A 56599-nucleotide genomic window follows, 5' to 3' on the forward strand; every position below is an offset into this window, starting at 1 on the left:
GATGCGCCCCTTCTCCCGGTCGACGTCCCACCCCGCGAAGAGCGGGACCACGGCAAGGCCCTGCATCGCCATGCCGAGGTTGCCGCGGATCATGGTCGACAGCCTGTTCGCCTTGCCCTCGAGCGAGAGCACGGTGCCCTCGACCTTCTCGAAGTGCTCCAGCTCGAGCTGGAAGAGCTTGACCATCTCCACGGCGATACCGGCGGTCCCCGCGATGCCGACGGCCGAGTACTCGTCGGCGGGGAAGACCTTCTCGATGTCGCGCTGCGCGATGACATTGCCCATCGTGGCGCGGCGGTCACCGGCGAGCACCACGCCGCCGGGGAAGGTCACCGCCACGATCGTGGTGCCGTGGGGTGCCTCGATGGCGCCCTGCACCGGGGGCAGCGGACGGTTCCCCGGAAGCAGCTCGGGCGAATGCTCGCCCAGGAAGTCCATGAACGACGAGGAGCCGGGCGTCAGGAAGGCAGCCGGCAGACGCCCTGTGCTACGAGTGTTGGCTTCCACACGTTTCCTTCCACCAGATCTTGAAATACTGCACGGACCATACCCCTGGCCATGGAAGTCATCCGTCCTGCGTCCCCCCTTTCGCGGGGACGCAGGACGGAGGAGACGCGCCTTACTGTCCGCCCTTTTGCACGAAGCTTCGCACGAAGTCCTCGGCGTTCTCCTCGAGCACGTCGTCGATCTCGTCCAGCACGGAGTCGACGTCGTCGGAGAGCTTCTCCTGCCGCTCCTTGAGGTCCTCCGCGGCCTGCGCGTCCTGCGCCTGCTCCTCGACCTCCTCGGTCGAGCGCGACGCCTTCTGCTGCCCGCCGCCGGTGTCCTTGGTCGCCATATCCCTCACCCCGCTCGGTTCGCCCGCTGATTCGATCGGTCTCAAGATCAGACCCTACAAGCCGGGTCCGACATCGGCCTCCCACTCGCTACAACGCGCGGAGGCCACCTCGATGATTCCCGGCCCGGGGGCATTTCAGCCGCCGGAAAGCACCCGCACCAGGTCCTCCGCCGTGCGGCAGCGGTCCAGCAACTCCTTGACGTGGTTGCGGGTGCCGCGCAGCGGCTCCAGCGTGGGGACCCGTTGCAGAGAGTCACGACCCGGCAGGTCGAAGATCACCGAGTCCCAGGAGGCCGCGGCGACGTCGTCGGCGTACTGCTCCAGGCAGCGGCCGCGGAAGTAGGCGCGGGTGTCCTCCGGGGGCTTGTTCTGGGCCCGTGCGACGTCCTGGTCGTCCAGCAGCCGCTTCATCTTGCCGCGGGCCACCAGCCGGTTGTACAGACCCTTGTCGGGGCGTACGTCGGCGTACTGGAGGTCCACCAGATGGAGCCGGGCCGCGTCCCACTCCAGGGCGTCGCGCCGGCGGTAGCCCTCCATCAGCTCCCGCTTGGCGATCCAGTCCAGCTCGCCGGACAGGCTCATGGGGTCGCGCTCCAGCCGGTTCAGCACGTCCTCCCAGCGGGTCAGGACGTCCCGGGTCTGCTCGTCGGCGTCCGCGCCGAAGCGGTCCTCGACGTATTTGCGGGCCAGCTCGAAGTACTCCATCTGGAGCTGCACCGCGGTCAGCGTACGGCCGCTGCGCAGGGTGACGAGACGGCGCAGAGTGGGGTCGTGCGAGACCTGGTGCAGGGTGCGCACCGGCTGGTCCACCGCGAGGTCCACGGCGATGAAGCCGTCCTCGATCATCGACAGCACCAGGGAGGTGGTGCCGAGCTTGAGGTAGGTCGACAGCTCGGAGAGGTTGGCGTCCCCGATGATCACATGCAGCCGGCGGTACTTCTCGGCGTCGGCGTGCGGCTCGTCCCGGGTGTTGATGATCGGGCGCTTGAGCGTGGTCTCCAGACCGACCTCGACCTCGAAGTAGTCGGCCCGCTGGCTGATCTGGAAGCCGTGCTCATGGCCGTCCTGGCCGATGCCGACGCGTCCGGCGCCCGCGACGACCTGGCGGGAGACGAAGAAGGGCGTCAGATGGCGCACGATGTCCGAGAAGGCGGTCTCCCGCTTCATCAGGTAGTTCTCATGCGTGCCGTAGGAGGCGCCCTTGTTGTCGGTGTTGTTCTTGTAGAGGTGGATGGGCTGGCCGCCGGGCAGCTCCGCGGCGCGCAGCGCGGCCTCGGCCATGATGCGCTCACCCGCCTTGTCCCAGAGCACCGCGTCCCGGGGGTTGGTGACCTCGGGGGCGGAGTATTCGGGGTGGGCGTGGTCCACGTAGAGCCGTGCGCCGTTGGTGAGGATCACGTTGGCCAGGCCGATGTCCTCGTCCGTGAGCTGGCTGGCGTCCGCGGACTCGCGCGCGAGGTCGAAGCCGCGGGCGTCCCGCAGTGGGTTCTCCTCCTCGAAGTCCCAGCGGGCGCGGCGCGCCCGGTGCATCGCCGCCGCGTAGGCGTTGACGACCTGGGACGAGGTGAGCATGGCATTGGCATTCGGGTGCCCGGGGACGGAGATTCCGTACTCCGTCTCGATTCCCATTACGCGCCGTACGGTCATGCGGCCCTCCTTGCCCGGCGCCGCCCCCGGCTGGGGTCGGTGCTCAAGTACCGCTGCGTTTCCGGTCCGTGTGCGGCCCCCGATCCCCCATGCCGCGCGTGTGCGGTACCGAAGAGCCTAGAACGGCCAAGCGGTGCTGCGGAGATCATTTCAGTCATTGCTCCGGTCGGGCTCGTAGGACTCATACGAAGAATGCGGTCCGAAAAGCGCATCCGGCTGCGGATGCCCCGTCCAGGACATCCGCAGCCGGACCGCGGTGTTACAGGTACTGACCGGTGTTCGCCACCGTGTCGATGGAGCGTCCGGTGTCCGCGCCCTGCTTTCCGGTGACCAGGGTGCGGATGTAGACGATCCGCTCGCCCTTCTTACCGGAGATCCGGGCCCAGTCGTCCGGATTCGTGGTGTTGGGCAGGTCCTCGTTCTCCTTGAACTCGTCCACGCAGGCGGCGAGCAGGTGGGAGACGCGAAGGCCCTTCTGGTTGTGGTCCAGGAAGTCCTTGATCGCCATCTTCTTGGCGCGGTCCACGATGTTCTGGATCATGGCGCCGGAGTTGAAGTCCTTGAAGTAGAGGACTTCCTTGTCGCCGTTGGCGTAGGTGACCTCCAGGAAGCGGTTCTCCTCGGACTCGGTGTACATCTGCTCGACCACCGACTGGATCATCCCGCCGATGGCGGCCTTGGGCGACCCGCCGTGCTCGGAGAGGTCGTCCGTGTGGATCGGCAGGGACTCCGTCAGGTACTTCGAGAAGATGTCCTTGGCGGCCTCGGCGTCCGGGCGCTCGATCTTGATCTTCACATCGAGCCGGCCGGGGCGCAGGATCGCCGGGTCGATCATGTCCTCACGGTTGGAGGCGCCGATGACGATCACATTCTCCAGGCCCTCCACACCGTCGATCTCGGAGAGCAGCTGCGGGACGATGGTGTTCTCCACGTCCGAGCTGACCCCGGAGCCACGGGTGCGGAAGAGCGAGTCCATCTCGTCGAAGAAGACGATGACGGGTGTGCCCTCGCTGGCCTTCTCCCGGGCCCGCTGGAAGACCAGCCGGATGTGCCGCTCCGTCTCACCGACGTACTTGTTGAGCAGCTCGGGGCCCTTGATGTTGAGGAAGAAGCTCTTCCCCGCGGGCTTCCCGGTCACCTCGGCGACCTTCTTGGCAAGGGAGTTGGCCACGGCCTTGGCGATCAGCGTCTTGCCGCAGCCGGGCGGGCCGTACAGCAGCACGCCCTTGGGCGGCCGCAGTTCGTGCTCCTTGAAGAGGTCGGGGTAGAGATAGGGGAGCTCGACCGCGTCGCGGATCAGCTCGATCTGGTTTCCCAGACCGCCGATCTTGTTGTAGTCGATGTCCGGAACCTCTTCGAGGACGAGCTCTTCGACCTCGCTCTTCGGGACGACCTCGTAGACGTAGCCGGACCGGGGCTCGAGCAGCAGGGCGTCACCGGGGCGGATGGTGGTGTGCAGCAGCGGCTCGGCCAGCCGCACCACCCGCTCCTCGTCGGTGTGCCCGATCACCAGGGCGCGCTCGCCGTCCTCAAGGACCTCCTTGAGGGTGACGATGTCCCCGGCGCGCTCGAACTCCATGGCCTCGACCACATTGAGCGCCTCGTTGAGCATGACCTCCTGGCCGCGCTTGAGGTCGTCGAGCTCGACACTTGGGCTGACATTCACGCGGAGTTTACGACCACCGGTGAAGATGTCGGCGGTACCGTCCTCGTTCGCCTGCAGAAAGGCACCGAAACCGGCCGGCGGCTGCGCGAGCCGGTCGACCTCCTCCTTGAGGGCCACGATCTGGTCGCGGGCCTCACGGAGTGTGTTCGCGAGCCGCTCGTTCTGTGCGGACACTCCCGCCAGATTGGTCTGCAGCTCGACGATCCGCTCTTCGAGAATCCTCGTATGACGCGGAGAGTCGGCGAGCTTGCGGCGCAGGACGGCGATTTCCTGCTCGAGATAGGCAACCTGGCCGGCAGGGTCGTCAGACCCCCGCCCCGGCCGGATGCCGCGGTTGATGTCGTCGTCGTGGGCTGCCACGGTCCTCACCTCCTCCAAGGGGAGCTGGACGCTTCCTGACCCTACCTGGGCCGGTGCGGGTTGAAACCCCTAGATCACAAACCCGGTCGGCGTGTGTCCGATCTTCACCCTTGCGCACTCCCTCACGCCAGGTGAATACCCACCCAACAACATCGGAAAGCGACCGGTTGTATCGTCGACACGGTCAACACCCGTCAGGGTTGGCGATATTTAGACAATGTTGAATGGCGTATCGAAGGAACGGCAGGGGGCACACCGTGCGGAACGAGGAGCTCGGCGATCTTGAAGTCTGGATCGACCAGGATCTGTGCACCGGCGACGGCATCTGCGCCCAGTACGCTCCCGAGGTCTTCGAACTCGACATCGACGGTCTAGCCTACGTCAAGAGCGCCGATGATGAGCTGCTCCAGGACAAGGGCGCCACCACACCGGTCCCCCTGGCGCTGCTGACCGAGGTCAGGGATTCCGCCAAGGAGTGCCCCGGCGACTGCATCCATGTACGGCGCGTCACCGACCGGGTCGAGGTCTACGGCCCGGACGCGGAGTGACGGCCTGCGAGTAACCGCTCACACACTCCCCGGTACCGGCAGTGCCTTCAGTACGAACTTGCCGTCCCGCCACTGCCAGTTGACCTTGCGCTGGCGATCCGGACAGCAGCGCGGGACTTCGGCCGACGAGTATCCCAGCAGGGTGGCCGAAACCGTCTTTCCGCGCACCGCGAAATCGCGGACGCTCATCCCTTCCTTCGGGTCGACGAACGTGGCCACCACACGGGGCGCGGCGCCCGCGCGGGCCGGCTGGGAGAGCACATACACGCCGCTGGGCGGGGTACCGAAGGCGGAGGGGCAGCGCACCACGGCGACGGTCTCGGGCCGCCCGTCCCCGTCCAGGTCCGCCGAGGCCCGGTCGGTGACATCGGGACTGGAGCGCCCGCAGTCCACCGGGTAGTCCGCGGCGCGGGGGTCGGGGGCCTGCCCTGCCGGAAGGCCGCCGGTCCGGGGTGCGGAGACGGCGGCGGACGTGGTGGCCTTGGCGCCGGTGGGCTCGAGGACCGACGCCCCGGCGATGACGGCGGCCACGGCGGCCGCGGTCGCGACCCAATGCACCGGACGGGGACGGGTGTGCGCGAGATCCGGGCCCAGAGGCTGCACGCGGGATGACTCCATGTGAGGGCTGCGGCGGGAGATGCCCCGCATCGTGCCACATTTCACAGCGGCGCGGCCACCGTTCCCGCACGGGGAGTCCGGTGGCCGCGCCGAGCCGTCACGGCGGCGTGTGGTGCCGGTGTCCGGCGGGTGGCCGTCAGGCGTCGCCGGAGGGGGCGTCCGGGCCGCTGGAGGCGCCCTGAGCGCCTCCTGGGGCGTCCGTGGCGCCGGTGCCCTTGGGGGTGTCCTTCGCCGTCCCCCAGCCCACGTAGTCCTCGCCGTAGGCCCCCTTGGCGGGCCTGCGGCGGCGCATCGGGGGTTCCACGCCGTCCGCGAGCCGGCGGGCGGTGAGCAGGAAGCCGGTGTGGCCGATCATGCGGTGGTCGGGCCGCACCGCGAGGCCCTCGACGTGCCAGGTGCGCACCATGGTCTCCCAGGCGGACGGCTCGTTGAAGGTACCGTGCTCGCGGATGGCCTCCACGGTGCGGGCGAGCTGGGTGGTGGTGGCGACGTACGCGCACAGGATGCCGCCGGGGACGAGCGCCTTGGACACCGGCTCCAGGCACTCCCAGGGGGCGAGCATGTCCAGGATCACGCGGTCCACGTCGGTGTCGCTGAGGTTGTCCTGGAGGTCGCCGACGGTGAGCCGCCAGGCGGGGTGCGGGGCGCCGAAGTAGCGCTCGACGTTCTGGGCGGCGATCTCGGCGAAGTCGGCCCGGCGCTCGTAGGAGTGCAGCATGCCCTGGTCGCCGATGGCCCGCAGCAGGAAGGTGGAGAGCGAGCCGGAGCCGACGCCCGCCTCGACGACGCGTGCGCCGGGGAAGATGTCGGCCATCGCCAGGATCTGCCCCGCGTCCTTGGGGTAGACCACGGCGGCACCGCGTGGCATGGACAGAACATAGTCGGGGAGCAGGGGACGCAGCGCGAGGTACGCGACGTTTCCCGTGGTACGCACGACGGTTCCCTCGGGGGCGCCGATCAGCTCGTCATGAGGGAAGGACCCCTTGTGGGTGTGGAAATTCTTCCCGGCCTCGAGCGTGAAGGTGTAGTGGCGTCCCTTGGGGTCGGTGAGCTGGACCTGGTCCCCGACCTGGAAGGGCCCGCGACGGCGGGCGGCACCGGTCGGTTCGGACATGTGAACAGCCTACCGGGCGCTTCCCCGTGCCCGGACCACGCCCGGGGACCGGCCTCACGGCCTCAGCCCGAGGGCGTCCTGGCCATGGCCGCCACGAAGGCGCGCTCGACATCGGCCGTGGAGAGCACCCCGTAGACCTCGCCGGTCTCCTCGACCACCAGGTACTCGGTGGCCGGGGTGGCCCGCAGGGTGTCCAGCAGCTCCTCGCCGGTGAGCTCGGCGGAGACCCGCATACCGTCCTTGAGGTCCTGGGCGAGACCGCTGACCGCGACCCAGGGGCGGCGGTGCTCGGGGACGCCCACGATGGCCGCCTCGCGCACCACGGCGGTCGGCGTGCCGTGGCCGTCCACCACGACCAGGGCGCGGGCCCCGGCCTCGTTCGCCCGGCGCAGCGCCTCCGAGAGCGGAGTGTCGGCCGCCACCGGGACGGCGCGCCGGGTGAGCGTACGGGCGCGCAGGTCCGGCAGCCGCTCCCGCAGCCGGGCCATGCGCAGGCTGTTGCCCGCGCCGGTCCAGATGATCGCGGCGAGTATGGCGGCCAGCAGCGCGTCGGTGAGCGAGTCGACGCTGCCGAAGCTCTGCGGCTCCTCGCCGAGCCCGCCCGCCTGGGTGAGCAGCGGCAGCCCGACGAGCACCGCGACGGCGAGCGCGCGGCCGCTCCAGGCGGCGGCGACGGTGCCGGTCATCGGCCTGCCGCTGAGCTTCCACACCACGGCGCGCAGCATCCGCCCGCCGTCCAGCGGCAGGCCGGGCAGCAGGTTGAACACGGCCACGATCAGGTTGGAGATCATCAGCCCGGCGAGCAGCACCCCGGGCACCGTGCCGGGCTCCACGAGCAGCATGCCCAGGTAGAACAGGCCCGAGAGGACCAGGGAGAGCAGCGGGCCGACGAAGGCGAGCACGAACTCCCGGCCGGGGGTCTCGGTCTCCTTCTCGATCTCCGAGACGCCGCCGAAGAACTGGAGCTGGATCCGGCGCACCGGCAGCTTGAAGCGGAGCGCGGCCACGGTGTGGGCGAGCTCGTGCACCAGGACGGAGGCGTAGAAGGCCACCGCGAAGAAGAGCGAGACCAGATACCGGGCGGCGCCGAGCTCGGGCAGCACCCGGTCCAGCTGACCGCCGAAGACCCAGGTGATGAGGGCTGCGACCAGGAACCAGCTGGGCGAGACGTACACGGGCACGCCGAACGGCCGGCCCATGAGAAACCCGCCGCCCACCTCGCGTGGGCGCGGCTGTTTGCCGTCCTCGGGCTCGGTCGCGCGGTCCGATTCCCCGTTGTCGGACTGCCGCTGCCCGCTGTTGTCCACGGTGTCCCCTCGTCGGATGCTCGGTCGCACCCCTCTTTTGATACGGTCCCCACGATCATGCAGTGCGAGGGGCTCGGACGTCGATGGTATGCGTCCGGCTGTCGGTGGCGGGTCGTAGGGTCTTCGCCATGGGAACCACCACCGGAGCCACCGCCGGGAAGGCCGAACCGGCGGACGGACCACGGAAGTCCGCCCGCGCCGCCTCGTTGTCACCGTCACGGGCGGCCGATTTCATGCGGTGCCCGCTGCTGTACCGCTTCCGAGTGATCGACAAGCTGCCGGAGAAGCCCAGCGCGGCGGCCACCCGCGGCACGGTGGTCCACGCGGTGCTGGAGCGGCTCTTCGACGCGCCGGCCGCCGAGCGCACCGCGCCGCGGGCACGGGCGATGGTGCCGCGGGAGTGGGAGCGGCTGCTGGCGGCCAAGCCGGAGCTGGCGGAGCTGTTCCAGGAGGAGGGCGGCGGCCCGGCGCCGGAGCGGCTGGCCGAGTGGCTGGCGGGGGCCGAGGCGCTGGTGGAGCAGTGGTTCTCGCTGGAGGATCCGGCCCGTCTGGAGCCCGCGGAGCGGGAGCTGTTCGTGGAGACGGAGCTGGAGTCCGGGCTGACGCTGCGCGGGATCATCGACCGGATCGACATCGCTCCGACAGGTGATGTACGGATCGTGGACTACAAGACGGGCAAAGCCCCCGCTCCGCAGTACGCGGGCGAGGCCCTGTTCCAGATGAAGTTCTACGCCTTGGTGCTGTGGCGGCTGCGCGGGGTGATCCCGCGCCGGCTCCAGCTGGTCTATCTGGGCAGCGGCGATGTGCTGACGTACGACCCGGACGAACGGGATCTGCGGGCGGTGGAGCGCAAGGTGCTGGCCCTGTGGGAGGCGATCCGGCTGGCCACCGAGACGGGTGCCTTCGTCCCGCGGCAGACCAGGCTCTGCGGCTGGTGCGACCACCAGGCCCACTGCCCGGAGTTCGGGGGCACGCCGCCGCCGTACCCGTTGGCGGTGGTCCCCGTTCAGTCCGGGCCGTCCGGGCAGTCCGGCAGAATGGACGCGGTCTAGCGAAGGAGTTCCCCGTGGCGATCCGCGTCCTACTGGTCGATGACCAACCGCTGCTGCGCACCGGCTTCCGGATGATCCTGGAGGCGGAGCAGGATCTGGCGGTCGTCGGCGAGGCGGGGGACGGTCTGCAGGCGCTCGACCAGGTGCGGGCGCTCCAGCCCGATGTGGTGCTGATGGACATCCGGATGCCGCGGATGGACGGCGTGGAGGCGACCCGTCAGATCACCGGTCCGGGGCGGGACGGCCCGGCCAAGGTGCTGGTGCTGACCACCTTCGATCTGGACGAGTACGTGGTGGAGGCGCTGCGCGCCGGGGCCAGCGGCTTCCTGTTGAAGGACGCGCCCGCCACCGAGCTGGTGCAGGCCATCCGCGTGGTGGCGGCGGGCGAGGCGATGCTGGCACCCAGCATCACCCGCAGGCTGCTCGACAAGTACGCCGGGCATCTGCCGTCGGGCGAGGAGCCGGTGCCGGACACCCTGCACACGCTGACCGAGCGCGAGGTCGAGGTGCTGAAGCTGGTGGCCCGGGGGCTGTCCAACGCGGAGATCGCCGCGGATCTGTTCGTCAGCGAGACCACGGTCAAGACGCATGTGGGCCATGTGCTGACCAAGCTGGGGCTGCGCGACCGGGTGCAGGCCGCCGTCTACGCGTACGAGAGCGGGCTGGTCCGCCCCGGCGCGCAGTAGCGGCGCCGGAGCGGGACGGCCGTCCCGCGGGACCGGGGGCGCTCCCCCGCTCCGGGCCCCGGGTCGGCCGTCGGACGCCCCGGGTCCGGGCCAGCCGTCGGACGACGTGCCGACCTCCCAGAAGCGGAAGACCGTCGAGGAGTCGAGGTTCTGGTACGTGCCCCCCTGGTGTGCCGCCGTCAGCTCTTGCCGAGCTCCCACAGCTGGAGCATGGTCGAGGAGTCGAAGGCGTACTCGGCGCCGATGACGTTCTTGCGGGCGGCCACATAGGTGTTGCCCTGCCACAGCGGCAGATAGGGCACATCTTCGGCGACGGTGTTCTGGATGGACTGGAAGTCCTTCTCGGCGAGACTGCGCTGGGCCTCCTGCCGGGTCTGGGGGATCAGCTCGTCCTGGATGGCGCTGTTGCGGTAGGGCGAGTTGAGCCAGTTGTCCTTGGTGAGGAAGGGGGCGGTGTAGCTGTCGGGGTCCGGGAAGTCGGGGAACCAGCCGACCCCGGAGGCGGAGAACTGGCGCTTGATGAGCGCGGGGCGGTACTCCCGCCACGGGTAGCCCTTGATCGTGATGTCGAAGAGGCCGCTGTCGTTGAGCTGCTTGCGCAGCTCCTTGAACTCCGCGGCCGTCTCCGGACCGTAGTGGTCGGTGGTGTAGGTCAGCGTCAGCTTCACCGGGGTGCTGATGCCGGCGTCGTGCAGCACGCTGCGGGCGGCGTCGGGGTCGGGGTCGCCGTACTCGTTGTGGAACGAGTTGATGTGCGAGGTGATGCTGGTGGGGATCAGCGAGTAGAGGGGCTCGGCGGTCCGCTTGTATACGTCGCGCACCAGCGCCTGGCGGTCCACCAGATGGGCGATGGCCTGCCGGACGGCCTTCTCCTTGACCACCGGGGCGTTGGTGTTGAAGATCAGGTAGCGGATGCCCTGCCCGGAGGACTCGAAGAGGCGGACGCCCTCGACCTCGCCCTTGTTGAGCTTGTCGATCTGCTCGGGCGAGAAGCCGCGGTGCACCACGTCGATGTCGCCCTTGGCCAGCGCCTGCTCCATGGTGGAGGTGGAGTCGTAGAACCGCATCTCCGCCTTGTCGGCCTTCGGCTTCAGATCTCCCTTGTAGTGGGGGTTCTTGGTGAAGACGACCTTCGTCAGCCGGTTGTTCTTCACCTCGGTCTGCGCGCTGTACGGACCCGAGCCCGTCATCTCCCAGCCCTTGCGCAGCGCGTCGCCCCGGTAGACCTCGCTGTCCAGGATGGCGGCGGCCGGGGTGGTGAGTTTGGACGGGAAGGTCGCGTCCGGCTGGGAGAGGTGGATGACGATCTCGCGGGCGCTGGGGGTCTCGATCCTGTCCACGTTGGAGAGCAGCGACTTGGTCCCGTTGGGATCGTCGATGCGCAGCACGCGGTCGAGGGAGAACTTGACGTCCTCGGAGGTCAGGTCGTGGCCGTTGGAGAACTTCAGCCCGCTGCGCAGGGTGCAGCGGTACTGCTCGCTCTGTCTGTCCGCGAAGCCGCACCTCTCCGCCGCGTCGGGTATCGGTTCGGTTCCCGAGCGGGGCAGTCTCATGAGCGTCTGGAAGGTGTTGTGCAGCACGCTCCAGGACGCGAAGTCGTAGGCCAGGGCCGGATCCAGCGGCGCGGGCGCCACCTTGGTCGCCTCGATGCGGTCCGTGCTGCCCAGGACGATCGTCTTACCGTCCGAGCCCGAGCCGTCGGTACCACCGCACGCGGCGAGCGTGGAGATCAGAAGGCCGGCCACAGCCGGCAGCACCAGCGACTTGCGCGTCATTGTCGGGAGTCTCCCTGCCATCGGTCAGCTACTCGCGACGAGATTAGACCGAGGCACCAGTCATGCTCAGACACAACGAAGTTGAGGCGATATCACGTCCCGATAACGAGCGCCCGTCGACCGATATCCGAACACGGTCGCGATTCACGCGACATGCCACCAATCCGGACACATGGGTTCGCCCAAATCGCACCAGAGGGGACGCGCGGCAGCCATCCGGCGCACACGTCTACGGCATATGCAGTGATAAACATCACGTTCCGATGTACCCGACGGAACGTGAAAAATGAGCGCGCGCTATTCAGTCTGCAATTTACAGAAATACGCTCGGTGCGCGTTCAGTGCATTGCAGTGACCAGACTGCGGAGAAAAGAAAGATCCACTTCCTCGAGCGAACCGATGACCGTACGTCCCGCCACGGGTTCGATCGGCACCACGGACGGCACCGCGACCACCTGGCACCCGGCCGCCTCCGCGGCCCGTACGCCCGTCTCGGTGTCCTCGATGACCACGCACCGCCCCGGCTCGGCGTCCAGCCCGGCCGCGGCGAGCAGATACGGGTCCGGATGCGGCTTGGTCCGCTCGACCTCGTCGCCCGCGACCGTCAGGGAGAAGTGCTCCGGGCCCAGCGAACGCAGGATCCGGTCCATCACCCGCCGGTGGGAGGCGGAGACCAGGGCGGTGGGGACGCCGTGCGCGGCCAGCTCGGTGAGCAGCCGGCGGGCGCCGGGCAGCATCGGCACAGTGCCGTCGAGCAATTCGGTGAAGCGGCTGTTGAGCAGGCCGGTGAGCTCGGCGAGGGCGATGTCGGCGCCGGTGGCCTCGATGAGGAACTGGGCGCTGCGCGACATCGGGCCGCCGACGACGACCTGGCGGTACTCCTCGGCGAGCGCATGGCCGAGCTCGGCGAAGATGGCGACCTCCGCGTCCCACCAGATGCCCTCGGTGTCGACCAGGGTGCCGTCCATGTCGAGCAGAACGGCCTGTAGGGCTGAGCCTCCACCCGTAAGGGTATCGACGGCGGGGATGCTGCTGGTCATCCGAACACCTCCGGGTGAGGGACACGGAGGCCGGCCCCCTTCCGCTGACGGGAAGGCGACCGGCCTCTACCGGATCGACCAGTCTACGTGGCACCACGCCGACGCGCCTCATGGCCACCGTAAGGCGGCCTTCGCGTGGCGGCCGGCGGACTACCGCGCGTTGAAGTACTTCGCCTCCGGGTGGTGGATCACGATGGCGTCCGTGGACTGCTCGGGGTGGAGCTGGAACTCCTCCGAGAGCTTCACCCCGATCCGCTCCGGCCGCAGCAGATCGGCGATCTTCGCGCGGTCCTCCAGGTCGGGGCAGGCGCCGTAGCCCAGCGAGAAGCGCGCGCCGCGGTACTTCAGCGCGAACATGTCCTCCATCTGGTTCGGGTCCTCACCGGCGAAGCCCAGCTCGGCGCGGACCCGGGCGTGCCAGTACTCGGCCAGCGCCTCCGCCAGCTGGACGGACAGCCCGTGCAGCTCCAGGTAGTCGCGGTAGGCGTCGGAGGCGAACAGCTCGGCGGTGGCCTCGCCGATCTTCGAGCCGACGGTCACCACCTGCAGCCCGACCACATCGGTCTCGCCGGACTCCTCGGGCCGGAAGAAGTCGGCCAGGCACAGCCGGCGGCCGCGGCGCTGGCGCGGGAAGGTGAAGCGGGTCCGCTCACTGCCGTCCTCGTTCAGCAGGACCAGGTCGTCGCCCTTGGAGACGCACGGGAAGTAGCCGTAGACGACGGCCGCCTCCAGCAGGTTCTCGGTGTGCAGCCGGTCCAGCCAGCCGCGCAGCCGGGGCCGCCCCTCGCGCTCCACCAGCTCCTCGTAGCCGGGCCCCTCGCCGGTGCGGGACTGCTTGAGCCCCCACTGGCCCTTGAACAGCGCCCCCTCGTCCAGCCAGGAGGCGTAGTCGGCCTGCTGGATGCCCTTGACGACGCGGGTGCCCCAGAAGGGCGGCGTGGGGACGGGGTTGTCGGTGGCCACGTCGGAACGCGCCGGGCCCTCCTCCGGCTCCGGCTCCCGCACCTGGGCGGCGCGCTGGGGGACGCGGCGCTGCCTGAGCTCGGGGAGCGTGGCGCCGGGCACGCCCCGCTTGACGGCGATCAGCGCGTCCATCAGCCGCAGCCCCTCGAAGGCGTCGCGGGCGTAGCGCACCTCGCCCTCGTAGATCTCGTGCAGGTCCTGCTCGACATAGGCCCTCGTCAGCGCGGCGCCGCCGAGGATGACGGGGAAGCGGGCGGCCAGCTTGCGCTGGTTGAGCTCCTCCAGGTTCTCCTTCATGATCACTGTGGACTTCACCAGCAGCCCGGACATGCCGATCACGTCGGCCCGGTGCTCCTCGGCGGCCTCCAGGATCGCGGAGACCGGCTGCTTGATGCCCAGGTTGACCACGTTGTAGCCGTTGTTGGACAGGATGATGTCCACGAGGTTCTTACCGATGTCATGGACGTCGCCGCGGACGGTGGCGAGCACGATGGTGCCCTTGCCCTCGTCTCCTTCGCCGTCGGCGGTCTTCTCCATGTGTGGCTCGAGGTACGCGACCGCGGTCTTCATGACCTCGGCGGACTGGAGGACGAACGGCAGCTGCATCTGGCCGGAGCCGAACAGGTCGCCGACCACCTTCATGCCGTCCAGCAGCGTGTCGTTGACGATGTCGAGGGCGGGCCGCTCCTGGAGCGCCTCGTCGAGGTCGGCTTCCAGGCCGTTGCGCTCGCCGTCGATGATGCGCCGCTTGAGGCGCTCCTCCAGGGGCAGCGCGGCCAGTTCCTCGGCCTTGCCCGCCTTCAGCGACGTGGCGGTGGCGCCCTCGAAGAGCTGCATCAGCTTCTGCAGCGGGTCGTAGCCCTCGGCACGGCGGTCGTAGATCAGGTCCAGGGCCGTGGTGACCTGCTCCTCGTCGAGCCGCGCGATCGGCAGGATCTTGGAGGCGTGCACGATCGCCGAGTCCAGGCCCGCCTTGACGCATTCGTCGAGGAAGACGGAGTTGAGCACGATGCGGGCGGCCGGGTTGAGGCCGAAGGAGATGTTCGACAGGCCGAGGGTGGTCTGGACGTCCGGGTGGCGCCGCTTGAGCTCGCGGATCGCCTCGATGGTGGCGAGGCCGTCCTTGCGGGACTCCTCCTGACCGGTGCAGATGGTGAAGGTCAGGCAGTCGATGAGGATGTCCTCCTCGCGGATGCCCCAGTTGCCGGTCAGGTCGGCGATCAGCCGCTCGGCGATCTCCACCTTCTTCTCCGGCGTCCGGGCCTGGCCCTCCTCGTCGATGGTCAGCGCGATCAGCGCCGCGCCGTGCTCCTGCGCGAGCCGGGTGACCTTGGCGAACCGGGACTCGGGGCCGGCGCCGTCCTCGTAGTTGACGGAGTTGATGACCGCCCGTCCGCCGAGCTTCTCCAGTCCGGCCTGGATGACGTCGACCTCGGTGGAGTCCAGGACGATGGGGAGGGTGGAGGCGGTGGCGAACCGCCCGGCCAGCTCCTCCATGTCCGCGACGCCGTCCCGGCCGACGTAGTCCACGCACAGGTCGAGCAGATGGGCGCCCTCGCGGATCTGGTCCCGGGCCATCTCCACGCAGTCGTCCCAGCGGCCCTCCAGCATGGCCTCGCGGAACTTCTTGGAGCCGTTGGCGTTGGTGCGCTCGCCGATCGCCAGGTACGAGGTGTCCTGGCGGAACGGCACAGTCTGGTACAGCGAGGCGGCGCCGGGCTCGGGGCGCGGGGCGCGCTCGGTGGGGGCCAGCTCGCGGACCCGCTCGACGACCTGGCGCAGATGCTCGGGGGTGGTGCCGCAGCAGCCGCCGACCAGGGAGAGCCCGTACTCGCGGACGAACGTCTCCTGGGCGTCGGCCAGCTCGCCCGGGGTGAGGGGGTAGTGGGCGCCGTCCTTGCCCAGCACCGGAAGGCCCGCGTTGGGCATGCAGGACAGCGGGATGCGCGAGTGGCGGGCCAGATAGCGCAGGTGCTCGCTCATCTCGGCGGGGCCGGTGGCGCAGTTCAGACCGATCATGTCGATGCCGAGCGGCTCCAGCGCGGTGAGCGCCGCGCCGATCTCGGAGCCGAGCAGCATGGTGCCGGTGGTCTCGACGGTGACCGAGCAGATCACCGGGAGGTTGGCACCGGTGGCCTCCAGGGCCCGGCGGGCGCCGAGGACCGCGGCCTTGGTCTGGAGCAGGTCCTGGGTGGTCTCCACCAGCAGGGCGTCGGCACCGCCGGCGATCATGCCTTCGGCGTTGGCCTGGTAGGCGTCGCGGAGCGTGGTGTAGGGGGCGTGGCCCAGGGTGGGCAGCTTGGTGCCCGGTCCCATCGAGCCGAGCACCCAGCGCTGGCGTCCGTCGGCGCCGAACTCGTCGGCGACCTCGCGGGCGATCCGGGCGCCGGCCTCGGAGAGCTCGTGGACGCGGTGGGAGATGTCGTACTCGCCCAGCGCCGCGTGGTTGGCGCCGAAGGTGTTGGTCTCGACGCAGTCCACACCGGCGGCGTAGTACGCCTCGTGGACCGAGCGGACGATGTCCGGGCGGGTGACGTTGAGGATCTCGTTGCAGCCCTCGAGCTGCTGGAAGTCGTCGAGACTGGGCTCCTGCGCCTGGAGCATCGTCCCCATCGCGCCGTCGGCGACCACCACACGGGTGGCCAGCGCTTCGCGGAGCGCGTCGGCTCGGGCGGCGGATGTGGGCGATGGCGTGTGCGAGGCCATGGATGTGCTCCCTGGAGTGCGACGGCTGTCGGCTTTGCGCCCCCGCTGGGGAGGGCGCACCACGCCAGGGTAGCTGCCAGTGGTCATCTGCCGGTGGTCGTTCCATCAGCCGGGACGGGGGCCGGGCGGCCGGGCCCCCGGTGCTCCGTCGGCCATCGGCGGATGCACTGCGGTACCGCGGGGTCGGCATGGACCGATAGTGTTCAGCATTGTCGAACCGCAGTCAGGAGGTGGGCGATGGCCCGGAACATCCAGTCGTTGGAGCGCGCCGCCGCGATGCTACGCCTGCTCGCCGGTGGTGAGCGCCGTCTGGGACTGTCCGACATCGCCTCCACCCTGGGGCTGGCCAAGGGCACCGCGCACGGCATCCTGCGCACCCTCCAGCAGGAGGGCTTCGTCGAGCAGGACGAGGCGTCCGGCCGCTATCAGCTCGGCGCGGAGCTGCTGCGCCTGGGCAACAGCTATCTGGACGTGCACGAGCTGCGCGCCCGCGCCCTGGTGTGGACGGACGACCTGGCCCGCGCCAGCGGCGAGAGCGTGTACCTGGGCGTGCTGCACCAGCAGGGCGTGCTGATCGTCCACCATGTCTTCCGGCCGGACGACAGCCGCCAGGTGCTGGAGGTCGGCGCGATGCACCCGCTGCACTCCACGGCCCTGGGCAAGGTGCTCTCCGCGTACGACCCGGTCGCCCACAGCGAGGTGACCGAGACCGAGCGCCAGGCGTTCACCGCGCGCACGGTGACCGGGGAGCCCGAGTTCGAGGGCGTGCTGGACCTGACCCGGGCGCGCGGCTGGGGTTCCGATGTGGAGGAGACCTGGGAGGGCGTGGCGTCGGTCGCGGCGCCCATCCACGACCGGCGCCGGCTGCCCGTGGGCGCGGTGGGCATCACCGGGGCCGTCGAGCGGGTGTGCGACGACGGGGAGCTGCGCTCGGAGCTCGTGGCCGCCGTACGGGACTGCGCGCGCGCCGTCTCCCGGGACCTGGGCGCCCTGCGCCGTTTCTGAACCGTGTCCGGAATCACGTCGCGTACCGCGCGTTGAACCGTGCCGACCAGGGGTGATCCACCCCTGATCCGCCCCCCTGTCCCTGCATGACCTGCTTCATCACGGTTTCACATAGGCGCGACTTTTCCGCACACGACCCTTGACGGGGTCTTCAGCGTGAAGAAAACTGCCGTTCATCGGTCGGCATTGTCGAACACCTGACGACAATATTCGCTATGGTGGACTCGCCGCGGGCCGACCAACGCCCTCCCACGAGGGCGCGGACCGTCCGGCACAACCCGGGGGGTTCGCCTTCCCCTGGACGAAGGACAAAGGAGTCGCGGGTGTCCAGCTCCGACATCTTCATCGGCGAGACCATCGGTACCGCCGTACTCATCCTGCTCGGCGGTGGTGTCGTCGCCGGCGTGAACCTGAAGCGATCCAAGGCGTTCGACGCCGGGTGGGTCGCCATCGCCTTCGGGTGGGGTTTCGCCGTCCTCACCGGCGCCTACATCTCGGCCCCGCTCTCGGGGGCCCACCTCAACCCGGCGGTGACGCTCGGCCTCGCCATCGAGGGCGGCACCGAGTGGAGCGACGTGCCCGTCTACTTCCTCGGGCAGGTGCTCGGCGCCCTCATCGGCGCGACGCTGGTCTGGATCGCCTATCTCGGCCACTTCCACGCCCATCTCACCGACCGCGAGATCGTCGGCGGTCCGGGCGCCCAGGACACGGCCGCGGCGGACCGGCAGACGGCCCCCGGCCCCGGCCCGGTGCTGGGCGTCTTCTCCACCGGCCCGGAGATCCGCAACACCGCGCAGAACCTGGCCACCGAGATCATCGCCACCGCGGTGCTGGTGCTCGCCATCCTCACTCAGGGGCTCAACGGCGACGGCAAGGGCCTGGGCGTCATCGGCGTCCTGATCACCTCCTTCGTAGTGGTCAGCATCGGCCTCTCGCTCGGCGGCCCGACCGGTTACGCCATCAACCCGGCGCGTGACCTCGGCCCCCGGATCGTCCACGCCCTCCTGCCGCTGCCCAACAAGGGCGGCTCGGACTGGGGCTACGCCTGGATCCCCGTCGTCGGTCCGCTCATCGGCGGCGCGATCGCGGGCGGGATCTATGAGATCGCCTTCGCCTAGCCACCCCCACCACTCGCAGGAGAGCAGCAGACCATGACCGACACCCACACCACGAGCGCTTCCTCGCACGGCCAGGGGCCGTTCATCGCGGCCATCGACCAGGGCACCACCTCCAGCCGCTGCATCGTCTTCGACCGCGACGGCCGCATCGTCTCGGTGGACCAGAAGGAACACGAGCAGATCTTTCCCAAGCCCGGCTGGGTGGAACACAACGCCACCGAGATCTGGGAGAACGTCAAGGAGGTCGTCGCCGGCGCCATCACCAAGGCCGGGATCACCGCCGTCGACGTCAAGGCGATCGGCATCACCAACCAGCGCGAGACCACCCTGCTGTGGGACAAGAACACCGGTGAGCCGGTGTACAACGCCATCGTCTGGCAGGACACCCGCACCGACGCCCTCTGCCGCGAGCTCGGCCGCAACGTCGGCCAGGACCGCTTCCGCCGGGAGACCGGCCTCCCGCTGGCCTCCTACTTCGCCGGCCCCAAGATCCGCTGGCTGCTCGACAACGTCGAGGGGCTGCGCGAGCGGGCCGAGGCGGGCGACCTGCTCTTCGGCACCATGGACTCCTGGGTCATCTGGAACCTGACCGGCGGCGTCAACGGCGGTGTGCACGTCACCGATGTCACCAACGCCTCCCGCACCCTCCTGATGAACCTGCACACCCTGGACTGGGACCAGAAGATCCTGTCCTCGATGGACATCCCGGCCGCCGTGCTGCCGCGGATCCGCTCCTCCGCCGAGGTGTACGGGCACACCGCCGAGGGCGTCCTGGCGGGTGTGCCGGTCGCCTCCGCGCTGGGCGACCAGCAGGCGGCCCTGTTCGGCCAGACCTGTTACGCCGAGGGCGAGGCCAAGTCGACCTACGGCACCGGTACCTTCCTGCTGATGAACACCGGCGAGACGCCGGTCAACTCCTACAACGGCCTGCTGACCACGGTCGGCTACCGGATCGGCGACGAGAAGCCGGTCTACGCCCTGGAGGGCTCGATCGCGGTCACCGGTTCGCTGGTGCAGTGGATGCGGGACCAGATGGGTCTGATCAACAGCGCCGCCGAGATCGAGACCCTGGCGAGCTCGGTGGAGGACAACGGCGGCGCGTACTTCGTACCGGCCTTCTCGGGCCTGTTCGCCCCGTACTGGCGGTCCGACGCCCGCGGGGTGATCGCGGGCCTGACCCGCTATGTCACCAAGGCGCACATCGCGCGCGCGGTGCTCGAGGCCACCGCGTGGCAGACCCGCGAGATCGTCGACGCGATGACCAAGGACTCCGGGGTCGAGCTCACCGCCCTGAAGGTGGACGGCGGTATGACCTCCAACAACCTGCTGATGCAGAGCCTCTCGGACGCCCTGGACGCACCCGTGGTACGCCCGATGGTCGCCGAGACCACCTGCCTCGGCGCCGCCTACGCCGCCGGTCTGGCCGTGGGCTTCTGGCCGGACACCGACGCGCTGCGCGCCAACTGGCGCCGGGCGGCCGAATGGACCCCCCGAATGGACGCGGACGTTCGCGACCGCGAGTACAAGAACTGGCTCAAGGCCGTGCAGCGGACCATGGGCTGGATCGAGGACGAGGAGTAAGCAATGACCACCCTGCAGAGCGTTCCGTCACTCGGAACGCACCCGGCTGCCGGTTCGAACCCGAGCCGAGCCGAAACCCGGGAACAGCTCTCCAAGGCGACGTACGACCTCCTGGTGATCGGCGGCGGCATTCTGGGCATCACCACTGCCTGGCACGCCGCCCAGTCCGGGCTGCGGGTGGCGATGGTGGACGCCGGTGACTTCGCCGGCGCCACCTCCTCCGCCTCCTCCAAGCTGCTCCACGGCGGCCTGCGCTACCTCCAGACCGGCGCGGTCAAGCTGGTCGCCGAGAACCACTTCGAGCGGCGCGCGGTCTCCCGCTCCGTCGCCCCGCACCTGTCCAACCCGCTCACCTTCTACCTGCCGGTCTACAAGGGCGGTCCGCACGGCGCGGCCAAGCTCGGCGCGGGCGTCTTCGCCTACTCGGCGCTCTCGGCGTTCCGTGACGGCGTCGGCCATGTCATCGGCGCCGACCGGGCCGCGCGCGACGTCCCGGAGCTGCGCACCGAGAACCTCAAGGCGGTCGCGGTCTACGGCGACGGCCAGATGAACGACAGCCGGATGGCCCTGATGACGGTCCGGGCGGCCGTGGAGGCGGGCGCCACCGTCCTCAACCACGCCGAGGTGGTGGGCCTGCGCAAGAGCGACGGCCGGGTCACCGGCGCCGAGCTCAAGGACCGCACCGACGGTACCGAGTTCGGGGTGACCGCCCGTCTGGTACTCAACGCCACCGGCCCCTGGGTGGACCATCTGCGCCGGATGGAGGACCCGAACGCGGCGCCGTCGATCCGGCTGTCCAAGGGCGCCCACCTGGTCCTCAAGCGCACTTCCCCGTGGCGGGCCGCGCTGGCCACCCCGATCGACAAGTACCGCATCACCTTCGCCCTCCCCTGGGAGGACATGCTGCTGCTGGGCACCACGGACGAGGAGTTCGAGGGCGACCCGGCCGATGTCGCGGTCACCGAGAAGGACATCGCCCAGATCCTGGACGAGGCCGCCTTCTCCATCCGCGACCAGCAGCTCTCCCGCGATCTGATCACCTACTCCTTCGCCGGCCTGCGGGTGCTGCCCGGCGGCCCCGGCGACACCGCCAAGGCCAAGCGGGAGACCGTGGTCACCGAGGGCCGGGGCGGGATGCTCTCCATAGCCGGCGGCAAGTGGACCACCTTCCGCCACATCGGCCGCACGGTGATGAACAAGCTCGCCCAGCTGCCGGGCCGGCCGCTCGCCGACGACATGGAGCCGGTCAGCCAGCTGCCCAAGCACATGCCGCTGCCGGGTCTGGCCAATCCGCACGCCGTCGAGCACCGGCTGCTGGTGGACGGCGGCACCCCCGGCCCGCGCATGGCCGCGGACACCGCCCGCCATCTGGCCACCCACTACGGCTCGCTCTCCTTCGACATCGCCCGGCTGGCCAGCGGCGACCCGGCGCTCGCGGAGCGCATCCACCCGGACGCCCCGGAGATCTGGGCGCAGGTCGTCTACGCCCGGGACTACGAGTGGGCGCGCACCGCGGACGACGTACTGCGCCGCCGCACCACCCTGACCATCCGCGGCCTGGACTCCGAGGACATCCGGAGCCGGGTCGAGGATCTGCTGGCCAAGCGACCCTGACCCCCGCGGGGCCGCTTTCCCAGGGCCGGACGGCCGGGTGTGAAGAAACGTCTTCTCACTTGGCCGTCCGGCCTGCTAGTTTGAGACGGCAACCAATGTCAGGAGGGGGTGAGCGCACGATGCCCTACGCGGAGCACGCCATCTCGCTCACCGCCCGGCGCCATATCGATCTGCACCGCGTCTCCAGCGCGATCTGTCAGGGCCGCTGACGGCTTTTCCGCCGCCCGGCCCTTTCTCTTTACTCCCTTCCTGCCTGGAGACTTCCCCCATGCTCGGCTCGCGCCGTCGTTATGCCGTGTTCACTTTTGTCACCGCCCTGTCCCTGGCCGCCACCGCCTGCTCGTCCTCCGGCGCGTCCGGCACGGGGAGTTCCACCCCGCACTCCGGCGGCCATCTGACCTTCGCCCTCGCCTCCGACCCGGTCTGCGTCGACCCCCAGCAGCAGGGCAACAACGACGCGATCTACCCCGCCCGGCAGTTGGTCGACTCGCTCACCGACCAGGACCCGAAGACCGGGAAGATCGTGCCCTGGCTGGCCAGGAGCTGGGAGGTGAGCAAGGACGCCACCACCTTCACCTTCCACCTCCGCCACGGCGCCACCTTCAGCGACGGGACTCCGGTCGACGCCCGCGCCGTCAAGGACAACTTCGACGGCATCGTGCGGCTCGGCGCCAAGTCGGTGCTGGGCGCCAGCTACCTGGCCGGGTACCAGGGCACCACCGTGGTCGACGAGGACACCGCGCGGGTGCGGTTCAAGGAGCCCAACGCGCAGTTCCTCCAGGCCACGTCCACCTTCACACTCGGTCTGCTCGCCCGGTCCACGACCCGGCTGCCGGCGGCGAAGCGCTGCACCGACCACATCGTCGGCTCCGGTCCCTTCACCCTCGTCGACTACACCCCGAACAAGTCGGTCGAGGAGCGCCGCCGCTCGGGCTACACCTGGGGCTCGTCGCTGTGGCGCAAGAAGGGCCCGGCCTATCTGGAGCGGCTCTCCTTCAAGGTGGTGCCCGAGTCCGGGGTGCGCACCGGCTCCCTCCAGTCCGGGCAGGCCGACGCCATCGGCGGCGTGGCGCCGCAGGACGAGGCCGGGCTGAAGAGCACCGGATTCACCCTGCTCAGCCGCGCCAACCCCGGAGTGCCGTTCGCCCTGACGGCCAACACCGCCCGCCCGCTCACCCGGGACGCCAGGGTCCGCCAGGCCATCCAGCTGGGCGTGAACCGCAAGGAGGTGGTCGACACCGTCCTCAGCCCCCGCTACAAGCCGGCCACCAGCTCGCTGGCGTCCACCACCACCGCGTACAAGAACCTCGGCGACCGGCTGGCCTACGCCCCGGACCGGGCCAAGAAGCTGCTGGAGCAGGCGGGCTGGAAGCCCGGCCCCGGCGGCATCCGGGTGAAGGACGGCAAGAAGCTCTCCCTCACGGTGGTGTGGGCCACCAACTTCGGCCCCAACCAGACCGCGCTGGAGCTGATCCAGCAGCAGCTGAAGAAGATCGGCGTGCAGATCAGTCTGAAGTCCCATTCCATCGGGGACTACGTCGAGGTCCGGCAGAAGGGCGACTACGACTACGCCTGGGGCAACACCACCCGCGTCGACCCCGACATCCTGCGCACCTCCTTCTCCAGCGAGGGCCTCAACCTCTCCCGGCTGCACGACTCCGCCCTCGACTCCGTGCTCGATGAGCAGTCGGCCACGGCCGACCCCGCGCGGCGCGCCGAACACGCCGCCCGCGCCCAGGCCCTGGTGCTGGACAAGGGCTACCAGGTGCCGGTCTTCGAGCTCACCACCGTGATCGGGGTCTCGGACAAGGTCCACCACCTGGACTTCGAGGCGTCCTCCCGGCTCCAGTTCCACGACACCTGGCTGTCCTGAAGCGCCGTCCGGAACCACGCGAGCGAAAAGAGCGAACTCCCATGCCGCGCTACCTTGTGCAGCGGCTGCTCCAGGCGGTCTTCGTGCTGTGGGCGGCCTTCACCACCTCCTTCGTCGTGCTGTATCTACTGCCCGGCGACCCGGTGTCGATCATGGCTTCGGGGGGCGGTGACACCAACGATGTGAGTCCCGAGCAGATCGCCGAGCTCAAGCGGACCTACGGTTTCGACAAACCGCTGATCGAGCAGTACGGAGACCGGCTGTGGCACGCCCTGCGGGGCGACTTCGGGATCTCCGTGCAGAACGGTGACCCGGTCACCCGGCTGATCGCCGACCAGCTGCCCGCGACGCTCCAGCTCACCTCGGCCGCGCTGCTGCTGGCCACGGTGCTGGGGGCGGGCGTCGCCCTGGCGGCCACCTACACCCGGCGGCGCTGGCTGCGGCAGGCCCTGCTGTCGCTGCCGGCGCTGGGCGTCTCGGCGCCGACCTTCTGGGTGGGCCTGATCCTCGTCCAGGTGGTGTCGTTCCGCTGGGGGCTGCTGCCCGCCATCGGCAACGAGGGGCCACAGAGCCTGGTCCTGCCCGCCATCACCCTGGCCATCCCCACCTCCGCCGTGATCGCGCAGGTCTTCGCCAAGAGCCTGCGGACCGCGCTGGCCGAGCCGTACGTGGAGACGGCGCTGGCCAAGGGAGCGAGCCGGCGGCGGGTGCACTTCGGGCACGCGCTGCGCAACGCCTCGATCCCGCCGCTGACCGTGGCCGGGGTGCTGGTCGGCAATCTGCTGGCGGGGTCGGTGATCGTGGAGACGGTGTTCTCCCGGACCGGTATCGGCCGGATCACCGCCACCGCCGTGACCGCCCAGGACATTCCGGTGGTGCAGGGTCTGGTGGTCTTCGGCGCCCTGGCCTTCGTGCTCGCCAATCTGGCGGTCGACCTGGTCGTCCCGCTGCTCGATCCGCGCGTCACCGGTGCCGCGGCCCCGGCGGTGACCCGATGAGCCGCCGCGCCGCGGTGCGGTTCTGGCTGCGCCGGCCCGGTCTGGTGGTGGCGGTGGCCGTCCTCGTCCTGGTGCTCCTGACGGCCTTCTTCCCCGGCCTGTTCACCGGGCGGGATCCGCTGTCGGGGGTGCCGGCCGAACGGCTGCGGCCGCCCAGCCTCCATCACCCCTTCGGCACCGACCAGTTGGGCCGTGACCTGTTCTCGCGGGTGGTGCACGGTTCGGCGCTCTCGCTCAAGGCCACCTCGCTGGCCGTGGCGGTGGGTCTGGTCGTCGGTTCGGCGCTCGGGCTGCTCGCCGGGTACGTGGGCGGGCTGCTCGACGACGTCCTGATGCGGATCGCCGATGTGCTGCTCGCCATCCCCGGCCTGCTGCTCTCCCTCGCCCTGGTGACCGCGCTCGGCTTCGGCACCGTCAAGGTGGCCGTCGCGGTGGGCGTGACCAGCGTCGCGAGCTTCGCCCGGATCATGCGGGCGGAGGTGCTGCGGGTCCGCGAGGCCACCTATGTCGAGGCGGCGCGGTCCTCGGGTTCGGGCCCGCTGTCGGTGCTGCTGCGGCATGTGCTGCCGAACGCCTCGGGGCCCGTACTGGTCTACGCGGCCGTGGAGTTCGGCACCGTGGTGCTCGCCGTCTCCGCGCTCAGCTTCCTGGGCTACGGGGCCGAGCCCCCGGCGCCGGAGTGGGGCTCCCTGGTCTCGGGCGGCCGCGACTACCTCGCCACCGCGTGGTGGCTCACCACCCTGCCGGGCCTGACCATCGCCGCCACCGTGCTGGCCGCCGGCCGGGTCTCCCGGGCGCTGGACGGCGAAGCCAAGGAGCTCTCCCGATGACCACCGACACCGCACCCCTGCTGTCCATCCGCGGCCTGCGGGTCTCCTACCGCGCCGGCGACGGCGCCCCGCCCGCCGTGCGCGGGGTGGACCTCGACATCGCCCCCGGTGAGGTGGTCGCCCTCGTCGGCGAGTCCGGCTCGGGGAAGTCCACCACCGCGCACGCGGTCATCGGTCTGCTGCCGCCCGGCGGGCGGGTGGACGGCGGCCGGATCCTCTTCGACGGCACGGATCTGGCCGCGGCCGGGGACCGGGAGCTGCGGGCGCGGCGCGGCCGGGACATCGGGCTGATCCCGCAGGACCCGATGGTCTCGCTCAACCCGGTGCAGCGGATCGGGCGGCAGGTCGCCGAGGTGCTGCTGATCCACGGCCTGGCGGACCGGGCGTCCGCCCCCGCCGAGGCCGTACGGATCCTGGGGCAGGCCGGGCTGCCGGACCCGGAGGTCCGGGCCCGGCAGTATCCGCACGAGCTGTCCGGGGGCATGCGGCAGCGGGTGCTCATCGCGATCGCGGTGGCGGCCCGCCCCCGGCTGGTGATCGCCGACGAGCCGACGAGCGCGCTGGACGTCACCGTGCAGCGGCGCATCCTGGACCACATCGAGACGCTCACCCGTCAAGCGGGCACGGCCGTGCTGCTGATCACCCACGATCTGGGGGTCGCGGCCGACCGGGCCCGGCGGATCGCGGTCATGTCGGAGGGCGAGATCGTGGAGTCCGGCCCGGCCCACCAGGTGCTGACCGCGCCCCGGCATCCGTACACCCGGCGGCTGCTGGCCAGCGCGCCGAGCGTGGCGACGGAGCCGGTGCGGGTGCGGGTGCGCGAGGCGGCGGCCGGGGAGCCCGCCGCCGAGGGCGCCGATCTCGTCGTCGCCGAGGGGCTGGTCAAGGAGTTCGCCCCGCGCGGCCGGGCGCGGGTCCGCGCCGTGGACGGCGTGGACTTCCGCATCCGGCGCGGTGAGAGTTTCGCCCTCGTCGGCGAGTCCGGTTCGGGCAAGTCCACCACGGCCCGCATGGTGGCGCGGCTGACCGATCCCACCGAGGGCCGGATCCGGTTCGACGGCCAGGACATCACCGCGCTGTCCGGCGCGGCGCTGCGCCGGCTGCGGCGCCGCGTTCAGCTGGTCTACCAGAACCCGTACTCCTCGCTCGACCCCCGCCGGTCCGTCGCCGACGCCGTCACCGAGCCGCTGCGCGCCTTCCGGGTCGGCGACCGGGCGGCACGGCTGCGGCGCGCGGCCGAGCTGCTGGACCGGGTGGCGCTGCCCGCGACCACCCTGCGGCGCAGGCCCGGTGAGCTGTCGGGCGGTCAGCGGCAGCGGGTCGCGATCGCCCGTGCGCTGGCCCTCAGCCCCGATCTGGTCATCTGCGACGAGCCGGTGTCGGCGCTGGACGTGTCGGTGCAGGCGCGCATTCTGGAGCTGCTGGCGGAGTTCCAGCGCGATCTGGGGCTGAGCTATCTCTTCATCTCCCATGACCTCGCCGTCGTACGGCAGATCGCCGACCGGGTCGGGGTGATGCGCGGCGGCAGGCTGCTGGAGACGGGCACGGCCGACGAGGTCTTCGCCTCGCCCTCCCACCCGTACACCGAGGAGCTGCTCGCCGCGATCCCCGGCGGGCGCCACGCGGCCCCGGCCCGATCCGCCTGATTCCCTCCCTCAGCCACGAGAGGCGTGCCCCGATGTCCTCCGACGTTCCGCTGTCCGTACTCGATCTCGTCCCCATCAGCTCCGGCTCCACCGCCGCCGAGGCGCTGCGCAACACCCTGGATCTGGCGCGCCGCACCGAGGCGGCCGGCTACCGCCGCTACTGGCTGGCCGAGCACCATCTCAACCCCGGTGTCGCGGGCACCTCCCCCGCGCTGATCATTTCGCTGGTCGCCGGGGCCACCGAGCGCATCCGGGTCGGCTCGGGCGCCGTACAGCTGGGCCATCACACCCCGCTGTCGGTGGTCGAGCAGTTCGGGCTGATCGACGCGCTGCACCCCGGCCGGATCGACCTGGGGCTCGGCCGCTCGGGCGGCGTCCCGCGCACACCGGCCGCTCCCCCGGCCGAGGGGTCCGGGACGACCGGGGCCGAGGGGTCCGGGACGACCGGGGGCGAGGAGGCCGGGAGGGCCGAGGAGGCCGGGAGGGCCGAGGGCACCTTCACCGACAGCGGGCTCTACCTCCCGCCGAAGTACACCGGTTTCCCGAAGCTGCTGGCCTCGCCCCGCTTCCGGCTGCACCAGGAACTGCTGCGGCAGCCGGGCGCCATCACACCCGAGTACGCCGAGCAGATCGACGACATCCTGGCCCTGCTGGCCGGGGAGTACCGCTCGGCGGACGGGGTGGAGGCGCATGCCGTTCCCGGCGAGGGCGCCGACGTCGAGGTGTGGATCCTGGGCAGCAGCGGCGGTACGAGCGCGGAGACGGCGGCCGCGCGCGGACTGCCGTTCGCCGCGAACTACCACGTCAGCCCGGGGTCGGTGGTGGAGGCCGTGGAGGCGTACCGCAAGGCGTTCCGCCGCTCCCCCGCGCTGGCCGCGCCACGGGTGCTGGTCTCGGCCGATGTGGTCGTCGCCCCCGATGACGCGACCGCGCGCCGGCTGGCCTCCGGGTACGGGCTGTGGGTGCGCTCCATCCGTACCGCCGAGGGGGCGATTCCGTTCCCCACGCCCGAGGAGGCGGCCCGGCACCGGTGGTCGGACGAGGACCGGGCGCTGGTGGCCGACCGGGTCGACACCCAGTTCGTGGGGGCGCCGGAGACGGTGGTGGAGCGCCTGGCGGCGCTGCGCGAGGCGACGGGCGCGGATGAGCTGCTGATCACCACGATCACGCATGGCCACGAGGACCGGGTGCGCTCGTACGAACTGCTGGCCGAGGCCTGGGCCAAGCGCGCGTGACCGGGCGCGGGCGGGGTGTTCCGCCGCGCCGCCCGCGCCCCGATGACCGATGACGCCGGAGAGATCCGGACAGATCAGCCCGATGCTGGAAGGACACCATGAAGTTCTCCGTACTGTCCCTGATCAGCCATGCCCCGCATCCATTGACCGGTGAGCTGCCCCCGGCCGCCGAGCGGTTCGAGGATGTCCTGGAGACGGGGGTGGCCGCCGAGCGGCTCGGTTTCGACGCGTATGCCGTCGGGGAGCGGCACGCGGGGCCGTTCCTGTCCTCCAGCCCCACGGTGGTGCTGGGCGCGCTCGCGGCCCGCACCTCCCGGATCAAGCTGCTCACCGGGGTGACCGTGGTGGCGATCCTGGACCCGGTGCGGGTCGCCGAGGACTACGCGACGCTGGACCAGATCTCCCGGGGCCGGATCGAGCTGGTGGTGGGCAAGGGCGCGGAGGCCGGGCACTTCGATCTCTTCGGCCTCGACGAGGACCGGCAGTGGGATCTCCAGGCCGAGAAGTACCAGCTGCTGCGGCGGCTGTGGAGCGAGGAGAACGTCACCTGGGAGGGGGAGTTCCGGCCGCCGCTGAAGGGGGTGACGACCGTGCCGCGCACCTACGACGGTCTGCCCAGGATCTGGCACGGCTCGGCCACCAGCCGCAACTCCACCGAGCTGGCCGCCCGGCACGGCGATCCGCTGTTCACGGCGAACGCCATCCAGCCGCGTGCGGCGTACGCCGAGCTGATCCGCCACTACCGCGAGCGGTTCGAGGCATACGGGCACGACCCGGCGGCCGCGTATGTGGCGGCCGGGTCCGGCGGGCTGTTCATCGCCGACACCACCCAGCAGGCGATTGCGCAGTACAAGGACTACTACGAGGCGCGGGTCCGGCAGAGCTTCAAGCCCCATCTGGCGGGCAAACCGGGCTACAACACCCCGTTCCGCACCATCGAGGACGCGATCGAGAACGGGCCGCAGCTCATCGGGAGCCCGCAGCAGATCATTGACAAGATCCTCGCCTATCACGAGGTCTACCGGCACGACCTTCAGTCGATCACGGTCGACGGCATCGGGCTGAGCCGGTCCCGGCAGATCGAGACGTTGCAGAGATTCGCCGAGGAGATCGCCCCGGTGGTGCGTCGGGAGGCGCCCAGCACCCTGTGGAGCTGAGTCGCGTCCCTCCCCCAACGTCCGTGGCACGGAGGAGAGTTGGCGGGCCCCTTCCCGGGGACCGCCACCTTACTCGCGCGTTAAAAATCAGCTGAATCGCTCTTGCCTTCTTCGGCGGCACGCGCATCAATGACATCGCCCGTGGATGACGGGCAGTCAGGAACCCACACAAGCCGCACTTCCCCCACTCCGGAAGGCAGTCCCATGAGACGGATCAAGCTCGGGATCAGCACGGCAATGGGAGCAGCAGCACTGGCCGCCGGCGCGCTCGCGCTGGCCCCGACCGCGACCGCGGTCACCCCGACGACCGCCACCCTGACGGCCGATTGCGGGACCTTCGGATCGGGTCTGGCCACGCTGACGGCCACGCAGAGCGGGACGTCCGCGACCATCACCCTGTCCTCGTCGGCGATCACGTCGCCGATCGACGTCGCGGCGGGTTCGGTGAGGTCGACGCTGACGCTGTCGAAGAACGGCTCCGGGACCACGACCTTCACCGGCAATTCCAGCCCGGCGCTCCCGGCCGGCTCCGCCGTGAGCACCGGCCCGCTCAAGGGCACGGTGGCCGCGGGCGACGTCCTGGAGGCCAAGTCGCTGAAGCTGGTGATCTTCGGCCTGATCACGGTGAACTGCACCGCCACCTCGGCCCAGTCGCCGGGTCCGTTCACCTTCTGAGCCGCTCACAGCGGACCGGCGGCGTCCCCGGCGGACGCCGCCGGTCCGGTCACGTCATGGCGCGCGCCATAATGGGCCCGATACATCGGAGGTTTAACTCCCGGGGAGGTCCACCATGGCGGTCACCGACGAGGCGATCGAGAAAATCAAGGGCATGATCGTCTCGGGTGCGCTGCGCCCCGGCGACCGGCTCCCCAAGGAGAGCGAGCTGGCCGCCGAGCTCGGACTGTCCCGCAACTCGCTGCGCGAGGCCGTACGGGCGCTGTCGCTGATCCGGATCCTGGACGTACGGCAGGGCGACGGCACCTATGTGACCAGCCTCGACCCCCAGTTGCTGCTGGAGGCGCTGAGCTTCGTCGTGGACTTCCACCGCGATGACACGGTGCTGGAGTTCCTGGCGGTGCGGCGGATCCTGGAGCCCGCGGCCACGGCGCTGGCCTGCACCCGGATCAGCGACGCCGAGCTGGACCGGCTCCAGGCGCAACTGGACGTGCTCGGGCCGGCGCCGTCCGTGGAGGAGCTGGTCGCCGGCGATCTGGAGTTCCACCGCGGCATCGTCCAGTGCTCGGGCAACTCGGTGCTCTGCTCACTGCTCGACGGGCTCTCCGGGCCCACCACCCGGGCCCGGGTGTGGCGCGGGCTGACCCAGGAGGACGCGGTCAGCCGCACCCTCACCGAGCACCGGGCGATCCTGGCCGCGCTGCGGGACCGCGACGCGGAGGCGGCGCGGTCCTGGGCGACGGTGCACATCGCGAGCGTGGAGCAGTGGCTGCGCGCCACGCTGTGAGTGCTCCCGGGCACGGGCGTCAGAGGCCCTCGGGGCCCTCGGGGCCCCTGGGCCGTCAGGGCCTACGGGCCTTCAGGGCCTACGGCCGGAGGCGGTAGGCGCGGGCCGCGGTGCCGCCGAGGACGGCGGCCCGCTCGTCCTCGCCGAGCCCGAGGGTGGCGCGCTCCGCGAGGGACACCACCTCGTCGTAGGTCGCGGCCAGGGTGCACACCGGCCAGTCGGAGCCGAACAGCACCCGGCCGGGCCCGAAGACGTCCAGGACGTGCCAGGCGTACGGGAGCACCTGCTCGGGCCGCCAGCCGTCCCAGGCGGCCTCGGTGACCAGTCCGGACAGTTTGCAGTCGATGTTCGGCAGGGCCGCGAGCGCGGCGAGCTGCCGGGCCCAGGGGTCGCGCTCCCCGCTGGCCACGGGCGGTTTGGCGGCGTGGTCGAGGACGAAGCCCAGCTGGGGCAGCTCGCGGACGGCGTCGATCGCCACGGGAAGTTCCCTCGGGGTGATCAGCAGGTCGTAGACCAGGCCCGCGTCGGCCACGGCGGCGAGCCCGCGGCGGACGTCGTCGCGGGCCAGCCACCGCCGGTCCGGCTCGTCCTGCACCTGGTGGCGCACGCCCACCAGCCGGTCGCCGCCGGGCCCGGCGGCCAGTTCGGCGAGCACCTCGCCCACCCCGGGGTGGGTGAGGTCGGTCCAGCCGACAACGCCGGCGATACGGCCCCAGCCGTCGGCCAGGGCGAGGAGTTCCCGGGTCTCCTCGACGGAGGAGCTGGACTGGACGACGACGGTGGCGCCGATCCCATGGGCGTCCAGGTGCGGGGCGAGGTCCGCCGGGGTGAAGGTGCGGCGGATGGGGTCGGCCCACGGGCCGTCCATCCAGGGCTGTGCACGGCGGGTCAGGTCCCACAGATGGTGGTGGGCGTCGATACGGCGCGGCACGGGCACTCCTTCGGATCGCCTTCGGGTCAGACCGGCAGCGGGATGTCGTCGTCGAGCAGACCGCGCCGCACCAGGGTCCGCCACAGTTCGTCCGGGATGTCGCGGGTGAACAGCTCGGCGTTGTCCCGGACTTCGGCCGGGGAGGCGCAGCCGACCAGCGCCGCGGCCACCGCGGGATGGCCGAAGGGGAAGCGCAGCGCGGCGGCCCGCAGCTCCACGCCGAACTCGGCGCACACCGAGGCCAGCCGCCGGGCCCGCTCGATGAGCTCGGTCGGCGCCCGCTGGTAGTCGTAGTGGGCCCCGGGGCCGGGGTCGGCGAGCAGCCCGGAGTTGTAGACGCCGCCGGCCACCACGGAGGTGCCGCGCCGCTCGCACACCGGCAGCAGGTCGTCGTAGGCGGTGCGCTCCAGCAGTGTCCAGCGGCCCGCGCACAGCACGACGTCCACGTCGAAGTCGGCGACGAACCGGGCGAGCACATCGCTGTGGTTCATGCCGAAGCCGATGGCCCGGACGAGCCCTTCCGCCTTCAGCTCGGCCAGCGCCGCGAAACCCGTCTCATGGACCTCACGGATGTGGTTCTCCGGGTCGTGGAGGTAGACGATGTCCACGGCGTCGACCCCGAGCCGCTCCAGGGAGGACTCCAGGGTGGCCCGGATGCCGTCCCGGGTGAAGTCCCACTCCCGGACCCGGTCGGGGGTGGCCGCGAACCCCTCGGCCTGGCCGGGCTCCCCCAGGAAGCGGGGCCGCAGCCGCCGCCCCACCTTGGTGGAGAGCGTGTACCCGGCGCGGTCGCGCCCGGCCAGCACCCGTCCCAGCCGTTCCTCGGAGAGTCCGACGCCGTAGTGCGGCGCGGTGTCCATATAGGTGAGACCGGTGTCGAACGCCGCCCTTACGGTCTCCCTGGCGCGCTCCTCCGGCACCGCCTCGTAGAGATTGGCCAGCGGCGCGCAGCCGAGGCCCAGGGGTGGCACCCGCACTCCCGAGCGCCCCAGTTCGCGCAGGCCGCTCGGGGCCCGTCCGCCGTCGACCGCCATGGCTCCCTCCTGCCCGTTGCTCAGTCCTGCTTCTCGCCGCCGGCATAGCGGGAGATGATCAGGGCGACGATGATGATCGAGCCGTTGATGAACTGGTTCCACAGCGGCGGTACCCCGCCGAGGGTCATCACATTGACGACCAGTTGCAGGGTCAGCACACCGGTGAGCGCGCCGAAGAGCGTGCCCCGGCCGCCCTTGAGGCTGATCCCGCCGATGACCGCCGCGGCGAACACCTGGAAGATCCAGCCGTTGCCCTGGGTCGCGGCGACCGAGCCGTAGTGGCCGGTGTAGAGGACGCCCGCGAAGGCGGCGAGAAGGCCGCCGGCGCTCAGCACGATCCAGGTGATCCGGTCCACCCGGATGCCCGCCGCCCGCGCGGCCTCGGGGTTGCCGCCGATCGCGTACAGCGCGCGTCCGTGCCGCAGATAGCCCAGCGCCAGGCCGCCGACGGCGTACAGCCCCAGGCAGATCCACACGGCGGCGGGCACGCCCAGCCATTCGGCCTTGCCGAGGTAGCGGAAGGATGCGGGGACGTTGACGATCGACTGGCCCTCGGCGACGCCGACCTGGAGTCCGCGCAGCATGGTGAGCATGCCCAGGGTCGCGATGAAGCCGTTGACCCGCAGCTTGAGGATCAGGAACCCGTTGGCCGCGCCGATCAGCGCCCCGACCGCCAGGCACAGCGGGATGGCGGTCCACACCGGCAGCAGCCCCAGGCCCTCGAACCGCGCCCCGTGCTCGGGCAGCACGAACCACAGGGCGAGCACGGGCGCCACGGCGATGGTCGACTCCAGCGAGAGGTCCATCCGCCCGCTGATCAGGATCAGCGCCTCGCCCAGCACCAGCAGCCCCAGCTCGGTGGACTGCTGGACGACGCCGATCAGGTTGTCCTGGGTGAGGAAGGCGGGTGAGACGATGAAGCCGATCACCCCGAGGACGAAGATCACGGGGACCAGCGACAGATCGCGCCAGCGCGCGATGTCGATCCGCGGCCGGCCCCGCCCCGCCGGGTCGTCGGCCACCGCCTCGGCGGTCCGCTGCCGTGCCGTATCGGTCATGGCTGCCTTCCTTCCGTGCGGTCTCCCGTGTCTCCTGCGTCCCTTGCATCCCCTGTGCCGCCTGCGTCTCCTGTGTCTCCCGCCGTGCCGTTCGGGCCCGTGGTGCCGGGTCCGGTCATGCCCTCCATGGCGGCCACCAGCTGACGGTCGCTCCAGCCGCCGCCGAACTCCGCGACCACCCGACCGTGGAAGAACGCCAGGACCCGGTCGCAGATGCGCAGGTCGTCCAGTTCGTCGGAGACGATGACCGCCCCGCTCCCGGCCGCGGCCACGTCCCGTACGACGCCGAGCAGCGCGTCCTTGGACCTCACGTCCACCCCGGCGGTCGGGCGGATCGCGACCAGGACGCTGGGCTCACGGGCCAGCGCCCGCGCGATGACGACCTTCTGCTGATTTCCGCCGGACAAACCCGAAACCGGCTGCGAGGGGCCCGAGGTCTTGATGTCCAGGGAGGTGATCATCCGCTGGGCGAAGGCGCGGGTGCGGGAGGGCAGCACCGTGCCGTAGGGCCCCAGCTGGTCGGTGACGGTCAGCGTGGCGTTCTCGGCGACGCTGCGGCCCAGGACCAGGCCCTGGTCGTGCCGGTCCTCCGGGACGTAGCCGATGCCCGCGTCGATGGCGTGCGGCACGCTGCCGGGGCGCACCGGCCGGCCACGCACCGACAGCCGGCCGCCGGCCGGTGTGCGCAGCCCCACCAGGGTCTCGCCGACCGCCGTGTTGCCGCTGGCCGTGGCCCCGGCCAGACCGAGCACCTCGCCGGGGCGCACCACCAGGTCCAGCGGCTCGAACTCGCCCTCCCGGACGAGCCCTTCGGTGCGCAGCACCGGCTCCCCGCCCGGGGTGGCCTCCTTACGGGTGACGGGAACCCGGACGGCCGCCCGGGAGTCGCCCCCGGACGCGGCGCCGTCGTCCCCGGTCATCGCCGCCACCAGCGCCTCCTTGGGCAGCTCGGCGACCGGGGCGGTCAGCACGTGCCGGGCGTCGCGGAAGACGGTGACGGTGTCGCAGAGTTCGTAGACCTCCTGGAGGTGGTGCGAGATGAACAGGAAGGCGACCTGCTGGCGGCGCAGCTCGCGCAGCTTGGCGAAGAGCCGCTCGATACCGCCCGCGTCGAGCTGGGCGGTGGGCTCGTCGAGGATGATCAGCCGGGCGCCGAAGGACAGGGCGCGGGCGATCTCCACGAACTGCCGCTGCTCGACGCCGAGGTCCTTCGCCCGCGCCCGGGGGTCCACCGCCACGCCGTACTCGGCCAGCAGCGCACGGGCCTCCTCGCGCAGGGCGTGCCAGCGGATGCGCCCCGTGCCGGGGAACCGGTTGAGGTACAGGTTCTCGGCGACCGTCAGCTCCGGGACCACCATCGACTTCTGGTAGACGCAGGCCACCCGGCGCTGCCAGGCGGCGGTGTCGCCGTAGCCGGGGGCGGGCTCGCCGGAGAAGGTCACCTCGCCCTCGTCCGGGCGCTCCATGCCGGTCAGGACGGACACCAGGGTGGACTTGCCCGCCCCGTTGCGCCCGACGAGCGCATGGGCCTCCCCGGGCCGTACGGCCAGCCGGGCGTGGTCCAGGGCGACGGTGGGCCCGAACCGTTTGACGATGCCCCGGGCCCGCACCACGGCGGGCTGCTCGACCGCGGCCATGGTCACTTCTTCTCGAGCTGGTTGGCCCACAGCTTCGTGTCGTCGACGTTCTCCTTGGTGACCAGCGGCGCCGGAAGCTGGTCCTCCAGGCCGTTCCCGATCTTGACGATCTCGGAGCCGTGATCGGTGGGGCCCGGGGTGAACGTCTTGCCGTCCAGAGCCGCCTTCGCGTAGTTCAGGGCCCACTGGGCGTAGAGGTCGGCGGGCTGGGAGAGGGTGGCGTCGATCTTCCCGGAGCGGATCGCGTCCAGCTCCTCGGGAATCCCGTCGTTGGAGATGATCGTGATGTGCTTGGCCGAACCGGCCGGTTTCAGCAGCCTCTTCTGCTCCAGCAGCGCGAGCGTGGGCTGGAGGAAGGCGCCGCCCGCCTGCATATAGATGCCGTTCACGTCCTTGTGCTGGGCCAGCAGGCTCTGCAGCTTGGCGGAGGCCACATCGCCCTTCCAGTCGGTCGGCAGCTCATGCACCGTGATGCCGGGGTACTTCTTCTTCATGCAGGAGGCGAACGCCTGCGAACGGTCCCGGCCGTTGATGGAGCTGAGATCGCCCTGGAGCTCGGCGACCCGGCCCTTGCCGCCCAGCTTCTCACCGAGGTACTCGCACGCCTTGGTGCCGTACGCCCGGTTGTCGGCCCGCACCACCATGTAGACCTTGCCCGAGTCGGGGCGGGTGTCCACGCTCACCACGGGGATCTTCTTCTCCGCCAGCTGTTCCAGGGTGGCGGAGACGGCCCCGGTGTCCTGGGGGGCCATGATGACCGCCTTGGCGCCCTGGTCGGTCAACGCCTGGACATTGGCGACCAGTTTGGAGATGTCGTTCTGCGAGTTGGACAGGGGCAGCGCGGAGACCGTGCCCTTGTCGATGCCCTTCTCCAGGTACTGCTGGTAGGAGTTCCAGAAGTCGGTGTCCGTCCGTGGCATGTCGATGCCGACCTTGCCGCCGCCGGCGCCGTTGCTCTCACGGTTGCAGCCGGTGAGCGCCGCGACGGCCAGCAGCACGGCGCAGGCGGCGGTGCCGGTGGTGCGGAGTCTCGTCATCGAGTCCCGTCCTTGGTCGTTCCTGGTCGAGTCGTCCGGGTGGCGCTGCTCCTCGGCGGTTCGGCGGGGCGGTGTCTCAGGAGAGGGCGGTGTCTCAGGAGGAGGCGGGGCGCAGCCGCAGGCCCTGCATCCCTCCGTCGACGGCCAGCGCGGTGCCGGTGACGGCCGCGGCGGCGGGGCCGGCGAGATACGCGACCGCGGCGGCCACCTCGTCGGCGGAGACCAGCCGTCCGGTGGGCTGCCGGGCCTCCAGGGCGGCCCGCTCGGCCGCCGGGTCGGGAGCCTGGTCGAGCAGCCGGCCGACCCACGGGGTGTCCACGGTGCCGGGGTTGACGCAGTTGACGCGGATCCCCTCGCGGATGTGGTCCGCCGCCATGGCAAGGGTCAGCGACAGCACCGCGCCCTTGCTGGCGCTGTAGGCGGCGCGCTGCGGCAGTCCGGCGGTGGCGGCGATCGAGCAGGTGTGGGTGATGGAGACGGCGCCGGGCCGGTCGGCCGCGGCGGCGCGCAGATGCGGCAGCGCGGCGCGCGCGGTGCGGACCAGGCCCAGCACGTTGATGTCGAGCAGCCGGTGCCACTCCTCGTCGGAGTTGTCCTCGACGGTGCCGATCGCGCCGATGCCCGCGTTGCCGACGACCGTGTGCAGGGCCCCGAATTCGGCCACCGCCGCGTCCACCGCGCCCCTGATCGCCTCGTCGGAGGTGACATCGGCCTTGAGCGGCAGCGTGCCGTCCGGGGCGCCCGACGGGTCGCGGTCGAGCACGGCGACCCGCGCGCCGCGGTCGCGCAGCGTGGCGGCGATGGCGGCGCCGATGCCGGAGGCGCCGCCGGTGACGAGCGCGGCCAGCCCTTCGAAGTCCCCGGTGGTCACTGGTGGTCCTCCTGTCGTACGGACGGTTCGGGTGCGGACGGTTCGTGCGCTGACGGTTCGGGTGCGGACGGTCCCTGCGCGGGCTGCCGGGCGAGGCGGGTGCGCCATTCGGGCCCGTCCGGATAGCGGTAGGCGGCGATCGACTCGGGGTACATACGAGCGGAGAAGCCCGGCGCGGTCGGTGCGCGGTAGCGGCCCGCCTCGATCACCACCGGGTCGGCGAAGTGCTCATGGAGGTGGTCGACATACTCGATGACCCGGTCGTCCCAGCTGCCCGAGACGGCCACGAAGTCGAACATGGCCAGGTGCTGGACCAGTTCGCACAAGCCCACGCCGCCCGCGTGCGGGCACACCGGACGTCCGTACTTGGCGGCGAGCAGCAGGATCGCGAGGTTCTCGTTGACCCCGGCGACCCGCGCCGCGTCGATCTGGACGAAGTCCACCGCCCCGGCCTGGAGCAGCTGTTTGAAGACCACGCGGTTGGCGACGTGTTCACCGGTGGCGACCCTGACCGGCTGTCCGGCGCGGATGGCGGCGTGCGCGAGGACGTCGTCCGGGCTGGTGGGCTCCTCGATCCAGTGCGGGTCGTACGGCGCCAGGGCGCTCATCCAGCGCACCGCCTCCGCCACGTCCCAGCGCTGGTTGGCGTCCACCGCGATGCGCACATCGGGACCGACCGCCTCGCGCGCGAGCCGCAGCCGCCTGAGGTCCTCGTCGAGATCGGCCCCGACCTTGAGCTTGATCTGGCCGAAGCCGTCGGCGACGGCCTCCTGCGCCAGCTTGACCATTTTCTCGTCGGAGTAGCCGAGCCAGCCGGGCGAGGTGGTGTAGGCGGGGTAGCCCCGCTCGCGCAGGCGCGCGGCCCGCTCGGCGCGGCCGGGCTCGGCGGCACGCAGGATGGCGAGCGCCTCGTCGCGGGAGAGCGCGTCGCTGAGGTAGCGGAAGTCGACCAGCTCGACCAGCTCCTCGGGCGACATCTCCGCGAGGAACCGCCACAGGGGCTTGGCGGCGTACCGGGCGGCGAGGTCCCAGGCGGCGTTGACCACCGCCCCGGCCGCCATATGCATGACGCCCTTCTCCGGTCCGAGCCAGCGCAGCTGCGAGTCATGGGTCAGCTCACGGTGCAGGGCGGCGAGGTCGGCGGCGGTCAACGGCACGGGGCGGCCCACCACATGGGGACGCAGGGAGCGGATGGCGGCCGCGGTGACATCGTTGCCGCGGCCGATGGTGAAGACGAAGCCGTACCCCTCGCACGCCGTCCCGCCGAACGCCGTCCCCTCGGACGCCGTCCCCTCCTCGGCGTCCGTGCGCAGCACGACATAGGCGGCGGAGTAGTCGGGGTCCGGGTTCATGGCGTCCGAGCCGTCGAGCTGCTCCGAGGTGGGAAAACGGATGTCGTGGACCTCGAGCTCGGTGACGGACGGACGCAGACTCAACGGGAACTCCCTAAACGATGCGCGCGAGAGAAGATCGGACCTTTCGCGGTGATCCGATGTATAGCGCCGCCATAACGGTTTCGTCCAGGGGTGTGCCGGACATTTCGAAGGACAGATCGGATGAATGGAGGAACGCTCTGGTGCGGGGGCTGCGGCCGGAGACCCGGAAAGCCGTAGGCTTGGGTGGCACGCAATGGGAACTGCAGCTGGAGGCGGAATTGATCGGTCCGCCCCGGCCGGAAGGAGGCGCTGGGTGATCGAGCTTGAGGGGGTTCCCGAGCTGATCGACCCGGTCATGATCTGTGCCTTCGAGGGCTGGAACGACGCCGGAGACGCCGCCTCCACCGCGGTCGGGCACCTGGACCGGGAGTGGAAGGGCGAGGTCTTCGCCTCGCTCGACGCCGAGGACTACTACGACTTCCAGGTGAACCGGCCCACCGTGGCGCTGGACGGCGGGGTGCGCAAGATCACCTGGCCGACGACCCGGCTCTCGGTGGTGCGGGCGGACACCGGGGAGAAGTCCCGGGACCTGGTGCTGGTGCGCGGTATCGAGCCGAGCATGCGCTGGCGGTCGTTCTGCAACGAGATCCTCGGCTACGCCCATGAGTTGGGCGTGGAGATGATCGTCATCCTCGGCGCACTGCTCGGCGACACCCCGCACACCCGGCCGGTGCCGGTCAGCGGCGTCACCTCCGATCCGGACCTGGCCCGCAGCCTCGACCTGGAGGAGACCCGCTACGAGGGCCCGACCGGGATCGTCGGAATCCTCCAGGAGGCATGCACCCACGCGGGCGTTCCGGCGGTGAGCCTGTGGGCGGCCGTGCCGCACTACGTCTCGCAGCCGCCGAACCCGAAGGCCACCCTGGCGCTGCTCAACCGCCTCGAGGACCTCATCGCGGTGCGCATCCCGCTCGGTGAGCTGACCGAGGACTCACGGGCCTGGCAGCTCGGCGTGGACCAGCTGGCCGCCGAGGACAGCGAGGTCGCCGAGTACGTCCAGTCGCTGGAGGAGGCGCGGGACACCGCCGAGCTGCCGGAGGCGTCGGGCGAGGCCATCGCCCGCGAGTTCGAGCGCTATCTGCGGCGGCGCGACGGCCAGCCCGGCCCCGGCGGCCACGCGACCGAGACCGGCGGTCTCGCGGACGGCCGGGAGGGCGGCACGGCGGGTCCTGGCACCGGCTCGGGCACCCCGTACCTACGCGACCCCGCCGGCGGCCATGGCCGGCCGCGCAAGCCGTCCGCCAAGGACGACGAGGCGGACAAGGGCGACGCCGAGGACACGGACGGCACCGGGGCCGACGCCAAGGAGCCGGACGACAGCGCCCAGGACACCGAGGGCCGGGACGACTCGCACGGCGACCAGGGGGACCAAGGGGACCAGGGGTCCGACTCCGGCCAGTAGCCACGGCCCCGCCGCCGTACGGCATACGACGCGCCGTACGGCACACGACGGGCGGCACGGCACACCGCGCGGACACACCTGGAACAGCGCTGAGCCCGCGCCGGGACGATCCCGGCGCGGGCTCTTGTTCTTACGGTCGCGGTGTGGCGGCGGTGCGGCCGCGACGCCGCGTCAGAGGGCCACGCCCAGCAGCGCGTCCACGGCGCGCGAGACCAGTCCGGGCGCCCCCTCGTCCGTACCGCCGGCCGACGTCTGCGCGGCGGCCCAGCGGTCGACGGCGGCCAGGGCGGCGGGTGAGTCCAGGTCGTCCGCGAGCGCCTCGCGGATCTCCTCCAGCAGCGCGTCGGCCGAGGGCCCGTCCGGCCGCGAGACGGCGGCGCGCCAGCGGCCGAGGCGCTCCTCGGCCTCCCGCAGCACCCCGTCCGTCCACTCCCAGTCCGCGCGGTAGTGGTGGGCCAGCAGCGCGAGCCGGATGGCCGCCGGGTCCACCCCGTCGCGGCGCAGCGCCGAGACGAAGACCAGGTTGCCCTTGGACTTGGACATCTTCTCGCCGTCGAGGGCCACCATCCCGGCGTGCACATAGGTCTTGGCGAACGGCCGCTCTCCGGTGAGGACCTGGGCGTGCGAGGCGCCCATCTCATGGTGCGGGAAGGCCAGATCCGATCCGCCGCCCTGCACGTCGAAGCCCATGCCGAGGTGGTCCAGGGCGATGGCCACGCATTCGATGTGCCAGCCGGGGCGGCCGGAGCCGAGCGATCCGCCGTCCCAACTCGGCTCGCCGTCGCGGGCGGCCATCCACAGCATCGGGTCGAGGGGGTTCTTCTTGCCGGGGCGCTCGGGGTCGCCGCCGCGCTCGGCGGACAGCAGCCGCATGGCCTCGGCGTCGAGCCGGCTGACCGAGCCGAAGGAGGGGTCGGACTCCACGGAGAAGTAGATGTCGCCTTCGAGCTCATAGGCGGCGCCCAGGTCGCGCAGCCGCTCCACGAGCGGCACGATCCCGGGTATCGCCTCGACGGCGCCGATGTAGTGGCGCGGGGGCAGCATCCGCAGGGCCGTCATGTCCTCGCGGAAGAGGGCGGTCTCGCGCTCGGCGAGGGCCGTCCAGTCGTCGCCGTTCTGCTGGGCCCGCTCCAGCAGGGGATCGTCGACATCGGTGACGTTCTGGACGTAGTGCACCTGGCGCTTGGTGTCGAGCCATACGCGCTGAACGAGGTCGAACGCGTTGTAGGTCGCCGCATGACCCATGTGGGTCGCGTCGTACGGGGTGATCCCGCAGACGTAGATGCGCGCGACGGGGCCGGGGGTCAGGGTGATCCGTCCCCCGGTCGCGGTGTCGTGAATGCTCAGGTCGCGGCCACTGCCGGGCAGGGCGGGAACCTCAGAAGCGGGCCAGGCATACATGCAATGAGCGTAACCGGATGCAGCGTCCGTATACGAACCGGACCAGCCGTGTTGGCCGAATAGGCGGTCTTGCGCAGACGCCCGTGAGCTGCTTGCGCTCCTTGCTCCGGGGACAACGGCTTCCCTTCAGGGGCGCTTCCGGACCCCGGAGCGGGGCGGTCCGCTCAGACCGGCGGCCAGGGGATGGCAGGCCACTGACCGCTGGGCTCGGGGTGCTTCCCGGTCCGCAGCAAAGTGGCGACACGGGCCCGCAGCGCCTCGATCTCGGCCTCGGTGATCAGCTCCGCCAGCCGGGCGCCGAGCGGGCCGCCGTCGGCCAGCCGGTCCGCCAGCCGGCCCAGCACCTCGATCACGTCGTCCGGCAGCGGCTCCCCGGCCCAGCCCCACAGCAGGGTGCGCAGCTTGTCGTCGGCGTTGAAGGTGACACCGTGATCAATCGCATAGAGCCGGCCGCCGGCCGCGGGCAGCAGATGGCCGCCCTTGCGGTCGCCGTTGTTGATCACCGCGTCGAGCACGGCCAGCCGGCGCAGCCGTACGTCGTCGGCGTGCACCAGCAGCGCGGTGCGGCCCTCGCCCACCTCGGCGTAGCCCACCGCCTTCCAGCCGGGCCCCGGATCGTCGCCCTCGACGAGGGCGAGCAGCTCGGTACCCCGGGTCTCCCCGGACCCGTCGCCGTCCGCCCCGTCGGCCTCTGCCCCATAGGAGGCCGAGACCGCCTCGACCTCTATCCAGAGCTGGCACATCCCCTGGCCGTACGGCCCGTCGCGCAGCACGGTGGGCGGGACCAGGCCCCAGCCGGTGGCCTCGGAGATCTCGTACGCCGCGACCTCGCGCTGGGCGAGCGTGCCGTCCGGGAAGTCCCACAGCGGCCGCTCCCCGGCCACCGGCTTGTAGACGCAGGGGGCGCTGTGGCCCTCGTACTCGACCGTGCAGTACAGCACCGCGTTGGACGCCTCCCGGACCCGGCCGCGCACCGTCAGCTCACCGAGAGCCAGCAGCTCGGACGGGGCCGGCGGCGTCAGGCTCCGCGGCGGTATCCGTTCTGGCGCGGACATACGTGTCCCTCCGGGTCGAGCGGCAGACTGCACAGCGGGCAGGGCGGACGGCCGGCGTTGACGACCTCCAGGGCGCGCTTGGCGAAGGCGCGTGCCTGCGTCCCGGTGAGCCGCACCCGCAGCATGGGCGGGCCGTTCACATCGTCCTGGAGCAGCCGCTCCTCGGCCTCGGCCAGGTCCTCCTCGGACTCGGCCTCCAGCTCGACCAGCGCCTGTGCCTCGACGATCATGCGCTGTTCCTCGCCGTCCCAGGCGAGTGCCATGGTGCCGACCCGGAACTCCTCCTCGACGGGGACTTCCAGCGGTGCGGTGTCGGTGAGTTCGGCCGGTGCGACGGCGGGGACCGGGGCGTTTCCGCCGGTGCGCCGCACCACTTCGTCCAGCAGCTCGTCTATCCGCTCGGCCAACGCGGCGACCTGCGTCTTCTCCAGCGCGACGCTGGTGGTCCGGCCACCGGCGGACGCCTGGAGGAAAAAGGTACGACGACCAGGCAGCCCGACCGTACCGGCGACGAAACGGTCCGGCGGGTCATAGAGGAACACCTGACGGGACAACGTCCTGCTCCATTTGGTTCGACTGCTCGGCTGACTGACTGCTGACCGCTGGGTGTCACGACCGCCCGGTCACGGCTGTCACGGCGCGCTCGCACCGCGGCACCACCCTACTGCGCACGGAGATCACGGTGCTCCCGCGTCGCCGCCGACCGCCGCGTCCCCGCCGCGGTCCGCGGGGGTCTCCTCGCGCGGCACCAGCCCGGCGAAGTCGCCGGTGTCCCCGAGCCGGACGAGGAAGGGCCGGGTCGGGGTGTAGCGGATCGCGGTGACCGAGCAGGGCTCGACCGAGATCCGCTGGAAGAGATCGAGATGCAGTCCGAGGGCGTCGGCGACCAGCGCCTTGATGAGGTCCCCGTGGGAGCACATCAAATAGACCGCGTCGGCGCCGTGCTCCCGCTCGATCCGGGCGTTCCACTCGCGCACCGCCTCGACCGCGCGCGCGTGCATGGCGCGCATGGACTCGCCGCCGGGGAAGGCGGCGGCGGACGGATGCTGCTGGACGACGTTCATCAGCGGTTCATCGGCCAGCTCGGCGAGCTTGCGGCCGGACCAGTCGCCGTAGTGGCACTCCCCGATCCGGTCCTCGGTGTGCAGCGGCAGTTCGGGGCGGGCGGCGAGCAGCGGGGCCAGGGTCTCCTGGCAGCGCTGGAGCGGGCTGGTGACGGCGGCGGCGAGGGGCAGCTGGGCCAGCCGGCCCGGCAGCGCCGCGGCCTGGGCCGCACCGCGCTCGTCGAGGGCGACACCGGGTGTCCAGCCCGCGAGGACGCCCGCGGTATTGGCGGTGGACCGGCCGTGCCGGACGAGGATCAGCATGGGCATGCCTGCCACCCTACGACCCCGGCGGCCGCCGCTCGCCCGGGTGCGCACCGGCTCCCGGTCCGGTCCCCCCGTGCGGATCCGCGTCACCCGAGGCACAATGCCCGGCGTGATCGTGGATTGTGCCATCTACCGGGACGGGTGCCGCACCGAGGGACCCGCCGACTTCTCCGACGCCCTCGATCAGGCGCGCGCGAGTGGGGACGCCTTCTTGTGGATCGGGCTGCATGAGCCGACCGAGAAGGAGTTCGAGCTGGTGACCAGCGAGTTCGGACTGCATCCCCTGGCCGTCGAGGACGCCCTGAGCGCCCACCAGAGGCCGAAGCTGGAGGTCTATGACGATTCGCTGTTCCTGGTGCTCAAGCCGGTCCAGTACGACGAGAAGGCCGGTACCGTCACCGCGGGTGAACTGATGGTCTTCGTCGGTGACTCCTTCGTGGTGACCGTACGGCACGGCCAGGCCAATCCGCTCGGCTCGGTGCGCGACCGGCTGGAGAAGGCCCCCGAGGTGCTCCAGCACGGGCCGACGGCCGTGATGTACGCGGTGTCCGACGCGGTCGTGGACCACTATCTGGACGTCGCCGACGGTCTGCACGCGGATCTGGAGGAGCTGGAGACGGAGGTGTTCGCCCCGAACGGGACCGCCGGGCAGAACACCGCCGGGCGGATCTACGCCTTCAAGCGCGAGGTGATGGAATTCCGCCGGTCGGCCGGGCCGTTGGCGGACCCGATGGAGCGGCTCGCGGGTACCGGGGTGCCGTTCGTGCACGAGGGCTCACGGCCGTTTTTCCGCGATGTCAGCGACCATCTGACCCGGGTGAACGAGCATGTGGAGGGGCTGGACCGGCTGCTGTCGGACATTCTCTCCGCCCATCTGGCTCAGATGGGCGTGCGGCAGAACGACGACATGCGCAAGATCTCGGCGTGGGCGGCGATGGCCGCGGTGCCGACGATGATCGCCGGGATCTACGGCATGAATTTCACGCATATGCCCGAGCTGAGACAGCCGTGGGGGTACCCGGGGGCGCTCGCGCTGATGGCCGGCGTGATCGTCCTGCTGTACCGCTGGTTCAAGCGGCGCGGCTGGCTCTGACCCGGCGCCGCCGCCCCGCCGGGCCCCGTGCTCAGACCAACTCGGGCGCCTCGGAAGCGGTCTGCGCGGGCCCGCCCAGCGCGTTCCGCCGCTCGGGCATCCGCAGCGCCACCATGCGCCGCCAGCCGCCCAGCCGCTCATACCCGTACAGGGCGTGGATCCCGGCCGCGAGCAGCGCGCACTTCGCCCTGGACCAGCCGAGAACGCGCCCCATATGGGCCATCACGGCGAGGCTGACGTCCCGGTACACGGCGATCTCGACGAGCGCGCTCTCCCGCAGGGCCCGCTGGATGGTCCGGCCGTACCCGGCGGCGGCCAGGCGCAGCAGCTCCTCGTGGCAGTAGGCGAGATGGTTGTCCTCGTCCTCGGCGATCATGCGCACCGCGCGGCCGAGGTCGGGATGGTCGCCGAAGTACCTGCGCAACATCACCATCTGCGCGGAGGCGCGCTGTTCGGTGACCCGGCTGTGGGTGAGATAGATCACGATGTCGTGCTCGGTGAGCCGCTCGTCGCGGCGCAGCTTGTCATGGGCGAGGCCGATGCCCCGCGCCTCCAGCAACATCGTGTAGTCGGTCTCGGGCGGCACCTCCATGGGCTCCAGGGCGCGCTTGCGGAGCAGGGCGTTGAAGATCCGGCCGTGTTTGTCCTCATCGGCGCCATGGCGGGCGATCTTGGGCGCGAGGTCGCGCAGGCTCTCGGGCACGAGGGCGGCGATCCGGCCGTTCTCCCAGCCTCCCTGGGCCTCCCCGCTGGCCGCGACGGAGCAGAAGAGCCGGAACGACTCATCGTTGTCGAGGATCTCCTGGAACAGGCTTTTCGCCGAGAGCATCGCCGCCACCTCCGTGCGCTGGTCGTGCGCTGCCGCACGCCGCCGCGCGCTTGTCGTGCGTTAGCCGTGCGTTTGTCGTACATGTGTCGTGCACTCGTCGTGCCGACGTCCGCGTCCGCGCGGGGGCAGCGCAGAAGACAGCGCAGAAAAAGTCAACGGCCCCCTCGGCGCGGCGGCAACAGCTCAGGCGCCCGGTTCGGCCGGACGGGGGACCTCTCGGGCACCGCGTCCGCGTAACCCCTGGGCGCCGGCGGCGTTGTGCTGGACGACGGCCGTGGCGGGGAAGACCCCCGAGCCCCCACCACGGCCGCTGAACCTTCCCGGCACGGCCTCGCCGGGGTTACGGCCGGGGTTACGCGAGCCCGGCCCGCTCCAGGGCCTCGACGCCCGCCCGCAGCCCGGCGAGCCGCTCCTCCAGCGTGAAGCCCGAGGGGTTGAGCGACAGGGTGGTGACCCCGGCCTCCGCGTACGCCTGCATACGGTCGGCGATGCGCTCCACGGGGCCGAGCAGCGCGGTGGAGTCGATCAGGTCGTGGGGCACGGCCGCGGCGGCGCCCTCCTTGTCCCCGGAGAGGTACTTCTCCTGGATCTCGGCGGCCTCCTTCTCGTATCCCAGGCGCTGCGCCAGCTTGTTGTAGAAGTTCTGCTTCGCGCTGCCCATACCGCCCACGTAGAGCGCGGTGTACGGGCGGAACTGGTCGGCCAGGGCGCGGACGTCGTCGCCGAGGGCCACGGGGACGGTGGGCACCACGTCGAAGCCGTCGAGGTCCTTGCCGGCCGTGGCCCGGCCCGCGCGCAGATGGCGGAGGGTGGTCTCCTCCGCGTGCTCCGGCGCGTAGAACAGGACCAGCGCGCCATCGGCGATCTCGCCGGTCTGCTCCAGGTTCTTCGGGCCGATGGCCGCGATGTAGAGCGGGATGTGCTCCCGCACCGGGTGGACGGTCAGCTTGATGGGCTTGCCGGGGCCGCCGGGCAGCGGCAGGGTCCAGTTCTGGCCCTCGTGCGTCAGCCGCTCGCGCGACATCGCCTTGCGGATGATCTCCACGTACTCGCGGGTGCGGGCCAGCGGCTTGTCGAACCGTACGCCGTACCAGCCCTCGGACACCTGGGGCCCCGAGACGCCGAGCCCGAGGCGGAAGCGGCCCCCGGAGAGGGTGTCGAGGGTGGCGGCGGTCATGGCCGTCATGGCCGGGGTGCGGGCCGGGATCTGGAAGATGGCGGAGCCGACGTCGATGCGCTCGGTCTGCGCGGCGACCCACGAGAGCACGGTGGCGGCGTCCGAACCGTAGGCTTCGGCGGCCCAGCAGACGGCATAGCCGAGCCGGTCGGCCTCGCGGGCGACCGCGAGGTTGTCCGCGTCCATTCCGGCGCCCCAGTAGCCGAGGTTGATGCCGAGCCTCATACGCACCCCTTACTGATCAGTAACGTCGCTGTTGCGGGGACTCTAGCGCGCACGGCCGGGATGCGTCAGGGGTGGGTTATCCACAGGCTGCCACGGGGCGCATTCCGGCCAGTAATCTCGACGTTCATGGAGCTAAGGCACCTCGGCCGCACGGGCCTGCGCGTTTCCCGGCTCGGGCTCGGCACGCTCACCTGGGGGCGGGACACCGACGAACACGACGCCGCGGATCAGCTCAAGACGTTCTGGGAGGCGGGCGGCACGCTTGTCGACACCGCGGATGTGTACGCGGACGGCGGCGCCGAATACCTCCTGGGGCAGCTGCTGGAGGGGCTGCTGCCGCGGCGCGATCTGCAGATCGCCACGAAGGCCGGCAGCGTGCCCGATCCCGACCGCCGCTTCGACGGTTCGCGCGGCCATCTGCTGGCCGCGCTGGACGCCTCCCTGGAGCGGCTGGGCACGGACTACGTCGACCTGTGGCAGGTGCACGCCTTCGACCCGTTCACCCCGCTCGAGGAGACCTTGCAGGCGCTGGACATCGCGGTCAGCAGCGGCCGGGCCCGCTATGTGGGGGTGTCCAACTTCAGCGGCTGGCAGCTCGCGAAGGCCGCCACCTGGCAGCTGGCCTCCTCCGGGGCCCACACCCCGCTGGCCAGCACCCAGATGGAGTACTCACTGCTTCAGCGCGGTGTGGAGCGCGAGGTGCTGCCCGCCGCCCTCGACCTCGGCGTCGGGCTGCTGCCGTCCTCGCCGCTCGGCCGCGGTGTGCTGACCGGCAAGTACCGCCATGCGACCCCCGCCGACTCGCGCGGCGCCTCCGAGCTCGCGGCCTTCGTCGCGCCGTATCTGGACGAGGAGGCGGGCCGGATCGTGGAGGCGGTCGCCATAGCCGCCGACGGCCTGGCCACCACCCCGCTCAACGTGGCACTGGCCTGGGTCCGCGACCGCCCGGGTGTGACCGCGCCGATCGTCGGCGCGCGCAACGCACAGCAGCTCAGGGCGGCGCTGTCGGCGGAGAGCCTTAGTCTTCCGGACGAGATCTGCCAGGCGCTCGACGATGTGTCGGCGCCCGTGCACCGCTATCCCGATCAGGACTGGAGCACGCTGTGAGTACCGACCGCCTCGCCGGCGAGGCCGCATCGGCGCCCGAGGAGGCCGGCCCGAAGCCCGAGCCGGCGGAGCCGGAGCACACCGGCCCCCTGGAGCCGGGTCCCCCCGGCGAGCCCACCCCGGACGGCCCCGGCACCGCGGAGGCCCCCGCAGGAGCGGACCCGGACCGCACCGGAGCCGCGCCGGGCACGGAGCCCGCTCCGGGCGACCACAGCGAGCCCGGCGCCGCGGACGCCCCCACAGGGGCGGACCCGGGTGACGCGGCGGCCCCGGCCACCGGTCGCGCCGACGATGCCGAGGCCCCCGCTGCCGGAGCGGGCCCGCGCGGCGCCCAAGGCGCCCACGGCCAACAGCCTCCGGCAGGCGCTCCCGACGGCCCCGCCACAGAAGCGGGCCCCCGCAGCACGGACGCCGACCCTGGGCAGACCCCGCCCGCCGGGCACGGCTCCGGCCCAACGGCAGACCAGGACGGCCCCGAGGACACGACAACGCCGAGCCCGGCCGAGGCGAGCGGTGGCACGGCCCCGGACACGACAGCCGAGGCTTCCGTGCCCACCGGACAGGGCGCGCCCGGCACCGCTGAAGCCTCCGCCCAAGCGGGCCCCCACAGCACGGACACCGGCCCAGGGCAGACCCCGCCCGCCGGGCACGGCCCCGAGGACACGACAACGCCGAGCCCGGCCGAGGCGAGCGGTGGCACGGCCCCGGACACGACAGCCGAGGCTTCCGTGCCCACCGGACAGGGCGCGCCCGGCACCGCTGAAGCCTCCGCCCAAGCGGGCCCCCACAGCACGGACACCGGCCCTGGGCAGACCCCGCCCGCCGGGCACGGCTCCGGCCCAACGGCAGACCAGGACGACCCCGAGGACACGACAACGCCGAGCCCGGCCGAGGCGAGCGGGGACACGGCCCAGGGCGGACCCGGCGGCCCCGAAGGGAGCCCACGCGGCGCGAGCGGCGAGGGTGCGGAGGGTCCGACTGCCCCCGGTGGTGGGGGCGGGGCGGTCGGTAAGGGCAAGCGGTCGGCGGCGGCCGAGGCGCTGGCCGCCGCCGTACGGGCCGTGGAGAGCGGTGAGCGGTCGGCCGCGTCGTTCTTCAACGACGCCCCGGCCTCCCGACCGGCGGCGCCCGCCGCCCCCGCCGCGCCGGTGCGCGAGCAGCCCCGTGCGGCGGCCCCCGCCCCCGTGCGGCGGCCGTCGGCCCGCCCGGCGCCCGGCCCCGGGGGCGAGATCCCCGGCAGCGGCGACGTCCGGCAGGTCCTCGCGGCGGGCGGCGCGCCCGAGACCCTGGCCGCAGCCGTCGTCGAGACGCTCGGGGAGCGCGCCGCCGAGGCGCTGCGCGCGGACCCCTGGCGGCTGCTGGCCGTCCCCGGTGTACGCCCGGACCACGCGGACGGCTTCGCCCGCACCCTCCTCGGCCCGGCCTGTGAGCCCGGCGACGAGCGCCGTGCGCTGGCGCTCACCGGCTGGCTGCTGGAGCGCGCCGCCCTCGAGGGCCACACCGCGCTGGAATCGTCCGCGCTGCGCGACGCGCTCGCCAAGATGTCCGTGCCCGATCCGGACGAGGCGCTGCGCACCGCGATCGCGGAGGGCGCGGTGCTGGTCTTCCAGGACGCGCTCGACGCCCCGGCGGGGTCCCGCTCCCCGGCCGCCGGCGAGGAGGACGCCGAGCAGCCGGTGCGGGTGCTGCTGGGGCTGGACCGCTATGCCCTGGCGGAGGAGAGCCTGGCCGACGGTCTCGCCCGGCTGGCGAGCACCTTCGCCACCCCGCCGGGCGGTACGGCGGCCGATGCGGCGCCCGCAGGCGATCCCACCGCGCCCGGCTGGGAGAGCGCGGCCGCCGCGGCGCCGACCGCCTCCGCCGCGGAGCTCATCCGCACCGCCGCGGCCCACGGCCTGGTCGCCCACAGCGGTGGCGAGGCGGCGCGCGCCGAACCGGCGGCGCTGGTCGCCGCGGCCCGTGCCATGGGCCTACGGGCCTACGCGGCCGCACACAGCGAGGACGGCAGGCGGCGGCTGGCCGCGGCGCTGGGCGAGGCCCCGGGCGCCGGCCCGGAGGCCGCCTCGGCGGCCGTCACCGTCGCCGGGCTGCTGGCCGACTCCCAGGGCCCCGGGCGCGACGAGGAGGGGGCGCTGGCGCTCGATCTGCTCGCCGTGCTGGACGCCCCGCAGCTCGATGTGGAAGCGGCCGCGATGCTCGTCGAGTCGCTTCCGGACGGCGCCCGTCTGGTGCTGAGCGGGGACCCCGGGGTGCTGTGGTCGGCCGGTCCCGGCCGGGTCTTCGCGGATCTGGTGGCGGCCCGTCGCTGTCCGCAGGTCGTCTCCCGCACCCCCGATCCGGGTCCCATCGGCGAGCTGGTCTCGGGCATCGGGATCGGCGAGCTCAATCAGGTGGAGGCGCCCGGCAAGGAGGTCGTGATCGTGCCCGTGCGGGACGCGGGCGAGGCGGTGCACCGCACCGTGCAGCTGGTCGCCGACTCGGTGCCCCGTGCGATCGGCGTCCCGGCGGAGCAGGCCCAGGTGATCACCCCGGGCCACGGCGGCGCGGCCGGCACCCGTGCGCTCAACGCCGCCCTGAAGAACCGCCTCAACCCCGGCCCCGGCCGGTTCGGCGGCTTCGACCCGGGCGACCGCGTGGCGTACACCCCGGCCCCGGGGCGTACGGTGCCGGGCACCGTGGTCTCGGCCGACGCCGAGGGGCTGCGTCTGGACTGCGCGGGCACCCCCGTGCTGGTGCCCCGCGAGGAGGTGGGCGAGCTGGTACGGCACGGCTGGGCCGTCACCGCGCACCAGGCGTGCGGCACCCGCTGGCCCGCGGCCGTGGTGGTGCTGCCGGGCGACGCGGCGGCGGGCCTGACCCGCGCCTGGGTCTACACGGCCTTCGGCCGCGGTGAGCGCCATCTGTCGGTGGTGCACGGCGCGGAGGCGGCGCTGCCACGGGCGGTGGCGGAGATCCCCTTCAAGGAGCGCACCACCCGGCTGCGCGCCCTGCTCCAGGCCCAGGTCCCGGCCGAGTCCGCCGGCTGACCAGCGGCCCCGGCCCGGCCCGGTCCCGGCCGGACCCCTGGTACGCCACGGCCCCGGACCGCTCGCCTCGTAGCCGAGCGGTCCGGGGCCAGGCGGCCCGGGGGGCCGCGGTGCTCAGCTGCCCGGTTCCAGCACCTCCAGGTCGTCCTCGTCCTCCTCGTCGAGCTCCTCTTCGTCCAGCTCCTCGTCGAAGACCGAGCTCATATCGAAGCGGCACACGACCATATGCGGATCTGCCTGATCGAAGGGGGCGGACAGCCACTCCCCCGGTTCCGGGGGCTCCTCGTCCGCCACCACCCAGAGCGTGGAGTCGCCCTCCTCCAGACCGAACTCCTTGTGCCGAGAGGCGATCTCGTCCGCCTCGAACTCGCCGAAGACCACACCCAGCGCGGTGTGCACACTCTCCCCGGCGGCCGCCCCGCCGCCCTGCCCGTCGTTCCCCGTGTCGATGTCCGGATCCAGGTCGGCGATCCGCTGCGCCTGCGAGAGCAGCCGCTGCGGTTCGACGACGACATAGTCCCTGCGGATCAGCACGCTCAGCGCGCTCGGCTCCTCCGGCCCGGCGTAGGCGGGGAGGCTGTCGTCACCAGGGATCTCGAAAGGCGTCACCTCGTCGTAGGCGTCATAGAGCAGTTCGTCGTAGACCTCGGCTGCCGCGGCCAGTTCGTTGAACGCGGCATAGACGGCCGGGTCGCCTTCCCCCGACCGGCGTTCGACAGCCTCGAGGTGACGGTCCAGTGCGGCTTTCACCGCTTCGGCGGCGGCGCGTACCTCGGCAGCGGATGGCTGCGCAGCATCAGACATAGTGCAGACGCTATCCGTAGCAGGGCAGTTCCCGCACAATAGATGCGATGCCGGAATACGAATTCTGTGATGTGTACGTGCCGCGCGGTGTTTCCCGCAAGGCCACGACCCGCCTGCTCACCGACCATGCCGAGTACGGACACTGGGAGTTGGACCGCCTGAGACTCAACCCCGACGGCAGCCGCAGAGTGCGATTGCGGCGCCGCATCATCCGCCAGCTCCGGGCTACCTGGTAGCGGGCCGGGACGGACAACACCCAGCGGGCCCCGCTTGTCGCGGGGCCCGCCGGACGTGACGCCACGGTCACCCGGAGTACGAGGTCCGGTGTGTGCCGCGCGGTGTGTGAGGTGTGGTGTGCGGTGCGTGGTCAGCGCCGCGCCGCACGGGCCCGCCGGTAGAGCACCGTGCCCGCGAGCAGCATGCCCGCGGCGGCCGGAATGGCCAGCTCCACGGGGCCGGCGCCGGTCTGTGCCAGCTGCTCCTTGCTGCCGAGGTTCGCGGACGGGTCGAGGCCGTGGACTCCGGTCTGGTCAGCCTGGTGCCCCGGCGAGGAGGAGCCGGGGTCCGAGCCACCGCCAGGGTTCGAACCACCGGAGTCGCCAGGGTTACCGGGCTCGTCCGGGTCACCGGGGGTACCAGGGTTGCCTGGGTTGCCGGGGTTACCAGGCTCACCCGGATTTCCGGGGTTGCCGGGCTCACCCGGGTTACCAGGCTCTCCGGGATTCCCAGGCTCACCAGGGTTACCGGGGTTCCCAGGGCTGCCGGGCTCGCCCGGCTCCTCCGGGTTCTCCGGAACGGCCGGGACCAGCCGGCCGCAGTCGCCACCGCCGCTGCTGTTGCCGGCCCCGATCACGTTGATGCCGTTCCCGCAGACGTTGACCGGGACCTCGGCCGGAACCTGGATGTTGTTGCCGGAGCCGATTCCCGGCGAGCCGCCGGTGCTGCCCTGCGCCTGCGAGCCACCGGTCTGCGCACCGCCGCCGGACGAGCCGCCCGAACCACCGCCGGACCGGTCGCCGCACTGCCCCCCACCGGCGCCATTGAGGAAGCCGACGACGCTCACCGTGTTGTTGCACAGGTTCACCGGCACCCGCACCGGGACCTGGATGTTGTTGCCCGAGACGACACCCGGCGAATGGGCGGCGCCGCCGTCCGCCCCCGAACCCGCCGCCTGGGCGTAGCCGCCGGTGACGGCGAGAACGCCGCTCGCCGCGGCCACGGTGATCAGGCCCTTTTTCGCAACCTGTCGCATAACTTTCTGCTCCCCTAGCCTTCCGTCCCGGCCGGAGTGCGCGCGGGCGGTCTCGCCCGCACCCCCATCCCCGGGCGCCCGGAGCGCGCACACTCCGAGACCGCCCGGGTTCACACTCCGGTGGACCGTGACCCGATGTCACGTGATCGATGCGGTAGTTGCCGAAGGCGGGGCACAGCACCACCCCCTTGTCGGCATCGCGGCCCGGTTACGGGTCGCACACCCCATGTAACGAGGAGGGAGCAATCAAGCTATCAAGCTACGACACCATTCACCCTTTTTGGTTCCTTCGGTATGTGTGATCGATTAGGCCGATCGTGCGGCCCTCAGCAGGCGTCCAGGAACCGGTCCAGCACCCTGACGCCGAACTTCAGCCCGTCCACCGGCACCCGCTCGTCGACCCCGTGGAACATCCCGGCGAAGTCCAGCTCGGGAGGCAGCCGCAGCGGCGCGAAGCCGAAGCAGCGGATGCCGAGGTCGTCGAAGGACTTCGCGTCGGTACCGCCCGAGAGGCAGTACGGCACGGCGCGGGCGATCGGGTCCTCGGCCTTCAGCGCCGACTGCATGGCCTCGACCAGCGCCCCGTCGAAGCTCGTCTCCAGCGCCTTGTCCGCGTGCACGTCCTCCCGCTTGACGCGCGGGCCGAGGATGCGGTCGAGGTCGGCCAGGAACTCGTCCTCGAACCCCGGCAGGAAGCGCCCGTCCACATGCGCGGTGGCCTGCCCGGGAATGACGTTGACCTTGTAGCCGGCGCTGAGCATGGTCGGGGCGGCGGTGTTCTGGAGCGTGGCCCCGATGATCTTCGCGATGCCGCCGAGCTTGGCGAGCGTCTCCTCCATGTTCTCCGGGTCGAGCGGGGTGCCGAGCGCGTCGGACAGCTCGTCCAGGAAGGACCGCACGGTCTGGGTGACCCGCACCGGGAACTTGTGCCGCCCGAGCCGCCCGACGGCCTCGGTCAGCTCCGTGATGGCGTTGTCGTTGTTGGTCATCGAACCGTGCCCGGCGGTCCCGTCCACCGTGAGCCGCATCCAGTGCATGCCCTTCTGGGCGGTCTCGATCAGGTAGAGCCGCAGGTCCTCGTTGACGGTGAACGAGAAGCCGCCGACCTCGCCGATCGCCTCCGTCACGCCCTCGAACAGGTCGGGGTGGTTCTTGACCAGGTGCTTGGCACCGTAGACGCCGCCCGCCTCCTCATCGGCGAGGAAGGCCAGCACGATGTCGCGCGGGGGCTTGCGGCCGCTGCGCAGCCGGTCCCGTACGACCGCGAGGGTCATCGCGTCCATGTCCTTCATGTCCACCGCGCCCCGGCCCCAGACGCAGCCGTCCGCGATCTCGCCGGAGAAGGGGTGGTGGGTCCAGTCCTCGGCGTTGGCCGGTACCACGTCGGTGTGGCCGTGGATGAGCAGCGCCGGGCGGGACGGGTCCTCCCCCTCGATCCGCGCCACGGTCGACGCCCGGCCCTTGTGCGACTCGAAGATCTTCGGCTCGAGCCCCACCTCGGCGAGCTTCTCGGCGACGTACTCGGCGGCCGCGCGCTCACCGGGGCCGGAGTGGTCGCCGTAGTTACTGGTGTCGATCCGGATCAGGTCACGGCAGAGGTCGACCACCTCGTCCTCGCCGCTGACCGTCCCGGTCGTCGTCGCGCCCGAAAGCGACTCACTCACGATGCCTCCTTGTCGTTGCGCTGCCGCGAGAAGCCCAGGTACGGCCCGCCCACGGCAGGGGTCACCTGCCCCATCCTCCCCCGCTCGCCCGCCAAGCCCAAGGCGGCAATACCGCCGTCATGCCCCCGTCACACACCCCCACCCCCGCTCCGGCCCCGCTCCGGCCCGGGACCGGCTCCGGTACCGCCCTCCGGGGCGTGAGCTGCCGTGATCGAGCACGTCCCGATGTTTGCTATGGTTTTCCATGTCGGAACGGCCACGGGCCGACCGGCAGACACCTGGTCCGGGTGGCGGAATGGCAGACGCGCTAGCTTGAGGTGCTAGTGCCCTTTATCGGGCGTGGGGGTTCAAGTCCCCCCTCGGACACAAGAGTGAAAAGGCACGCGAACGGTGCCGACCGGATTCCGGTCGGCACCGTTTGCGTTTTCGTGCGGTCCGGATGCCGCCTCCCCTCCCCCTCCCTCTCTCCCCCAACGCCGCAGCGTACGGCCATCTCCTGCTCGGGCAGGGCGACTTGACACGAGGTCCACGCCTGGGGAAGCCTTCCCTTAAGCGATATGACATTCATATTCATCTGGAGGTGATGCGCGGACATGCGCACCGCGTTCGTCGGCAAGGGCGGCAGTGGCAAGACCACTCTCTCCGCCCTCTTCGCCCAGCACCTGGCCCGCTCGCACGCCCCCGTCGTGGCGATCGATGCCGACATCAACCAGCATCTGGGCACCGCCCTGGGGCTGGACGGGAACGCGCTGCGCGAGATCGTGCCGCTCGCCGACCGCACCGCGGAGATCAAGGAGTACCTGCGCGGCGACAACCCGCGCATCACCTCTCTCGAGGCCATGGTCAAGACCACCCCGCCGGGACGTGGGTCCCGGCTGCTGCGCCTGCTCGGCTCCGACCCGGTGCACGCCCGGCACGTACGGGACGTCGACGGAGTGCGGCTGATGACCACCGGGGCGTTCGCCGAGGAGGACCTCGGCGTGGCGTGCTACCACTCCAAGCTCGGCGCCGTCGAGCTGTATCTGAACCATCTGGTGGACGGCGCCGGGGAGTACGTCGTCGTCGACATGACCGCCGGTGCCGACTCCTTCGCCTCCGGGCTGTTCACCCGGTTCGACATGACCTTCCTGGTCGCCGAACCCACCCTCAAGGGCGTGTCCGTCTACCGCCAGTACAAGGAGCACGCCGCCGAGTTCGGGGTGCCGCTCGCCGTGGTCGGCAACAAGGTGGCCGGCGAGGACGACCGGCTCTTCCTCAAGGAGCACATCGGGGACGACCTGCTGGTGTGCCTCGGCCACTCCGACTGGGTCCGCGCCCGGGAACAGGGCCGCGCCACCGGGGAGCTGGAACC

General features: G+C 71.4%; 48 protein-coding genes and 1 tRNA gene (2 of these 49 only partly in view). 23 read left to right on the plus strand and 26 right to left on the minus strand.

Going from position 1 to position 56599, the window contains the following annotated elements; genetic code table 11:
* From prcB to arc, 4 genes are all read right to left on the minus strand, one after another.
* Positions 1 to 507, minus strand: the 5' portion of a protein-coding gene (gene prcB / locus PS467_RS09735; RefSeq protein WP_311034932.1) for a proteasome subunit beta. Its footprint begins 339 nt before the window's first position; the window shows 507 of its 846 coding nt (coding positions 1-507); it begins with the start codon at positions 505 to 507; its stop codon lies off the left edge, out of view.
* Between the two features lie 112 nt (positions 508 to 619).
* A complete protein-coding gene (locus PS467_RS09740; RefSeq protein WP_059148607.1) occupies positions 620 to 838 on the minus strand; it encodes a ubiquitin-like protein Pup in 219 nt (72 codons plus the stop codon).
* Positions 839 to 973: 135 nt separating this feature from the next.
* On the minus strand, positions 974 to 2485 hold the full coding sequence (dop, locus tag PS467_RS09745; protein WP_268971044.1) for a depupylase/deamidase Dop: 1512 nt from the start codon (positions 2483 to 2485) through the stop codon (positions 974 to 976).
* 259 nt (positions 2486 to 2744) lie between these two features.
* Positions 2745 to 4511 (minus strand): proteasome ATPase, encoded by a 1767-nt coding sequence (gene arc, locus PS467_RS09750; RefSeq protein ID WP_268971045.1) that lies wholly within the window; start codon positions 4509 to 4511, stop codon positions 2745 to 2747.
* Positions 4512 to 4735: 224 nt separating this feature from the next.
* Between arc and PS467_RS09755 the strand changes: the two genes are divergently transcribed.
* Positions 4736 to 5059, plus strand: coding sequence for a ferredoxin (locus tag PS467_RS09755; RefSeq protein WP_311034933.1), 324 nt, complete (start codon positions 4736 to 4738; stop codon positions 5057 to 5059).
* Between the two features lie 18 nt (positions 5060 to 5077).
* On the opposite strand, the gene PS467_RS09760 is transcribed toward PS467_RS09755, so the two are convergent.
* From PS467_RS09760 to PS467_RS09770, 3 genes are all read right to left on the minus strand, one after another.
* On the minus strand, positions 5078 to 5707 hold the full coding sequence (locus PS467_RS09760; protein ID WP_432280560.1) for a hypothetical protein: 630 nt from the start codon (positions 5705 to 5707) through the stop codon (positions 5078 to 5080).
* A gap of 106 nt (positions 5708 to 5813) precedes the next feature.
* Positions 5814 to 6791, minus strand: coding sequence for a tRNA (adenine-N1)-methyltransferase (locus tag PS467_RS09765; protein WP_268971048.1), 978 nt, complete (start codon positions 6789 to 6791; stop codon positions 5814 to 5816).
* Positions 6792 to 6853: 62 nt separating this feature from the next.
* Positions 6854 to 8098, minus strand: a complete 1245-nt coding sequence (locus tag PS467_RS09770) for a site-2 protease family protein (protein WP_268976884.1) — start codon at positions 8096 to 8098, stop codon at positions 6854 to 6856.
* A 128-nt stretch (positions 8099 to 8226) separates the two neighbouring features.
* On the opposite strand from PS467_RS09770, the gene PS467_RS09775 reads away from it, so the two are divergent.
* Both PS467_RS09775 and PS467_RS09780 read left to right on the plus strand, forming a co-directional pair.
* The gene (locus PS467_RS09775; RefSeq protein ID WP_268971049.1) at positions 8227 to 9150 is read left to right on the plus strand and encodes a RecB family exonuclease; all 924 of its coding nucleotides are present in this window, start codon (positions 8227 to 8229) and stop codon (positions 9148 to 9150) included.
* Positions 9151 to 9164: 14 nt separating this feature from the next.
* Positions 9165 to 9836 carry a response regulator gene (locus tag PS467_RS09780; protein ID WP_009719179.1) on the plus strand — a complete coding sequence of 224 codons (672 nt, stop codon included), beginning with the start codon at positions 9165 to 9167 and terminating at the stop codon, positions 9834 to 9836.
* Between the two features lie 179 nt (positions 9837 to 10015).
* On the opposite strand, the gene PS467_RS09785 is transcribed toward PS467_RS09780, so the two are convergent.
* From PS467_RS09785 to metH, 3 genes are all read right to left on the minus strand, one after another.
* Positions 10016 to 11611 (minus strand): ABC transporter substrate-binding protein, encoded by a 1596-nt coding sequence (locus PS467_RS09785; RefSeq protein ID WP_311034935.1) that lies wholly within the window; start codon positions 11609 to 11611, stop codon positions 10016 to 10018.
* Positions 11612 to 11949: 338 nt separating this feature from the next.
* Complete coding sequence (locus PS467_RS09790; RefSeq protein WP_311034936.1) at positions 11950 to 12651, minus strand: HAD family hydrolase; 702 nt, start codon at positions 12649 to 12651, stop codon at positions 11950 to 11952.
* A gap of 150 nt (positions 12652 to 12801) precedes the next feature.
* The gene (metH, locus tag PS467_RS09795) at positions 12802 to 16320 is read right to left on the minus strand and encodes a methionine synthase (RefSeq protein ID WP_311034937.1); all 3519 of its coding nucleotides are present in this window, start codon (positions 16318 to 16320) and stop codon (positions 12802 to 12804) included.
* 237 nt (positions 16321 to 16557) lie between these two features.
* On the opposite strand from metH, the gene PS467_RS09800 reads away from it, so the two are divergent.
* From PS467_RS09800 to PS467_RS09860, 13 genes are all read left to right on the plus strand, one after another.
* Positions 16558 to 17325, plus strand: a complete 768-nt coding sequence (locus PS467_RS09800) for an IclR family transcriptional regulator (RefSeq protein WP_268971054.1) — start codon at positions 16558 to 16560, stop codon at positions 17323 to 17325.
* A 323-nt stretch (positions 17326 to 17648) separates the two neighbouring features.
* Positions 17649 to 18443: an MIP/aquaporin family protein gene (locus PS467_RS09805; protein ID WP_311034938.1), complete on the plus strand. Its 795-nt coding sequence runs from the start codon at positions 17649 to 17651 to the stop codon at positions 18441 to 18443.
* A 33-nt stretch (positions 18444 to 18476) separates the two neighbouring features.
* A complete protein-coding gene (gene glpK / locus PS467_RS09810; RefSeq protein WP_268971056.1) occupies positions 18477 to 20024 on the plus strand; it encodes a glycerol kinase GlpK in 1548 nt (515 codons plus the stop codon).
* A 3-nt stretch (positions 20025 to 20027) separates the two neighbouring features.
* Complete coding sequence (locus PS467_RS09815; protein WP_311034939.1) at positions 20028 to 21638, plus strand: glycerol-3-phosphate dehydrogenase/oxidase; 1611 nt, start codon at positions 20028 to 20030, stop codon at positions 21636 to 21638.
* Positions 21639 to 21757: 119 nt separating this feature from the next.
* The gene (locus PS467_RS09820) at positions 21758 to 21847 is read left to right on the plus strand and encodes a putative leader peptide (protein WP_311034940.1); all 90 of its coding nucleotides are present in this window, start codon (positions 21758 to 21760) and stop codon (positions 21845 to 21847) included.
* A gap of 86 nt (positions 21848 to 21933) precedes the next feature.
* Complete coding sequence (locus PS467_RS09825; protein WP_311034941.1) at positions 21934 to 23511, plus strand: ABC transporter substrate-binding protein; 1578 nt, start codon at positions 21934 to 21936, stop codon at positions 23509 to 23511.
* 41 nt (positions 23512 to 23552) lie between these two features.
* The gene (locus PS467_RS09830) at positions 23553 to 24509 is read left to right on the plus strand and encodes an ABC transporter permease (RefSeq protein WP_268971059.1); all 957 of its coding nucleotides are present in this window, start codon (positions 23553 to 23555) and stop codon (positions 24507 to 24509) included.
* Positions 24506 to 25339: an ABC transporter permease gene (locus PS467_RS09835; protein WP_311034942.1), complete on the plus strand. Its 834-nt coding sequence runs from the start codon at positions 24506 to 24508 to the stop codon at positions 25337 to 25339. The genes PS467_RS09830 and PS467_RS09835 overlap by 4 nt, the downstream gene beginning before the upstream one ends.
* Positions 25336 to 26985, plus strand: coding sequence for a dipeptide ABC transporter ATP-binding protein (locus PS467_RS09840; RefSeq protein WP_311034943.1), 1650 nt, complete (start codon positions 25336 to 25338; stop codon positions 26983 to 26985). Before PS467_RS09835 ends, PS467_RS09840 begins: the two co-directional genes overlap by 4 nt.
* 32 nt (positions 26986 to 27017) lie before the next feature.
* Positions 27018 to 28220 carry an LLM class flavin-dependent oxidoreductase gene (locus tag PS467_RS09845; protein ID WP_311034944.1) on the plus strand — a complete coding sequence of 401 codons (1203 nt, stop codon included), beginning with the start codon at positions 27018 to 27020 and terminating at the stop codon, positions 28218 to 28220.
* Positions 28221 to 28318: 98 nt separating this feature from the next.
* On the plus strand, positions 28319 to 29377 hold the full coding sequence (locus PS467_RS09850) for an LLM class flavin-dependent oxidoreductase (RefSeq protein ID WP_311034945.1): 1059 nt from the start codon (positions 28319 to 28321) through the stop codon (positions 29375 to 29377).
* A gap of 204 nt (positions 29378 to 29581) precedes the next feature.
* On the plus strand, positions 29582 to 30052 hold the full coding sequence (locus PS467_RS09855; protein ID WP_311034946.1) for a hypothetical protein: 471 nt from the start codon (positions 29582 to 29584) through the stop codon (positions 30050 to 30052).
* Between the two features lie 115 nt (positions 30053 to 30167).
* Positions 30168 to 30839, plus strand: coding sequence for a FadR/GntR family transcriptional regulator (locus tag PS467_RS09860; protein WP_311034947.1), 672 nt, complete (start codon positions 30168 to 30170; stop codon positions 30837 to 30839).
* 79 nt (positions 30840 to 30918) lie between these two features.
* Here the strand turns inward: PS467_RS09860 and PS467_RS09865 are convergent, their stop codons facing one another.
* The 7 genes from PS467_RS09865 to PS467_RS09895 form a co-directional block, all read right to left on the minus strand.
* Positions 30919 to 31770 (minus strand): amidohydrolase family protein, encoded by an 852-nt coding sequence (locus PS467_RS09865; protein WP_311034948.1) that lies wholly within the window; start codon positions 31768 to 31770, stop codon positions 30919 to 30921.
* Between the two features lie 26 nt (positions 31771 to 31796).
* Positions 31797 to 32804 carry an aldo/keto reductase gene (locus tag PS467_RS09870; protein ID WP_311034949.1) on the minus strand — a complete coding sequence of 336 codons (1008 nt, stop codon included), beginning with the start codon at positions 32802 to 32804 and terminating at the stop codon, positions 31797 to 31799.
* 20 nt (positions 32805 to 32824) lie between these two features.
* A complete protein-coding gene (locus PS467_RS09875) occupies positions 32825 to 33862 on the minus strand; it encodes an ABC transporter permease (RefSeq protein WP_311034950.1) in 1038 nt (345 codons plus the stop codon).
* Positions 33859 to 35499 (minus strand): sugar ABC transporter ATP-binding protein, encoded by a 1641-nt coding sequence (locus PS467_RS09880; protein ID WP_311034951.1) that lies wholly within the window; start codon positions 35497 to 35499, stop codon positions 33859 to 33861. The genes PS467_RS09875 and PS467_RS09880 overlap by 4 nt, the downstream gene beginning before the upstream one ends.
* 2 nt (positions 35500 to 35501) lie before the next feature.
* On the minus strand, positions 35502 to 36536 hold the full coding sequence (locus tag PS467_RS09885; protein WP_268971070.1) for a sugar ABC transporter substrate-binding protein: 1035 nt from the start codon (positions 36534 to 36536) through the stop codon (positions 35502 to 35504).
* A gap of 94 nt (positions 36537 to 36630) precedes the next feature.
* Complete coding sequence (locus PS467_RS09890) at positions 36631 to 37407, minus strand: SDR family NAD(P)-dependent oxidoreductase (protein WP_311034952.1); 777 nt, start codon at positions 37405 to 37407, stop codon at positions 36631 to 36633.
* Positions 37404 to 38837, minus strand: coding sequence for an enolase C-terminal domain-like protein (locus tag PS467_RS09895; RefSeq protein WP_311039803.1), 1434 nt, complete (start codon positions 38835 to 38837; stop codon positions 37404 to 37406). Before PS467_RS09895 ends, PS467_RS09890 begins: the two co-directional genes overlap by 4 nt.
* Positions 38838 to 39096: 259 nt before the next feature.
* Here PS467_RS09895 and PS467_RS09900 point away from each other — a divergent pair, with 259 nt between their 5' ends.
* The gene (locus PS467_RS09900) at positions 39097 to 40245 is read left to right on the plus strand and encodes a PAC2 family protein (protein ID WP_311034953.1); all 1149 of its coding nucleotides are present in this window, start codon (positions 39097 to 39099) and stop codon (positions 40243 to 40245) included.
* 171 nt (positions 40246 to 40416) lie between these two features.
* On the opposite strand, the gene mshC is transcribed toward PS467_RS09900, so the two are convergent.
* The 4 genes from mshC to PS467_RS09920 form a co-directional block, all read right to left on the minus strand.
* Complete coding sequence (gene mshC / locus PS467_RS09905; protein WP_311034954.1) at positions 40417 to 41646, minus strand: cysteine--1-D-myo-inosityl 2-amino-2-deoxy-alpha-D-glucopyranoside ligase; 1230 nt, start codon at positions 41644 to 41646, stop codon at positions 40417 to 40419.
* 164 nt (positions 41647 to 41810) lie between these two features.
* Positions 41811 to 42701, minus strand: coding sequence for an SCO1664 family protein (locus tag PS467_RS09910; protein WP_311034955.1), 891 nt, complete (start codon positions 42699 to 42701; stop codon positions 41811 to 41813).
* Complete coding sequence (locus PS467_RS09915) at positions 42665 to 43255, minus strand: DUF3090 domain-containing protein (protein ID WP_268971075.1); 591 nt, start codon at positions 43253 to 43255, stop codon at positions 42665 to 42667. The genes PS467_RS09910 and PS467_RS09915 overlap by 37 nt, the downstream gene beginning before the upstream one ends.
* A gap of 123 nt (positions 43256 to 43378) precedes the next feature.
* Positions 43379 to 44074, minus strand: coding sequence for a histidine phosphatase family protein (locus tag PS467_RS09920; RefSeq protein ID WP_268971076.1), 696 nt, complete (start codon positions 44072 to 44074; stop codon positions 43379 to 43381).
* 97 nt (positions 44075 to 44171) lie between these two features.
* Here PS467_RS09920 and corA point away from each other — a divergent pair, with 97 nt between their 5' ends.
* The gene (gene corA / locus PS467_RS09925) at positions 44172 to 45164 is read left to right on the plus strand and encodes a magnesium/cobalt transporter CorA (RefSeq protein WP_311034956.1); all 993 of its coding nucleotides are present in this window, start codon (positions 44172 to 44174) and stop codon (positions 45162 to 45164) included.
* Between the two features lie 31 nt (positions 45165 to 45195).
* On the opposite strand, the gene PS467_RS09930 is transcribed toward corA, so the two are convergent.
* Both PS467_RS09930 and PS467_RS09935 read right to left on the minus strand, forming a co-directional pair.
* Positions 45196 to 45993, minus strand: coding sequence for a ferritin-like domain-containing protein (locus PS467_RS09930; RefSeq protein WP_311034957.1), 798 nt, complete (start codon positions 45991 to 45993; stop codon positions 45196 to 45198).
* A 352-nt stretch (positions 45994 to 46345) separates the two neighbouring features.
* A complete protein-coding gene (locus PS467_RS09935; RefSeq protein WP_268971079.1) occupies positions 46346 to 47395 on the minus strand; it encodes an LLM class F420-dependent oxidoreductase in 1050 nt (349 codons plus the stop codon).
* Positions 47396 to 47521: 126 nt separating this feature from the next.
* Between PS467_RS09935 and PS467_RS09940 the strand changes: the two genes are divergently transcribed.
* Positions 47522 to 48502, plus strand: coding sequence for an aldo/keto reductase (locus PS467_RS09940; protein WP_268971080.1), 981 nt, complete (start codon positions 47522 to 47524; stop codon positions 48500 to 48502).
* A 728-nt stretch (positions 48503 to 49230) separates the two neighbouring features.
* The gene (locus PS467_RS09945) at positions 49231 to 51528 is read left to right on the plus strand and encodes a helix-hairpin-helix domain-containing protein (protein ID WP_311039804.1); all 2298 of its coding nucleotides are present in this window, start codon (positions 49231 to 49233) and stop codon (positions 51526 to 51528) included.
* Positions 51529 to 51642: 114 nt separating this feature from the next.
* On the opposite strand, the gene PS467_RS09950 is transcribed toward PS467_RS09945, so the two are convergent.
* The gene (locus tag PS467_RS09950; protein WP_311034958.1) at positions 51643 to 52332 is read right to left on the minus strand and encodes a hypothetical protein; all 690 of its coding nucleotides are present in this window, start codon (positions 52330 to 52332) and stop codon (positions 51643 to 51645) included.
* Between the two features lie 47 nt (positions 52333 to 52379).
* Here PS467_RS09950 and PS467_RS09955 point away from each other — a divergent pair, with 47 nt between their 5' ends.
* Positions 52380 to 52568, plus strand: coding sequence for a DUF5703 family protein (locus tag PS467_RS09955; RefSeq protein ID WP_014059547.1), 189 nt, complete (start codon positions 52380 to 52382; stop codon positions 52566 to 52568).
* 131 nt (positions 52569 to 52699) lie between these two features.
* Here the strand turns inward: PS467_RS09955 and PS467_RS09960 are convergent, their stop codons facing one another.
* Positions 52700 to 53584, minus strand: coding sequence for a chaplin (locus PS467_RS09960; protein ID WP_311034959.1), 885 nt, complete (start codon positions 53582 to 53584; stop codon positions 52700 to 52702).
* Between the two features lie 326 nt (positions 53585 to 53910).
* Positions 53911 to 55248 (minus strand): M20/M25/M40 family metallo-hydrolase, encoded by a 1338-nt coding sequence (locus PS467_RS09965; protein ID WP_311034960.1) that lies wholly within the window; start codon positions 55246 to 55248, stop codon positions 53911 to 53913.
* A gap of 281 nt (positions 55249 to 55529) precedes the next feature.
* Here PS467_RS09965 and PS467_RS09970 point away from each other — a divergent pair.
* Both PS467_RS09970 and PS467_RS09975 read left to right on the plus strand, forming a co-directional pair.
* A tRNA-Leu gene (locus tag PS467_RS09970) sits at positions 55530 to 55614 on the plus strand.
* 227 nt (positions 55615 to 55841) lie between these two features.
* Positions 55842 to 56599 carry the 5' portion of an ATP-binding protein gene (locus PS467_RS09975; protein WP_311034961.1) on the plus strand. The gene runs 211 nt beyond the window's last position, so 758 of the gene's 969 nt are visible here — the first part of the coding sequence; the start codon lies at positions 55842 to 55844; the stop codon falls past the right edge of the window.

The organism is Streptomyces luomodiensis, from assembly GCF_031679605.1.
Classification (GTDB): Bacteria; Actinomycetota; Actinomycetes; order Streptomycetales; family Streptomycetaceae; genus Streptomyces; species Streptomyces luomodiensis.

What these genes read in the sequence shown, in the direction of transcription:
- PS467_RS09740 (WP_059148607.1), bottom strand. Translation starts at nt 838, where the DNA reads ATGGCGACCAAGGACACCGGCGGCGGGCAGCAGAAGGCGTCGCGCTCG.
- dop (WP_268971044.1), bottom strand. Translation starts at nt 2,485, where the DNA reads ATGACCGTACGGCGCGTAATGGGAATCGAGACGGAGTACGGAATCTCC.
- PS467_RS09755 (WP_311034933.1), top strand. Translation starts at nt 4,736, where the DNA reads ATGGCGTATCGAAGGAACGGCAGGGGGCACACCGTGCGGAACGAGGAG.
- PS467_RS09760 (WP_432280560.1), bottom strand. Translation starts at nt 5,707, where the DNA reads ATGCGGGGCATCTCCCGCCGCAGCCCTCACATGGAGTCATCCCGCGTG.
- PS467_RS09765 (WP_268971048.1), bottom strand. Translation starts at nt 6,791, where the DNA reads ATGTCCGAACCGACCGGTGCCGCCCGCCGTCGCGGGCCCTTCCAGGTC.
- PS467_RS09775 (WP_268971049.1), top strand. Translation starts at nt 8,227, where the DNA reads ATGGGAACCACCACCGGAGCCACCGCCGGGAAGGCCGAACCGGCGGAC.
- PS467_RS09785 (WP_311034935.1), bottom strand. Translation starts at nt 11,611, where the DNA reads ATGACGCGCAAGTCGCTGGTGCTGCCGGCTGTGGCCGGCCTTCTGATC.
- PS467_RS09790 (WP_311034936.1), bottom strand. Translation starts at nt 12,651, where the DNA reads ATGACCAGCAGCATCCCCGCCGTCGATACCCTTACGGGTGGAGGCTCA.
- metH (WP_311034937.1), bottom strand. Translation starts at nt 16,320, where the DNA reads ATGGCCTCGCACACGCCATCGCCCACATCCGCCGCCCGAGCCGACGCG.
- PS467_RS09800 (WP_268971054.1), top strand. Translation starts at nt 16,558, where the DNA reads ATGGCCCGGAACATCCAGTCGTTGGAGCGCGCCGCCGCGATGCTACGC.
- glpK (WP_268971056.1), top strand. Translation starts at nt 18,477, where the DNA reads ATGACCGACACCCACACCACGAGCGCTTCCTCGCACGGCCAGGGGCCG.
- PS467_RS09815 (WP_311034939.1), top strand. Translation starts at nt 20,028, where the DNA reads ATGACCACCCTGCAGAGCGTTCCGTCACTCGGAACGCACCCGGCTGCC.
- PS467_RS09820 (WP_311034940.1), top strand. Translation starts at nt 21,758, where the DNA reads ATGCCCTACGCGGAGCACGCCATCTCGCTCACCGCCCGGCGCCATATC.
- PS467_RS09830 (WP_268971059.1), top strand. Translation starts at nt 23,553, where the DNA reads ATGCCGCGCTACCTTGTGCAGCGGCTGCTCCAGGCGGTCTTCGTGCTG.
- PS467_RS09835 (WP_311034942.1), top strand. Translation starts at nt 24,506, where the DNA reads ATGAGCCGCCGCGCCGCGGTGCGGTTCTGGCTGCGCCGGCCCGGTCTG.
- PS467_RS09840 (WP_311034943.1), top strand. Translation starts at nt 25,336, where the DNA reads ATGACCACCGACACCGCACCCCTGCTGTCCATCCGCGGCCTGCGGGTC.
- PS467_RS09845 (WP_311034944.1), top strand. Translation starts at nt 27,018, where the DNA reads ATGTCCTCCGACGTTCCGCTGTCCGTACTCGATCTCGTCCCCATCAGC.
- PS467_RS09850 (WP_311034945.1), top strand. Translation starts at nt 28,319, where the DNA reads ATGAAGTTCTCCGTACTGTCCCTGATCAGCCATGCCCCGCATCCATTG.
- PS467_RS09855 (WP_311034946.1), top strand. Translation starts at nt 29,582, where the DNA reads ATGAGACGGATCAAGCTCGGGATCAGCACGGCAATGGGAGCAGCAGCA.
- PS467_RS09860 (WP_311034947.1), top strand. Translation starts at nt 30,168, where the DNA reads ATGGCGGTCACCGACGAGGCGATCGAGAAAATCAAGGGCATGATCGTC.
- PS467_RS09870 (WP_311034949.1), bottom strand. Translation starts at nt 32,804, where the DNA reads ATGGCGGTCGACGGCGGACGGGCCCCGAGCGGCCTGCGCGAACTGGGG.
- PS467_RS09875 (WP_311034950.1), bottom strand. Translation starts at nt 33,862, where the DNA reads ATGACCGATACGGCACGGCAGCGGACCGCCGAGGCGGTGGCCGACGAC.
- PS467_RS09880 (WP_311034951.1), bottom strand. Translation starts at nt 35,499, where the DNA reads ATGGCCGCGGTCGAGCAGCCCGCCGTGGTGCGGGCCCGGGGCATCGTC.
- PS467_RS09885 (WP_268971070.1), bottom strand. Translation starts at nt 36,536, where the DNA reads ATGACGAGACTCCGCACCACCGGCACCGCCGCCTGCGCCGTGCTGCTG.
- mshC (WP_311034954.1), bottom strand. Translation starts at nt 41,646, where the DNA reads ATGTATGCCTGGCCCGCTTCTGAGGTTCCCGCCCTGCCCGGCAGTGGC.
- PS467_RS09910 (WP_311034955.1), bottom strand. Translation starts at nt 42,701, where the DNA reads ATGTCCGCGCCAGAACGGATACCGCCGCGGAGCCTGACGCCGCCGGCC.
- PS467_RS09920 (WP_268971076.1), bottom strand. Translation starts at nt 44,074, where the DNA reads ATGCCCATGCTGATCCTCGTCCGGCACGGCCGGTCCACCGCCAATACC.
- corA (WP_311034956.1), top strand. Translation starts at nt 44,172, where the DNA reads ATGCCCGGCGTGATCGTGGATTGTGCCATCTACCGGGACGGGTGCCGC.
- PS467_RS09930 (WP_311034957.1), bottom strand. Translation starts at nt 45,993, where the DNA reads ATGCTCTCGGCGAAAAGCCTGTTCCAGGAGATCCTCGACAACGATGAG.
- PS467_RS09935 (WP_268971079.1), bottom strand. Translation starts at nt 47,395, where the DNA reads ATGAGGCTCGGCATCAACCTCGGCTACTGGGGCGCCGGAATGGACGCG.
- PS467_RS09940 (WP_268971080.1), top strand. Translation starts at nt 47,522, where the DNA reads ATGGAGCTAAGGCACCTCGGCCGCACGGGCCTGCGCGTTTCCCGGCTC.
- PS467_RS09950 (WP_311034958.1), bottom strand. Translation starts at nt 52,332, where the DNA reads ATGTCTGATGCTGCGCAGCCATCCGCTGCCGAGGTACGCGCCGCCGCC.
- PS467_RS09955 (WP_014059547.1), top strand. Translation starts at nt 52,380, where the DNA reads ATGCCGGAATACGAATTCTGTGATGTGTACGTGCCGCGCGGTGTTTCC.
- PS467_RS09960 (WP_311034959.1), bottom strand. Translation starts at nt 53,584, where the DNA reads ATGCGACAGGTTGCGAAAAAGGGCCTGATCACCGTGGCCGCGGCGAGC.